Origin of the sequence: Pseudomonas sp. PA-5-4B (assembly GCF_021606215.1) — a bacterium.
Taxonomy (GTDB): Bacteria; Pseudomonadota; Gammaproteobacteria; order Pseudomonadales; family Pseudomonadaceae; genus Aquipseudomonas; species Aquipseudomonas edaphica.
This window is the reverse complement of record NZ_WKDB01000025.1, coordinates 1-55,748: the sequence shown is the minus strand read 5'-3', so window position 1 is coordinate 55,748 and position 55,748 is coordinate 1. Positions and strand designations below refer to the sequence as shown.

The window sequence follows — 55,748 nt, the reverse complement described above, 5'->3', positions numbered from 1 at the left end:
GTGACCGCCAGCGGCGCGATTGATAACCGGCTGGGAATTTTCTCCGCCACCAGCCTGCTGACGCTACATGCCGCAAGCCTGGATAACAGCGATAAAGGCTCCGTCGCCAGCCAGGGCAATTTGACTGCAACCATCGCCGGGCTGTTCGACAATCACAATGAAGGCAACCTGATCAGCCAGGGCGCCCAGCAGGTCTCCGTCGGACAACTGAACAACGCCCAGGCGGGGCTGGTGTCGAGTAAAACGACCCTGGCGCTACACGGCGATAGCCTGTCCAATCAGGGCGGTCTGGTGATCGCTGACGGGGCATTGACCCTGACCGGTGGCAGCCTCGACAACAGCCAAAAAGGCGTCATCAGCAGCAAGGCCGATACCCGCGTCGAACTGGCCAGCCTGAACAACAGCAACGCTGGCAGGCTAAGCAGCGATGGCCGGCTGACGCTCAATGCCAACCAACTCGAAAACGGCGCAGGCCGCATCAGCGCCAAGGGCGACCTGCAGGCGACTGTCGGCGTACTCAACCAACAAGCGGGTGAGCTCGTCAGCGAAGGCGCACTGAGCCTCACCGGCACCTCGGTGGACAACCGCAACGGCGGTTTCATCGCCGCCACCAACGGCGTTGACCTGCGCAGCCAGACGGTCTTCAACCAGCAAGGCGAAATATCCAGCCAGGCCAAAGTGCTGCTGGTGGCCGATCAACTGAACAACAACGCCGGTAAGGTGATTGGTGACAGTGGCTTGACCCTGACGGTGCAACGCCTGCTCAACCAGAGCAAAGGCCTGCTGGCGGGGCGCGAGAGCCTCGTGTTGAACGGCGGTCAACTGGATAACAGCCAGGGTGGCCGCGTCACCAGCCAAAAAGACCTGAACATCAACCTGACCGGTGACCTGCTCAACCAGGGCCAGGGCACATTGCTCAGTGAAGGCGCGTTAACGGTCAAGGCTGGCACGTTGGACAACAGCCAGGGCGGCATTCTGTCTGCCGCCAACGCGCTGTCGATCACCACTCAAGGCCAACTGAACAATCAGGCGGGCAAACTGCTGGCCGATGGCACGGCCACGCTGGTGAGCGCTGCGCTGAACAACAGCCAGGGCGGCGTGATCAGCGCCAAGCAACAGGTTGACGTGCGCACTGCCGGTCTGGACAACAGCCGGCAAGGCAGCATCAGCAGTGACGCCGGAATCACCCTCAATGCCGGGCAACTGGACAACAGCCAACAAGGTTCGATCTTTGCCAAGTCCACCGTCAAGGCAACCCTGACGGGGCTGAACCAACATGATCGTGGCGAGCTGGTCAGCAATACCAGCATCGACCTGGACTTGAACCATGGGCAATTGATCAACCGCGACCACGGCCTGATTGCGACCCCAGGCCAATTGCTGTTGAACAACCTGGGCAGCGTCGACAACAGCCAGGGCGGCGAGATTTCCAGCACGCAATCGTTCCTGTTGGTGACCGATGCGCTGAACAACCGGGGCGGCAAAGTCATCAGTGGCGACAGCCTGCAGGTACGCGTTGCCAAGGCGCTGGATAACAGCGTCGAAGGTGTGTTGTCAGCGAAGAACCTCTTGCAGGTGGATGCCAATAGCCTGGACAACCAGGCCGGTGGTGCACTCGCCAGCCGTGGTGCCCTTGACCTGAAGGTCACCGGCGTTGTGGACAACCATAACCAGGGGCTGATTTCCGCTGCCACTGCCCTTACTGCAACCTCGGGCGCATTGAACAACAGCGACAAGGGCCGCCTCTCGGCCGGCACACTTCAGACCCTGAACACCGGCGCGCTGGATAACCACCAGGGCGGGCAACTGGTCAGCGATGGCAGCCTGACGGTGAACGCTGCCGATGTGGATAACCGCAGCGGCGTGATCGGTAGCCAGCAAGCCTTGAACCTGACCGTCGCCAACCTCGACAACCGTGCGGGCCTGATCAACAGTCAAAGCGATCTCACCTTGGTGGGGCAGCGTGTGGACTCAAGCCTGGACGGGGAAATTTCGTCCAAGGGCGACTTGAAACTCACCGTCCAGAAACTGATCCAGCGCCAGGGCCGTTTGATCGGTGAGCGCGCCGTGACCCTCGACCTGCAAGGTGGTGACCTCGACAACAGCGCAGGCTTGATCAGTGCCAAAGGCCCGCTGACCTTCGCACGGCTGGCCAACCTGACCAACCGTGAACAAGGCGAAATCTCCAGCCAGACGGCATTCACAGTGGCCGCCAAGCGTATCGACAACGGTGATCGCGGGGTCATCCTCAGTGCCGATCAATTGCGACTTGAAGCGGATGCAGTGGTTAACGCCAGCAAGGGTTTGATCTCTGGCTGGAATGGTCTGACCGTTGTCGGTGGTAGCCTGGACAACAGCGCCGAAGGCACCTTGTCGAGCAAGAGCGGTACCTTGCAAACCACGCTTACCGGCGCGTTGGATAACCGCTCGGCGGGTGCCCTGGTCAGTCAGGGCAAACAAATCATCAGCGCAGCCAGCCTGAACAATGATCAAGGGATCATCTCAGGCCAGGCAGATGTTGGCCTCACCGTTGCTGGTCGCCTGGACAACAGCAACAACGGGTTGATTTCCGCCGGTCAACACTTGGGCTTCAACAACGCCCAGAGCGAAATCCTCAACCGTGGTGGCCAGATCAGCGCCGCCAACATCACCTTGATCGGCCAAAGCCTGGACAACAGCACCGGTCAATTGATCAGCCAGGGCACCCTGGAAGGCACCCTCAGTGGTGTGCTGATCAACGCCAATAACGCTCGTCTGGCCAGTGGCGCGGCGCTGCTGTTGAATGCCGCCAGCCTGGATAACCGTGGCGGCCAATTGGTCAGCCAGGACCGGCTTGACCTGAACCTCGCCAACGGCGACCTGAATAACAGCGCCAAAGGCACGCTCGCCAGCCAGAAGGACTTGGTGATCAAACTGTTGGCCGGTGACATCAACAACCAGCAAGACGGCCTGATCTTCAGCCAGAAGGGCAAGCTTGATCTTGCCGCTCGAACCCTCAATAACCAGAAGGGCACGCTGCAAAGCCAGACCGACAACCTGCTGCGTCTCAGTGGCGCCCTGAACAACCAGGGCGGCCGGGTCGACAGCTTCAGTGGCAACCTGGACCTGGAAACGGCCAGTGTGACCAACACCGCTGGCGGTGTACTCAACAGCGGCAAGGGCTGGATCAAACTGGTCACTGGCTTGTTCGACAACGGCAGCGGTATCACCCAGGCGCAATCGCTGGACATCGACGCCAAGGGCGCGTTGCTCAACCAACTGGGGCACCTGTCGGCACTGGGCGGTGAAAACCGCATCGTCACCAGCACCCTGAACAACCAGGGCGGCGGTGTGTACGCCGATACTTTGCTTAAGATCACGGCCCAGGATTTCGATAACCAGGGCACGGCTGCCGACAATGGCGGCAAGGTCGGCGCACGCAGCATCGACTTCGGCCTGACGGGCACCCTGAGCAACCGCTTCGGCGTGATCGAAAGCGACGACGCCCTGCGCCTTGCTGCGCAAACCCTCAACAACGTCGGCGGTAACCTGCGGGCTATGGGCCGTACGGGGACGACCGACATCGATGTCTCGGGCCTGTTCGATAACCGCTTCGGTGTACTGGAAAGTGCCAACGAACACCTGAACCTGCAAGCCGGAGGTCTGGACAACAACGGCGGGCGCATCGTGCACACCGGCACCGGTACGTTCGACCTGACCTCCGACCAGGTTACCCGGGCCGGCGGCAGCTTCGTCACCAACGGCCAACTGGACATCAAGGCGGCAAGCTGGACCAACAGCAGTGTGATCCAGGCCGGACGACTGAACTTAGACATTGGCCAATTCATCCAGACCGCCAGCGGCCAATTGCTCGGCGCACAAAGCCTCACCGGCACCGGCGACACCTGGACCAACGAAGGCCTGCTGGCCAGTGACGGCACCCTCAAGCTGACCCTGACCGGCGGCTACAGCGGCAACGGCCGGGTCAGCAGCCTGGGCGACATGACCCTCGCCGCCGCCAACATGGACCTGGGTGAGAATGCTCGTATTGGTGGTGGTGCAATCACCCAGGTCACGAGCACCAACGTCCTGACCAATCGTGGTCGCGTGACCTCGGTAGGTGACCTGACGGTCAACGCCGCCACACTGAACAACTACGGCACCCTGGGCGGCTCGGAGAATGTCCACCTTAACGCCACGCATCTGCTCAACGAAAAAGGCCTGTTGTTCAGCGGCAAGGACATGACCTTGCGCGTCAGCGACTTCAGCAACCGCTTTGGTGATGTCTATAGCCTGGGTGGCCTCGACATCGCACGCGATGATGCCAATGGGCGCAGCGCGCTGATTGAAAACGTCTCCGGTACCGTGGAAAGCGACGGCAACATGCGCTTGCTGGCGGATACCCTGAGTAACCGGCGCGACCAGTTCACCACGGAGAAAAGCCTGGTCTCCGGGAGCATCGGTGTTTACGGCAACGATTACTGCAAAGGCAAAGGCTGCGAGCTGAAGTTCAGCGGCGTCGAAACCTATGAGGACGTCATCAAAGGCAGCTCCGCCTCCGCGTTCATCAATGCCGGTGGCGACCTCACGGTGGGCGCCCAGACGTTCGATAACCTCTACAGCTCGGTATCGGCCACTAAAAACATCCTGATCAACACCGACGTGCTGAACAACACCGGCGCTGCCGGTGGTGAGCAGCGTAATTTCGGTTACGCCTACTACACACGCAACCGGTCGGCTTACTCGTTGCTGATGAGCGAAGTCGAGCAGTTCAACCGAAGCAACGATCCCAACTCAAGTGACTATAAGCCGGGTCAGTACACGTTTGACCAGTTCATTGAGAAGACGAGGTTCTCGGATACCTTCTTCACATCACCTATCGACTACACCGTGCCCACCTCTGGCAGCGTGATCGCTCAAGCGGTTATCCAGGCCGCCGGATCGGTCACTGTTAACGCGGCCAAAGAAATCAACAACAGCGTCATCCGCCCGAACGCCACCAACATCGATACTCCGGCGGCCAACCGCAACACCAATTCGGATGTATTTGCCTCCACGGTCAAACCGGCGATCACCGCGCAGCTACCCCCAGACCTGGCCCAACGCCAAGTCAACCCGGTGACCTTGCCCGGTTTCAGTTTGCCGACCAGCCAGAACGGCCTGTTCCGCCTCAGCGGCCAGGCAGCGAAAGGCGGCGCAGCGGGTAAAGCGGATACCGCCACCGGTGACTTCAGCGTCAACGGGCGTGTAATCACCGCTGCCGATCGCGAAAAAAACCTTGACTACAGCGCCGTGCAAGAACGTGGATTCAGCCTCGACGGTCAGCCCGCCAGTGGCGCAGTCAACGGCCAGGGCCCACTAGCCCTGGACGGCCGCACACCGTCGATTACCCGCGTGCAAGTGATGCCGGACATCGCTCCGGTGGATAACAGCCACAAATACCTGATCGAAACCAACCCGGCACTCACCGATCTCAAGCAGTTCATGAGCTCCGACTACCTGCTCGGCAAACTGGGCTACAACCCCGATACCAGTTGGAAACGCCTGGGCGACGGCCTGTACGAGCAACGCCTGATCCGCGAAGCCGTGGTGGCCCGCACCGGCCAGCGCTACATAGACGGCATCGCCAGCGATGACGCGCTGTTCCGCTACCTGATGGACAACGCCATCTCCTACAAGGACTCGCTCAACCTGCAACTGGGCGTATCCCTCACCGCCGAACAGGTCGCGGCGCTGACCCACGACATCGTGTGGATGGAAGAGGCCGAGGTCAACGGCCAGAAAGTCCTGACCCCAGTGCTCTACCTGGCCCAGGCCAACAACCGCCTGGCCCCTAACGGCGCGCTGATCCAGGGCCAGGACGTCAGCCTGATCACCGGCGGCGACCTGCACAACAGCGGTACCTTGCGCGCCACCAACAACCTGAGCATGGTCGCGGGCAACATCGACAACAGCGGCCTGATGCAAGCCGGCAACCGCCTGGAAATGCTCGCCACCGACTCGATCCGCAATACCCGTGGCGGCATCGTCAAGGGCCGCGACATCAGCGCCACTGCTGTGACCGGCGATGTCATCAACGAGCGCACCGTCACCACCTTCAAGCAGGAAGACCAGGGCTATCAACTGCGTAACGACGTGGTCAGCGAAGCCTCACGCTTCGAGGCTACCGATACCCTCAAGCTGAATGCCGGGCGCGATGTGCTCAACGTCGGCAGCAACCTCAAGGCCGGTGGCAACGCCAGTGTGACCGCAGGGCGTGACGTGGTGATCGCCAGCCAGACCGAACAGGACGACTACGCCTACCAAAGCCGACGCATCAAAGGCACCGAGCAAACCACGCTGCAACACGCCTCTGGTGTGGACGTGGGCGGCAACCTTGCCATCGACGCCCGCCGCGACATCGCCGTGGTCGCAAGCACCGTCAGCGCCGCCAAAGACCTCAGCGTCAAAGCCGGCGAAAACCTGACCCTGGCCGCCGCCGCCAACGAACAACACGACTACTCCAAGGGCAAAAAAGGCGGCACCAAAACCACCACCCAACTCGACACCGTCACCCAACAAAGCGCCGAACTCAAAGCCGGCGGCGACCTCATCGCCATCGCCGGCACCGACCTGACCCTGGTCGCCAGCAAAATCAGCGCCGGCAACGAAGCCTACGTACACGCCGACAACGAACTGAGCCTGCTGGCCGCGCAAGACAGCAACTATTCGTTGTACGACATGAGCAAAAAGGGCGGTTGGGGCAGCAAGAAAACCCAGCGCGATGAAGTCACCCAGGTGACGAATGTGGGGAGTGAGATCAAGACCGGTGGCGACCTGACGTTGCAGAGCGGCGGGGACCAGAAGTATCAAGCGGCGAAGCTCGACAGTGGCGGGGATATTGCGATTGTCAGTGGTGGGGCGGTGACGTTTGAGGCGGTGAAGGATTTGCGGCAGGAGAGTCATGAGAAGAGCAAAAGTGACCTGGCGTGGAACAGTGCCAAGGGGAAGGGAGCTACGGATGAGACTCTGCGTCAGACACAGATGATGGCTCAGGGCGAGTTAGCTATTCGTGCTGCTGGCAAGATCAACATTGACATTAAACAAATTGATCAAAAGACAGTCAGCCAAACGATTGATGCGATGGTTCAAGCTGAACCTCAGTTGGCCTGGATCAAGCAAGCCGAAGCCAACGGGCAAGTAGATTGGCGAGTGGTGAAGGAGATTCATGACAGCTGGGATTATAAAAACTCCGGTTTGGGTGCCGCACCTGCGCTCATTATTTCAATAGTTGCCAGCTTTTATCTTGGGCCTCTAGCCGGAGCCATGGCGAGTAACTTCGCTGTAGGCACCATAAATGGTGGAGGTGATATCGGTGCTGGACTGAAAGCTGCGACCAGTAAAAATGCGATTAAGGGCTATGCAACCCAGATGGTCACAAGCGGCATTTTAGCCGGTATAGATACCGCTGTGGCCGGTTGGAACCCTGACGGGCCGTTGATTTTGAATGCCAATGGCGTAAATAACCCAGGCTATAGTTCAAGTATGCTGGACTGGAATACGGTCAGTGAGAACGTACTTCGAAGCAGTACACATGCTTTGGTTGCAGGCAGCGTTAACACTGCGATCAATGGCGGTAGTTTAAAAGATAACCTTGGCGCTGCTGCTATTTCGGAAGGTCTCGATCTCACTGCCGCTTTTGGAAATAAACAAGTCGGTGATTTGGCCCACTATTTGAATGTCAGTCCTGGCACAGCCTCAAAAATCTTCATGCATGCTGTTTTGGGAGGAGCACTTTCATCCGCTAAGGGCGGTGATTTTAAAACTGGAGCGCTGGCAGGAGCTGCTGCCGAAGGATTGACGTCAATTGCGGCAGAAAATCTTGGCAAATACCTAGATACTCAGCTTTCCACAAATGGTCAGTTCAAGGTCGCCACCGCTCAAGTTATTGGGGTCTTGGCGGGGGCTATGGCTAACGGCGATCCCGAGACGGCCAGTTGGGTGGCAGGTAATGCGCAGCGCTACAATGACTTTTTACATATGGGAGATTGGGCAGCCGCTGCCTCCAGTCTTGACGCTTCTTTGGTTGCACAAGGTGCGACACCGGAGCAGAGATCCGAGGCACTGAGAGGACTGGTCAGAGGCGATGGGTATGAGGGGCCTGGACATGATTATGTTGCTGGTTGGGTCGTGGTGCCTGGGGCTATAGGGCTAGGAGTCGCTTCGGCTGAACTGGTGATGGGATGTGCACTTGCACCCGTGATGTGCAATCAGGCTGCATTAGCCGTAGCAGAAGTAGCGGGCGGAGATGCTGCTCTCGGTGGTACGGCGCTGGGTGTGTTTGGTGGTGGGGCGTTGACGGTAGCTGGAGGTGCCGTTCAAGATGGCGGAGCTAAGGTAGTTCAGTTATTGCCTGAGCTTTCAAGTGGTGCAAAAGCAACTGCCAAGGTTGGAGATCAAGCAGCTTCTACGCTTTCGAAGAACTTTGGTGAGTCGGTTCTCGGTCATAACACCCAGATTGGCGTGCGAAATAGTAAGGCGGGGACGATTTCTGGTGCTCACAATAGCGATGCCTTCCTAGAGTCGGTTGAAATAACTGGTGCGAAAATTTCCAACAAAATCACGGACGTCCGCTATCCTGGCCTTGTTGAGTATAGCTACCAGTTGCCTAGAACCAACACTAAGGGCGAGTTGATGGGGGGCTATAAGCCTACATCCACGAAAACGACTTACGATCCGAATGTTTTGCCAGATAGTAGAGTGGCTGATATGTCTAACCGAGCGGCAGTCCAGGCCGAGTCTTTGTTCAAAGCCAATCCAGGGTTGAGAGAGGCTAGTATTAAAGTTGATGGCTATCACTTCCAAGTGACACGTAACAGTAAGACTGGAGAGATAACAAACTCCTTTATCACCATGCCTCCGAGGACAAAATGATGGATGGATTGGTTTGGCTTGAAAAACTCAAGGAGTCATTTGCTTCAACTGGTCTGGGCTATGAAGATCTTTACGAACTCATAGAGGCTGCTATAGCGAGAGGGAGGACTAACTTCCCGGCTTTTATCTATGATGCTTCGCGGGGGGTTGGCGTCTCTGTAAGTGAAGGTTTTTTTTACTCTCTCGATCAGGATTGGGACGATCCAGAGGATTTCAATGAGGTCAGCTTTTTTTTGGGCGAGGTGGAAACTTCAAGTCTTCCAGTGCCTGACTACGTTTTCCTGATGAAAATTGCAGCTCATGTATACTCTACTTTCTTTCCTGATGATGAGGGCGCGGTTCTTAGGTCTGCTGAAAGATTAGAAAAGCGTTACTCAAAAAGGTTTTAGTCTAGTTGAATCGTTCAGTAAAAGGAAAACAGGATAAGAAGAAGTCAGGGGGGAAATGGGGTCAGACCACTATTCCAGTATTGACTGACTACAAGGTGAGTAAAAAAATACCGACTGTAAATCTTTAAGTTTTACCTTTGGACAGGGATAGCAGATGATTACAGTAAAGTTCGAGACAGGTGACTACCTAGAGCTTCCTATTGAAACCTTTGCGGGTGCAGATCTTAAAGGTATTAATTTTCATCGCGCGATATTTGAGGGCTTAAATTTTAGTAAGGCCGACTTTACAGGTTGTGATTTAAGAAACTCTGTATTTTATTTTTCTGTATTGAATGATGCGAGAATGATAAATGTTTCGCTGATTAGTGCGATATTAGTCGGATCCAAAATGAGAGGTGTTGACCTTTCTGGGTCTTTACTTATGTATTCTGATTTCTCGAAGGTGGACTTTAGCTTGGCAAGCTTAAAAGGTGCCAATGTCGTTGGGGGGGACTTTCGAGACGTTGAGTTTTCAGGTGCGGACGTCACTGTTGTCGGGCTGGATCAGTGTAATCTGGAGGGGGCTTCGTACGATGATCAAACTATATGGCCGGAGAATTTCAATCCCGAAGAACATGGTTTAATAAGTAAAAGGCGAAATGGGGACAGATTTATTTAAGCAACAAAGGACTTCGGAAAATTAATGAAAGAAGCGGGTTGCTTTTGCACTCTCTTGTCAGGTTGCCAACCTGATCGCCATATGGGCGACGGGCCGGACTACAAGCCCCGCGCCCAAACCCCCGCAAGGCATCAAAGTGCTGGCCCACGCACAACGCTTCACGTCTTCATCCCCGCGGCCGATACCCTGGCGATGATTAAACGCATCAAAGAACCTGCGCTTGCCAATCGCCGGCGCTCTCAACCCGCTCTACCGTCACACCACAAGGAAGAAGTACATGATCAAGCTGTTCTGCAAAGCCGCTGTTGTATTGTCCCTGGCCACGCTGTTTGGTTGCTCCTCGACGCCGTCGGTGGAGAAGATGCAGGCTGACGTGGCGAACTACTCGTTGCCCAAGGCCGCCGTCGCCGATAAAGGCCTGGTGTATGTCGTGCGCCCAAGCAACGTGGGGATGATGGTGCGGTTCAACGTGTTCCTGGATGACAAGGAAGCCGACTCGGAGATGGGTTACAACCGTGGTAACCAGTACATTTATTTCTTCGTGTCGCCGGGCCAGCACGTGATCAGTTCCAAAGCTGAAAACTGGGCTGACATGCCGATCAACGTCAAGGCCGGTGAGGTGGTTTACCTCAAGCAGGAAGTTGAAATGGGCTTCGCCGTGGCGCGCAACAGCCTCAAAGTGCTGAGCGATGTGGAAGGCCGTTATCTGGTCAAGGACGCGTCGTTGGGTACCATTGCAAAAGAAAGCAAGTGAGTTAAAAAGCGCTTGAGGCGGCCGGGCGCTGAGCTTGGCCGTTGTTGCTGTTTACATAAGCCGGGGATCCCTCAGGGTCAGACCACTATTGTTCTTGCTGAGTATTAAGCGTGGATTGGCCCCTATTTTTCCAGAGTTGAAGAGCTAGGAATATGTACTCACAAGCCGACCTCGCTATGGATTTAGAAAAAGCACTGGTTAACGGTTTCGATGTCTTTAGGATTTCTAAACTGGCATTTGAAATTTATCAAAACCATGGCTTAGAAATCACTGCTCCCATGGATCGAGCACTTCTCACATTGATGGCAATGGAGGACGGTGAGGAGTTTGAGTTGACTGAGTCCGAGCTTTTGGGTCTGATTTCAGCGATTAAAGCAGTGTAGATGGAGCAAAAGAGATCGAGTGGGATCAGACCACTATTCTTCTGACGGAGCACTAAACGTGGTCTGCCCCCTATTTTTTTTGAAAAACCTTCCTGAATCGGCAAACTGGCTCATGAGGGAAAGTGCCCAGTTCGGCTTGCTGCCTACGGCGGTGTATCAGTCATTAATCCGGCACTGACACACCGCCTTCGCAGGCAAGCCAGCTCCCACAGTTGGTTTGTGGTGTGTCAGCAGGTTTTGGGTTGCAGGCACTCCAGCGCACGGTCGGCCAGGGTTTGGGCCATGTCGATCAGGTGTTCGGTGGCACCGGCCATGTGGCGTTGATCGCCTGTCAGGCCTTGGGTGGTGTCGGCAGCGGTGGCGGCTGCGCAGCGCAGCAGGTCGCAGAGTTGGGCGAGGGCGTCTTCGAAGCTGAGGTCGTTCTGCACCGTAAAGGAGTGCGGCGACTCGGGTTGCAAGTAGTGACGTAAGGCGCGTTCAAACACTTCACGGTCGGGGGTAAAGCGCGGTGGATCAGGGACAATTTTGCTCATGCATAAGCTCCTACTGAAATGGGAGCCATCCGAATGCCGTTTCCACACGACAAAGGGTGGCAGCTGTACGCAGGGTGGAAAACCGGACAGTAGGACCCGGCCAGACCGAAGTCTGCCCACGTACAGCCGCCATATAACGTTCTGAAGGCAAAAAGAAAGCGCCGACATTGGTCAGATGGTGCTGGCGCTTGGCGCCCACTGATTCCCAGGTTTCCACACCCGATCGCTGATGTGCAGCGACAGAGCGAAGGCTAGCCAGTGGCGTGAGCAGGCGCAAGGCCAAAGGATTGTCTAGGAAACTTCCTGCAAATTAAAGCGATATGGATTGCTGGCCTTTGACCATGCGTGTCGATCAGGCAACACCGATCAAAGCTGAGAGGCGGGGTGTTGTGGCGAGCGGGCTTGCCCCGCGTTGGGCTGCGCAGCAGCCCCAGGGGAGTCAACGCGGTTTTCCAGATGTATCGCGTCGTGAGGTGTCAGGGCCGCTTCGCGCCCCAGCGCGGGGCAAGCCCGCTCGCCACAAGAAGTTAGCTGCCACAGTTCTGAACGTGTTCAGACCAGGTATTTGCGGAACCAGCCCAACGTGCGCTCCCACGCCAGATTCGCCGCTGCCTCGTCATATCTCGGCGTCGAATCATTATGAAAGCCATGATTGGCGCCCTTATAAATAAACGCCTCATAGGTCGTGCCTGCGGCCTTCAACGCCTGTTCATACGCCGGCCAACCCTCGTTGATGCGCGTGTCCAGTTCGCCGTAATGCAGCATGATCGGCGCCTTGATGCGTGGTACGTCCTTCGCATCCGGCTGCCTGCCGTAGAACGACACAGCTGCGCCGAGTTCTGGATAAGCCACCGCCGCCGCATTGGTCACGCCGCCGCCATAACAGAAGCCGGTGATCCCGACTTTGCCGGTGCTGCTGTCGTGGTGCATCAGCCATTCGATGGCGGCGAAGAAGTCGTTCATGAGTTTGGTGGGGTCGACTTTTTGTTGCAGTTCCACGCCTTTTTCATCGTTGCCGGGGTAGCCGCCCACGGAGGTGAGGCCGTCGGGTGCCAGGGCGATGAAGCCGGCTTTGGCCAGGCGCCGGGCGACGTCTTCGATGTAGGGGTTAAGGCCTCGGTTTTCGTGCACCACCACCACGGCGGGCAGTTTGCCGCTGGCCTTGGCCGGGCGTACGAGGTAGCCGCGTACGGTGCCGTTGCCTTTGGGCGAGGGGTAGGTGATGTAGTCGGCGACGATGTCTGGGTCAGTGAATTTGACTTGTTCGGCCAGCGCGTAGTTGGGGCTCAGGGCTGCCAGCAGGGCCGAGGCGGTGAGGCCGCCGAAGGTGAACCGCGCGGCGCGGTCGAGAAATTCGCGGCGGTTGAGCTTGCCGTGGGCGTAGCCGTCGTAGAGTTCCAGCAGTTCGGGGGCGAAGTCTTTCGCGGTGAGACGAGTCATCGGAGCAGTCCTCGATTAGCGGTGGTCATCACTGTAGACCAGGATCAACGTTCGCGGCCATGGGCGGAATCCGACAGTTGCCGGGTATCGACGCGCACGAACACCGAGTCGCCGAGGGCGGTGAGCACGTCACCGGCGTACACCTCGCAGACCACGCGGCTTTTACGCCCCACGTCGCCTTCAACCCGCGCGCGCAGGGTCAGCGTGACGCCCATGGGTGTGGGCTTGATGAATTTGATCCCCAGGTTACCGGTCACGCAGTCGATGCGCGGCAGGCTGCCGGGCTCGCGCAGTTCGTTGCGGTAGTGGTAGGCCATGGCCGTCCAGTTGGAGTGGCAGTCGACCAGCATGGCGATCAGGCCGCCGTAGACCAGGTCCGGCCAGCCGCTGTATTGAGCTTCGGGCAGGTGCTCGGCGATCACATGGATACCATCGGCATCCCAACGGCTTTTGATGTGCAGGCCATGGGGGTTGCTGCCGCCGCAGCCGTAGCAGATGCCTTCGGGCGCGGTGATGTCCTGCAGGGAAGGGGTGTGCATGCAAAGTCCTTATTGTTTCTTTTGGCGACTACTCTGTTTAGCAGGGCACGCTGCGAAAGGGAATAAAACCATGGCATGGCGTGTTAGCTCAGCACATCTGTTCATTTATCTTGCGGAGTGTTGCATGAAGTGTCGAATGCCCCTGTTTGTAAGCCTGGCGGTGCTCCTTGGTGTGTTTCTCGGCAACGCGCAGGCCGTGGAATACAAAGACGTCAACCGCACCGCCAGCCAGATCAGTTTTACCTTCCAGCAATTCGGGCAGCGGGTGTATGGCACCTTCAGTGACTTTGAAGGCACTCTGACCTTCGACACGCAAAAGCCTGAGGCGGCGCATGCGTTGCTCAAGATCCAGCTCGCCAGCATCGACGCCGGCAGCCAGGACGCCAATACCCAATTGCAGCAACCGGCGTGGTTCGACACCGCGACCTATCCTGTGGGCGTGTATGAGTCCAATGGCGCCACGGCGCTGGGCGATAACCGCTACAAGATCACCGGTAACCTGACGATCAGGGGCATCACGCGGCCGGTGGATATTGAGGTGCAGCTCAAGGAGCAAAGCGGCATCGGCGTGTTTGACGGGGCGTTCATCCTCAAGCGCAGCGACTTCAAGATTGGTGAGGGTGAATGGGCGGGCAACAGCGTGGTGTCCAATGACATCAACATCAAATTCAAGATGGTTGCGCCGCAGCGCTAACGGGCAAACTTCTTGGCCCCGGCCACACAGCCGATCACCGCAACCGTCACCAGCACCATGCCCAGGCTGACCTGCTCATGCAGCAGGCTCGCCGCCAGCGCCAGGCCGAAAAACGGTTGCAGCAACTGCAACTGGCCGACCGCAGCGATGCCCCCCTGGGCCAGGCCGCGATACCAGAACACAAAGCCGATCAGCATGCTGAACAGCGACACATAGCCCAGGCTCAGCCACGCCGGCAGGCTGATGCCCGTGAGGGTTGCCGGCGCCAGCATCACGCTCAACGGCGCCACCACCGGCAACGACACCACCAGCGCCCAGCAGATCACCTGCCAGCCGCCCAGGCTGCGCGACAACGTGGCGCCTTCGGCGTATCCCAGGCCGCACACCAATACGGCCAACAGCATCAGCAGGTCACCGGCCGGCGCGGCGCTCAAGCCTTGGGCAACGGCGTAGCCCATCACCAGCAGGCTGCCGAGAATCGAAAACAGCCAGAACACCGGGCGCGGGCGCTCGCCGCCACGCAGTACACCAAACACTGCAGTGGCCAGCGGCAGCAGGCCAATGAACACGATGGAGTGCGCCGAGGTCACGTATTGCAGCGCCAGTGCCGTGAGCAGTGGAAAACCGATCACCACACCCAGGGCGACGATCACCAGCGGCCCCCATTGGTGGCGTGCAGGGCGTTTTTCCCTGAACAACCACAACAACAGCACGCCGAGCATGGCGGCAATGGCGGCGCGGATCATGGTCAGAAACACCGGGTTGAACTCCATCACCGCCAGGCGCGTGGCTGGCAAGGAGCCGCTGAAGATGACGACGCCGATAAAGCCGTTGATCCAGCCTTGGGCGTTGGTATCCGGTGCAGTGAGGCTTGCGGTGCGTTCCATGGTGAGGGCTCGAACTAGGTGGTTGCGTAAACACCATCCTAGGGGCCAGGATTAAGACAATCAAAAAATTGTCATGGATACACCGCCTATGCCGCGCGCCCGCTACAAGTCGCTGGTCGACACCTTTGCCCAAGACATCCGCAGCGGCGCACTGGCGCCCGGCACACGCCTGCCCACGCACCGGCAATTGGCGGCTGAACATGGCCTGGCATTGGTCACCGCGAGCCGGGTGTACACCGAGCTTGAAGCCATGGGCCTGGTCAGCGGCGAAACCGGGCGCGGCACCTTTGTGCGGGAAATCGCCTTGCCGCCGGGGCAGGGCAGTGGGCAGATGAATGTGGCCACCGGCATGCTCGACCTGAATTTCAATTACCCCTCGCTGCCCGGCCAGGCAGACCTGCTGCGCACCGCTCTGCGCCAATTGGCGCTGTCGGGCGACCTGGAAGCGCTGTTGCGTTACCAGCCGCATGCCGGTCGTCTGCATGAGCGCGCTGCCGTGGCACGGCATCTATTGAGCCGAGGCCTGGCGGTTGAGGCGGAGCAGGTGCTGATGGTCAGCGGCGCCCAGCACGGCCTGGCGGTGACGATGATGGCGTTGCTCAAGCCTGGGGATGTAATTGCCGTGGATGCGCTGACCTATTCAGGCTTCAAGGTGTTGGCCGAAACCCTGCACCTGGAAATCGTCGCCATTCCGGTGACCGCCAGCGGCCCGGATCTGGCGTTCCTGCACGCGCTGTGCCGCAGGCGCCCGGTGCGTGCGGTGTACAGCATTCCAACCCTGCATAACCCGTTGGGGTGGGTGATGAGCCTTGCGCAACGCGTGCAACTGATTGCCATCGCGCGTGAGCACCATCTGATGCTCATTGAGGACGCGGCCTATGCGTTTCTGGCCGAAGACGCGCCACCGCCGCTGGCCACATTGGCGCCTGAGTGCACGGTGTACGTGGGCGGGTTATCCAAAAGCGTTGCCACGGGTTTGCGCGTCGGGTTTATCGCCGCGCCGTTGGAGTGGGTGAAAAAACTGGAGCGCACGATCATGGCCACCACCTGGAACGTGCCCGGTGTGATGAGCGCGATTGCGGTGGGCTGGATCGAGGACGGCACCGTCGCGCAGCTCGAAGCACAAAAGCGCCAGGACGCACGTGCACGCCAAGCCTTGGCTGCGCAGGTGCTCAAAGGCGTGCCTTACATCAGCCATCCGTCTTCGTATTTTTTGTGGTTGCCGCTGGGGGACGAGGCGCGGGCCGATCAGGTGTCCATGGCCTTGCAGCGCGAGCAGATTTCCGTGTCCACCGCCGAGCCGTTTGCGGTCTCGGCCACGGTGCCGCACGCGCTGCGCCTGGCGCTGGGTTCGGTGAGCATGGCCGCGCTGGGTGAGGCGCTGCTGAAGGTCCGGGAAGCGGTGCGGTGGTGAGCCGCACCGCTTGGCGTCAGTATTTGTAAGCCTGACGCCCGATCAGCAGCCATTTGCCTTTTTGCTTCTGCCAGACCTGGAAGTTGTCGATATCGGTCGGCACTTCGACGCCGCTGTTCACGGCCAGGGCGTGAAAGTGGTTGCGTACCAGCGCGGTGTCGCCGTCCAGGGTGATGGTCTGGTTTTGCATTTCGAGGGTTTTGAACGCGCTGGTGTGGGTTTCCAGGTCAGCGATAAATTGCGCTTTGTTCTGCACCTTGCCGCTGGAGTGGCCATAGGTGAGCTTGTCGGACGTCAGCGCGTGCAGCGCCTTGAGGTCCAGGTGCAGCATGGCTTGGGTCAGTTGGTCGACCGCTTGAGCCACATCCTTTTCGGCCGGGGCAGGCGCAGCTGCGACGTAGCCGGTGAACAGGCACAGAAAACCGATCAGCACTTTGACGTTTGGCATGGGTGTTTCCTTATTGTTGTTGGGGTGAACACGACAACTTAAGTCGTCGTACAACCATGCAATATTTTCGGGGGGCAAGGAAAGTGAAATTTTGAAATATCTCGAAAAGATTAAGCTAGATGGCGTCGTAAATCACATAGCTTCTTGTACGACGTCCCAACACAATAAATAACTGAGGGCGGTACACCTTGTCGCTTCCAGCCCAACAAGCCGATCGCTATGCTACTGCGCAAATAACAAGCCGCCCGAGAGACAACATGGATTTTGACTGGCACAGCGACGCCATCACCCGCGCCACTCCCGTGACCCCACACTACAAAAATACCCAGAACGTTCGCCGTTTCATGCTCGAACACTGCGGCCCGACGTTCAAGTTCGACCGGCCGTTCATGGCCTGGATTCGCAACGACATGCCCAAAACCTTGGGCGATGTGGTGGATGAGTGGCAACGCCGCAACGAGGACGCACGCCCATGACACGCGACGAAAAATACCAGGCTGTCCAGGAACGCATCGGCTACCTGCTGGAGGAATTCAAAATCGGCGGCAACTACACGCCGTTGGTGCGCGATGGCAACCAACTGTACATCAGCGGCCAGATTCCGCGTGTCGGTGACACCCTCATGCTGCCGGGCAAGGTCGGTGAAAGCCTGACCCTGGCCCAGGCGCAAATCGCCGCCAGTATCAGCGCGTTGCGTTGCCTGGGGTTGCTCAAGCAAGCGCTGGGTTCGCTGGATCAGGTCAAGACCCTCGTGCGTATCACCGTGTATGTGCGCAGCGCAGAAGACTTTGATCAGCAAAGTGAAGTGGCCAACGCCGCGTCGGACCTGTTCCACGAAATCCTCGGCGCTGCCGGTGTGCACACGCGCACGTCGGTGGGGGTGATGCAGTTGCCCAAGTCGGCGGCGGTCGAGATCGACATGATTGCTGTCGCACACGGTTGAGTGACCGATGATTACCCAAGGGCTTGAGGTACTGATCGACTACGCCGTGCACTTGGCGCCGGGTCTGCTGCTGTTTGGTGCGTGGTTCGCGTTGACACCGAGGGCGCAGGTGGCGATGCGCATCCTGATTCTGCTGGCGGCGTTTGTGCTGATGCGCGATGTGATGACGCCGCTGGGTATGTGGGCGGTGAGTCGCGATGTGCAGATCGCATTCAGTGGCAATGCCTTCGTACTGGCGGCGCTCGGCGGGCTGTCGGTGCTGCTGATCATGCTGCTCTCACGCCTGGCACCCGAGTTGTGGCGGTTGATGCGTTGGTCCATTGGCAACCCGTTGGTTGGCATGGCGGTGGGGGTTGTGGTCGGCTGTTTGATCGGCGTGCCACTGCGGGTTTACCAAGGCATTGATGCAAGCCAGTTCCACGGCTACTGGGTGTGGTTGCCGGGCATGGTGGTATTGGCCTATGGCGCCAATGCGTTGGAGGAAGTGCTGTTCCGCGGCTTTTTGCAGGGTTACCTGGAGCAACAGGTTTCGCCATTGCGCGCTGCGTTGATCAGCGGCGTGGCCTTTGCAGCCTGCCATGGGTTCCTGGCCTTAAGCGTTACCCAACTGGGCTGGCCGGTGTTGCTGTTCACCCTGCTTGAAGGGTTGGCCTGTGCGCTGGTGCGCATGCGTTACGGCGTACTGCCCGCCGCACTCGCCCACGGCACCGCCATCCTGCTGATCGCCGTGCCCTACATGGCCTGATCTGAAACACAACCCTGATCGCCCTGATCGTTCCCACGCTCCGCGTGGGAATGCAACCCTGGACGCTCTGCGTCCGCTCTTGAAGTCGTGACGCGGAGCGTCACAGAATGCGTTCCCACGCGGAGCGTGGGAACGATCAGTGATCCCACATTTTTTACAACGGCGGTGTGCGCGGTGGGATCAGGCGTTTGCTGCCGGTGGCTTCATACGCGCTGGCAAAGCTCAGCAGCGCCGAATCATCGTAAGCACGACCGGCAAAGGTCAGGCCGACGGGCATGCCGATGTCGGCCATCACGCCCATCGGCACGGTGACGGTGGGCACGCCGAGGTGGCGGATGGCGAGGTTGCCGTTAGCGACCCACACGCCATTGCTCCAGGCGATGTCGGCACTGGCTTCGTTCACGTCGGCATCTGCCGGGCCTACATCGGCCACGGTCGGGAACAGCACCGCATCGAGCCCAAGCGTGTCCATCCAGTCTTCCAGGTCGATGCGCCGGGTTTGCTCCAGGCCGCGCAAACCGTCCGGCACCGTGCTGATCTCGTTCCACGGCGTGATGCCGCGCTCGGCCATGCGCACGTATTCGTCCATGCCGGCGGCCAGGTCATCTTCGCGGTTGGGCAGGGTGCCCGGGTCGTGCGGGAAGATTTTCGGCCCATCGACATCCGCCAGGCGGTTGAGTGCCGGGTCGTTGTTGGCGCGCAGAAAGTCATCAAAAGCCCAGGCCGACAGTTCCCACAATTCGTCGTGCAGGAATTCCCTGGAAACCAAGCCACGGGTAAACACGGTTGGCGCGCCAGGGCGATCGCCTTCGCAGTTGGACACCAGCGGGAAATCCACCTCGATCACTTCGGCGCCGGCGGCTTGCAGCGCCTTGCGTGCAGCTTCCCACAGGTCGATCACGCTGGCGCGGGTGTTGATCTTCTGCCCGGTCGGCCCGCCAATGCCGGGCTTTTCGCTGGTGCCCGCCTCGGGGTCGGCATTGATGTACATGCGCGGCACGCCGAAACGTTTACCGGCGAGGGCTTCGCTGCTTACCGCCAAGTCGGCGTAAGACACGGGGCGCACCGACGCTACGCTTGGGATTGGCACCCAGGGCTGCAGGCGCCACAGGTCGCCACGGGTGTCGGAGTCTTCGGCGACCACCACATCCAGCACTTCCAGCAGGTCGGCCATGGTGCGTGCATAGGGCACCACCACGTCCATGGTCGGCGTGAGCGGCCAGTTGCCGCGTACCGAAATCACCCCACGGGACGGTGTGTAGGCGCACAAACCATTGTTGGACGCCGGGCCACGCCCGCTCGACCAGGTTTCTTCAGCCACACCAAAGGCGGCGAAGCTTGCCGCCGTGGCGGTACCCGCGCCGTTGGACGAACCGGAGGCAAATGGTGCAGTCAGGTAGTCGGCGTTGTAAGGGCTTTCGGCACGGCCATACACACCCCGCTGCATCCCGCCATTGGCCATCGGCGGCATATTGGTCTTGCCCAGGCAGATGGCGCCGCCCGCTCGCAAGCGTTCGATGGTGAAGGCGTCGCGCTGCGCAACCAGCTTGGCAAAGGCCGGGCTGCCGGATGCGGCCGTAAGGCCCTTGACCAGGTAGCTGTCCTTGGCGGTATAGGGAATGCCGTCCAATGGCCCCAACGTTTCGCCCCTGGCCCGGCGCGCATCGGACGCTTCGGCTTCTTTAAGGGCTTCGGGGTTGCGCACTACCACGGCGTTCAAGGCGGTGGCGGTCTGCGGGCCGTCATAGGCATCGATCCGCGCCAGGTAGGCGTTTACCAGTTCAACGGCAGTGGTCTGGCCGGTTTCAAGCGCCGCGCGCAGTTGGGCAATGGAGACTTCGGTAACTTGCATCACGTTTTTTTCGCCGCCTTCAAGTGGGAGGTATGGCGGCAGTCTACGGACAGATATTTCACAAAACCAGCGCGGCATGCTCCGCATAGGCGGCGCGCATGACTTGCCACGTCGGCTCGTCAGCCGGAATTAGATGCTCGATACGCAGCGACGTGAGGGTGATGTCCTGGGGCATGCCGAACGTGGTGAAGGTCGACAGAAAGCTCAGCTCGCCCTGGGGTGAGCGGATGCGCGTCAGCACCAAGGGCGGCATGTGGCCGGGTGGTTCGGTGTGGGTGGGCGTCGGCAGGCTGGCTAATAAAACCGCCAATTCAGGATTGCCCAACGCCTCCCGGCTGGCGCGTTGCCAGGCAAGCGTGCGGATCTCTTCGGCGTTGATCAGGTGGTCGCCCAAGCCGCCGGTTTGCAGCAGCGTGGTCAGCAGGTTCAGCCCGTCTGCCGCATCCGGTTCAAGCCCCAACAATTCAAACAGAACGCCGGTACTCGCATTCGCCGCCAGCACTTGCCATTGGCTGTCGAGCAGAATCGCCGGGGCCGGGTTATTGGCGTGCAACACATGGCTGACGGCTTCGCGAATCGCGGCCATGGCCGGTGAGGCGAGCGGGGTGGAGGTGTAGCGTGGCGCGTAGCCGGCGGCGAGGAACACGCGATTGCACTGCTCAAGCGGCACATCCAGCGCGGTCAGTAAATTGTGCAACGTGCCCGGGCTCGGCTTGGCGCGGCCGGTTTCGATGTAACTGAGGTGACGTTGCGAAACGCCGGTGATCAAGGCCAGGTCCAGTTGGCTGAGCTTGGCGTGGCGACGCAGTTGGCGCAGTTGGTCGCCGGCAGTAGTGTCCATGGCGGGTTCATAACCTGTGAGGTCATTGCGAGGGCCAAGACCTTATCACTATCGTGAGCTTCATTCACTTCAAGGACGAGACCATGCACAGACCCTCTATTGCCCTGGTCGGGTTAGTTGGATTTTCACTCTATACACTGGTGACGATGCTCACCGCCGAGCAATCACTGCTGGCCTTCGGGCGCCAATTGATGTCGCGGCCGGACACCGCGCAGGTGGTGATCGACCTGTACCTGATGGCGGTGCTGGCGTGTGTGTGGATGTATCGGGATGCGCGCGGGCGCGGGCGGTCAGTCGTGTCTGTGCTGCCGTATTTTGCGCTGACGGCGGTGTTTGTTTCGGTGGGGCCGTTGCTTTATATCGTCGTCAATGGGTTGCGCGATGAATGACCTGCTGGCTATCTACGCAGGCTGTGTGCTGGTGCTGTGCCTGAAAATGTTTGCGATTTCCTGCTATCAGGGTTTTTGGCGGATTCGGCGGCGGGCGTTCACCAACCTTGAAGATGCGGCGTTCTTCAGCCGCATGGCGCAGCCACAAGAATTGCCACACGTCGTGAGGGCGCAAAGGGCGTGGGCCAATGACCTGGAAAACATCCCGCTGTTTTTTGTGTTGGGCGGATTATGTGTGGCGCTTGGGAGTTCCCAGGGTGTCACGGGTTGGCTCTTTGGCCTGTTTACCCTGGCCCGATTGGCGCACACGGTGACGTATCTGGCAGGGCTGCAACCCTGGCGCACGCTGGCCTATGCAGTGGGCGTGGCCTGCCTCTTCGGGCTCGGTGCCCTGGTGGTCTTGAGGCTGAGATGAAATCCCCCCTGGCTGAGCAAACTTATTGTGGCAAGCCCGCTCGCCACAACAAGCCCGCTCGCCACAAGAAAACCTGGCCATAGGCAAGGGATTAAGGGTTCAGAAACGCCTGGTAATTGTCTTTGGTGATCTGCTGATAAGGAATGGTCAGCTCAGCCACATAGGGTTCCTTCTTGACCATCTTCACCGCCAGATCAATCGAGCCGACGGCCTGGCCTTTGTTGTCCTGATACACCGTCACCAGCAACTGGCCCTTCTTCACCGCGTCCAGCCCCGCTGCGCCGCCATCGCTGCCGGCCACCAGGATATCCTTGCCCGGTTGCATGCCCGCCTGGCTGATCGCCATGGCGGCGCCAATCGCCATTTCATCGGCATTCGCCGCCACGGCATCGATTTTGCGTCCGGACACAATCCAGTTGCTCATCAGGTCAATCGCCTTGCCGCGCTGCCATTCGGCGCTTTGCTCCTCGACAATCTTGATGTCCGGGTAATCCTTGAGCACCGTCTTCACCCCCAGCGTGCGGTTGTGCGTGGCGTTGTTGGACAACAGCCCGAGCATGATCGCTAGGTTGCCCTTGCCGCCCATTTTCTCTGCCAGGTAGCGCATCTGGATTTCCCCGGCCTTGATCTCATCCGAGCCAACATAACCCACGCCCGGCGGCACGTCCTGGAACTCCGGGCGGCGGTTGACGTACACCAGCGGGATCTTGGCCTGCTGGGCATTGACGGTCATTTTCTGCGTGGCCGCCGTGTCCACCGCGTTGACGATAATCGCGTCCATGCCCTGGGCGGTAAAGTTCTGCACCTGATTGAGTTGGCGCACCACATCGCCCTGGGCGTCTTCAAATTGCAGGGTCACGCCGGGTAGCTCCTTGGCGTGGGCCGCCATGTAGTCACGCATCTGTGCGAGGAACACATCGTCGACCTGGGCGATGCTCACGCCGATACGTATATCCGCCCAGGCCCAGGGCGTAACAGCGAGGGTCAGCAGTGCTGCGAGGAGTTGCTTCTTCATGGTTATGCTCCGTTCTTTTTGTTGTTGTAAAAGCAGTGGGATTCACGCCTGGCGCTTGGCCCGCAGTTGCGCCACGGCAGCGGCGAAGTCTGAATAGGGCCAGCGTTCGTCAAGGGCTTGTTGCATTAATTGCTGCCCGGTTTGCGGGGCGAGCCCGTGCAAGGGCGGGTCGGTGTCGAGGTTGGTGGGGAAGGCATAACCGTCGGCCGTACAGGCGATCACCGCTTCGGCATTCAACGCAGGGTTGGCCAGCAACACCGGGTACACCGCGAGCATCATGCGGTCGCGGTCGAGGGCTTCCATGGGCTTGCCGAACGCCGACGAGATTTGCAGCAGGTTGGCCATACGCCGGTGGTGGGTCGTGCGGTTGGTACCCGCCGCGTGGAACAGCGCCGGGTTGAAGAACAGCAGGTCGCCCTTGTTCAGCGGCAATTGCACGGCGTGCTGCTGGAAGTAGTCGATAAACTCTGCGCAGCGCCAGGCCAGGTAACCCAGCGGGTATTGCTGGGAGAAGGGCAGCAGTTGGGTCGGCCCGCTTTCCAGCGGCATATCCGAATGGGCCACCGCGCCTTGCAGCGTCAGGTATTGCGACAACAGATGCAGCGGCAGCGGAAAGCGTTCAACCACCTCAGTGGTCTGAAAGCCCAGGTGATAGTCACGGTGCGGCTGTTGCGCCTGCCCGCCAGGGTGGACCACGTTCACTTGCGCGGTCATCTGAAAGCTCGGCCCCAGCCACGCTTCGGCGATCAAACCGAGCAGCGGGTTGGCGTAGTACTCGGCAAACGATTCCGGCGACTGCAGCGCGGCTTTCTGCAGCGAATTCCAGATGCGCCCGTTGCTGCCGGCCTGGGCAAAATGGTCGGCGGCCACGCCTTGCGCAGCCTCATGGGCAAAGATCGCCTCGAATACCTGGCTATGGCGATCGACCACCGCCAGGTCTTCATAGGCCTGGCGCACCACCATCACCCCAGGCCCGTCGCGGAACAGGTGATGCAGCTCATCCATGACGCGCAAGCGCTCGCTGTTGCGTAAAGTGCCGGCCTGATAGATCGGCACATTGCTCACCACCTCGGCACACAGCGGGTAGTCCTCGGCGTTGGTCCGTTGGGCGCAAATACGGCTGAAATCCGCCAGGCGCACCGCCGCGCCGGTCACGAACGCCGACATCACACACCTCCCGGCAGGCTCAGTGCCTGGTGCGGTTGCGGGCTGCCGCTGTCGGTGCAGCCGACCACGCCTTGCTCCAGGTCGATCACCGAGCCGGTCATCATCCCGGCTTCACGCGAGAGCAAAAACGCCACGCTTTGCGCCACTTCTTCGGGCTTGAGCAGCCGCCCGAACGGCTGCGCGCGCTCGGCCTCGGCCAGCCAGCCGTCCTGCGCGCCGTGGTATTGGCGCTGGATCTGATCCTCGTGAGGCGTGTCCATCCAGCCGATATTCAGGCCATTCACGCGGATGCGATTACGCAATGCGCTGAACGCCACGTTCTTGGTCAAAATCGCCAGCGCGCCCTTGGACGCCGCATAGGCGCTCAAAAACGATTGCCCGCCATGCCCGGTGATGCTCTGGATATTCACCACCGCGCCTTCCACGCCGGTGCTGATCATCAGCTTGAGTGCTTCCTGCATCAGAAAAAACGGCGCCCGCACGTTCACCGCAAACAGCCGGTCAAACAGCTCGGGCGAGGTGTCGAGAATAGTGCCGCGATCCGACATGCCGGCGCAGTTCACCAGCCCGTGCAAGGTGCCGAAGTGGGTGCGTGCTGCGTCGATGATCGCACGGCAATCCTCGACGTTTTCCAGGTCGGCCTCGACAAAAAATGCCTGGCAATCGAGCTGTGCCAGTTGCCGGACCTGCTCTTCGCCCTCGGCGCGGCGGCGCCCGCAGACGATCAGCCCGGCAGCGCCACGCTGCGCCAGGGTATGTGCCACGGCAGCGCCCAGCCCCTGAGTGCTGCCGGTGACAACAAAATATTGGCCGTTGAATGCGCTGGCGAGATCGGTGTGAGGCATGCGGTTCTCCTGAAATTGTTGTTGTTTTATCGACCCGGCTCGACGCCGGGCAAAACTGAGACTAGCATTGCAAAACCTCAGTAACGCCCAAAAAAGACCTCAAAAACACCTCAGGCGAACCGCATGCTCGAACGCGCAAAACACTTCTCCATCAAGCAGCTCGCGACCCAGGCCGGCGTGAGCAAAGCCACGGTCGACCGCGTGTTGCACCAGCGCGGCAGCGTGCATGCGCAGACCACCCGGCGCATCGAGCAGGCGCTGGATGAGTTGGAGGCCCAGGAAAAAAACGGTCTGGCGGTGGGGCGCACGTTTCACGTCGATGTGATCATGCACACACCCCAGCGCTTCAGCGCGGCGGTGCAGGCGGCGATCACCGCGCAATTGGGCAGCTTGGCGCCGTTTCGCATCGCGCCGCGTTTTCACCTGTTTGAAGAAATCGAACCCCAGGCCATGCATGACCAATTACTGCGCTGCCTCGACACCGGCAGCCAGGGCGTGGTGCTTAAAGCGGCGGATGAGCCGGCGGTGAATCAGGCCGTCAAGCAGCTGATCGCGGCCGGCATTCCCGTGGTAACCCTGGTCACCGACCTGCCGCAAAGCGAGCGCATCGGTTATGTAGGCATGGACAACCGCACCGCCGGCCAAACCGCGGCCTACCTGATGTCGCGCTGGCTGCCGGCGCAACCCCAGGACGTAGCGGTGGTGATCGGCAGCGAACTGTTCCGTGGCGAAGAAGAGCGCGAGATGGGCTTTCGCGCCTGGCTGCGTGGGCGTGCCCCGCACCTGCGGGTGCTGGATATCAGCGGCGGCTATGGCGTGTACGACCGCACGTTTGAGCGCGTCACCCAGGCCCTCAAGCAACACCCCGAACTCAAGGCGGTGTACAGCGTCGGCGGCGGTAACCGCGCGATTGTCGATGCCTTCACCGCGCTCGAGCGCCCGCTGGAAGTGTTTATCGGCCATGACCTGGACGAAGAAAATCGCCAGCTGCTGCTGGAAGAAAAAGTCGCCGCGATCATCGACCACAACCTGCAGATCGATGCCCGCAGCGTGTTTTTGCACATCCTGCAACACCACCGGCTATGGAAAACCGGGCCGATTGCGCCGTCACAGGTGCAGATCGTGACACCGTTCAACCTGCCGGACTGAAGCTCCCTCAATAACAACGCCAGGAGTTCGACCATGCTACGTATTGCCGTTTTAGGTGCCGGGCGCATCGCCAGGATCCACGCCGCCAACGTCGCCGCTCACCCCAACGCCACGCTGGTGCTGGTGGCCGACCCCTGGCGCGAAGGTGTCGATGCGCTCAGCACACAATTGGGCTGCGAAGCGGCCTATGACTGCGCCGCCGTGCTTGCCCGCCAAGACATTGATGCCGTGGTGATCGGCACGCCCACCGACACCCATATCGACTTGCTGCTGGCAGCGGTGGCCGCAGGCAAGGCGGTACTGTGCGAAAAGCCCATCGACCTGGATATCGCCAAGGCTCGCAGCGCCGCCCAGGCCGTCGAACGCCTGGGCGGCAAGGTGATGCTCGGTTTCAACCGACGTTTTGACCCCGACATGCTGCGTCTGCGCCAGGCGCTGGACGCCGGCCAGATCGGCGCGGTGCGCCAGGTGATCATCACCAGTCGCGACCCCGGCCTGGCGCCGCGTGACTACCTGGAACACTCCGGTGGCATCCTGCGCGACATGACCATCCATGACTTCGACACCGCCCGCCACCTGCTCGGCGAGGAGCCGGTGCAAGTCAGTGCCTTCGCCAGCCGCTTGGTGGACCCGAGCCTGGCCGACATCGACGACTACGACAGTGTGATGGTGCTGCTGCGCACGGCCTCCGGCAAGCAATGCCACATCAACTGCTGTCGCCAGGCGGTGTACGGCTATGACCAGCGCGTGGAAGTGTCCGGCGCCACGGGCGTGCTGCTCACCGACAACCACCGCCCCAGCACGTTGCGCCATTGGAGTGCCGACCACACCGAAGCGCTGGAGCCGTTGCAGCACTTTTTCCTCGAGCGTTACGCGGATGCTTATCGCAATGAGCTAACACAGTTTATTGACGCGCTGAACGCTGGCCGAGAGCTACCGACCAGCGTGCGTGATGGCCTGTATGCCTTGCACCTGGCCGATAGTGCATTGGAGTCGGTGAAGACCGGGCGCAGCGTAGCGGTGCATTACGACCTTTAGCCGAACGTGCCGGTCTGGTCCACCAGACGAATGCTGTCGCGCCCGCCACGCTTGGTTTCGTAGAGCGTGGTGTCGCCTTGTTCGATCAGCGCGGCCAGGCTTGCCGGTGGTTGGTCGAACAGGTTGGCGCCGATGCTCAAGGTCACCGGCGCCGGCGTGGTAAAGGTTTCAGCGGCGACTTGCTGGAACTGTTCACGCAAGCGGCTGCCCAGCTCGACAATCTGCTGGGTCGAGGTGTTGTTCAGTAGAATCAAAAACTCGTCCCCACCCAGGCGCGCAGCTAACGCACTCTGGGGTACGACGCTGCGGATCATCTCGCTGAGGGCGATGAGCAAACGGTCGCCGGCGGTATGGCCGTAGAGGTCGTTGACCCCTTTGAAGTTGTCGATATCGATCAACAGCACGGCGCCTGGCTGGGCCGACGAGACTTGCGCCAACAGGCGGGGCGCTTGCAGGTCAAGGGCGCGGCGGTTGAAGAGCGCAGTGAGTGGGTCGCGGGCCGCCAGCCGCGCGATGTGCTGCTCGCGGCGGTAGCGTTCGGAGCCGGTCATCGACAGCGCGATCAACATGATCGCCATCGCACCTTCCACCAGGGACACCTGGATGATTTCGCCCTTGAAGGCTGCCAGGTCAATCAGTGTGCCGGGGATCATCACTGACAACGCTTTGGCTACATAAAACGCGCCATGGATCAGCAGCACATAGCGCAACTGCACCGCGCCGATGCTGAGTGATTTGCCGTGCGGGCGCAGCAAAAAGCTGGCGCGCAGAGTCGGCGCTGCCACCAGCAGCGACTGCACCGCCAGCATGGCTTTGGACCATGGGAGCTCGGCTGGAAGCATCAGCATTCCCAGCCACACCAGCAGCATCAACAGCCATAGCGGTGAAAGGCGCGCCTGGGTAAAACGCGCCACGCCGAGCAGGAACAGAAAGTGCGCAGTCACCAGCAAGCCGTTGGCGAACCAGATGCCGATCATTAACAGGCCACTGCCGCGCAGCAACGCCAGGGTGGAGCCGACGCTGATGGTCGCAAAACCTGCGGCCCAGAACAGCAGGGAAGCCTCGCGTACGCTGCGCCATTCAATGGCCAGATACAACGCGGCAGCGGCGGCCAGCGCGATGGTCAGAATCAGAATCGTAGGAGGGTCGAGCGTCATGTCGTGCCGGGCTGCCTGGGTGTGCGCTTGAAAATCGGGATTGTAAGCGCACACGCAGGTTTTTCAGAGCATTCCGGCTAATAGCACACGGCCAGCCGATAATCGGCGGGTCAGACGCCTTTGGTCGAAGGCAGCAATATCGTGAGGATGCCCGCCAGCGGCAGGAACGAGCAGATCTTATACACGTACTCAATGCCGTGGTTGTCAGCGAGCAAGCCCAGCAGCGCAGCACCAATGCCGCTGAAGCCGAACATCAGGCCGAAGAAGATACCGGCGATCATGCCCACATTGCCCGGCACCAGTTCCTGGGCGAAGACCACGATGGCCGAGAAGGCCGAGGCGATGATAAAGCCGATCACCACGCTGAGTACGGCGGTCCAGAACAGGTCGACGTAGGGCAGGGCCAGGGTGAAGGGCGCCGCGCCGAGGATCGAGAACCAGATGACTTTCTTGCGCCCGATCTTGTCGCCAATCGGGCCACCGGCGAAGGTGCCCACCGCCACCGCGCCAAGGAACAGGAACAGGTACATCTGCGAACTGGCCACCGACAGCTGGAACTTCTCGATCAGGTAGAACGTGAAGTAGCTGGTCAGGCTGGTCATGTAGAAGTATTTGGAGAACACCAGCAGCGCCAGCACCACCAGGGCAAAGGTCACGCGGCCTTTGGACAGGCCGTGAGTGGCCTTGCCACCTTGCTTGAGCTTGAACAGGTTGAGGTGGTTGCGGTACCAGCGGCTCAGGCCATAGAGCACCAGAATCGCAAACACGGCGAACAGCCCGAACCAGGCGATATGGCTCTGGCCGTAAGGAATGATGATCGCCGCCGCCAGCAACGGGCCGAAGGCGCTGCCGGTGTTGCCGCCGACCTGGAAGGTCGATTGCGCCAGGCCATAACGCCCACCGGAGGCCAGGCGTGCGACGCGCGAGGTTTCCGGGTGGAAGGTCGACGAGCCGACGCCCACCAGGGCCGCCGCCAGCAAAATGGCCGGGAAGGTGCCGACAAACGCCAGCATCAGAATGCCGATCAAGGTGCACACCATGCCGGCCGGCAACAGCCAGGGCTTGGGGTGGCGGTCGGTGTGGTAGCCGATCCAGGGTTGCAGCAGCGAGGCGGTCAATTGGAAGGTCAGGGTGATCAGGCCCACTTGGGTGAAACTCAGCCCGTAGTTGGCCTTGAGCATCGGGTAGATCGAGGGCAGCACGGCCTGGATCAGGTCATTGATCAGGTGGGCCAAGGCGCAGGCGCCGAGGACGCGCATAACCAAGGGGCTCACTTGGGGTGTAGTGGTTGCAGCGGCGGGTGACGCGGTAACGGTCGTCATGCAGGCATTCCATACAGGGCAGCAAACTGAGGTGGCGAGTACTTGAGCCCGGCACCCATTTCTAATTGTTTCGGCGGTTATGCTAAATTCGGTGCCAATGCCTGTCTCACGAAATTCGGGAGGCAACTGTCGCAAAAAGGGCGAAATGATCAAACCACTGAATGAATTTTTGCAGGAAATCGACGCAGGCGACTGGGCTGTCATCAGTTCCGCTACCGATTACCCCGAAAACTGGGTGATCCCCGAGCATAGCCACGAAAAGCACCAGTTACTCTACGCCATCGAGGGCGTGATGGTGGTGCACTCGGCGCACAACCAATGGACGGTGCCGTCCAATCGTGGCTTCTGGATGCCTTGCGGGCAAGTCCACTCGCTGCGCTGTGTCTGCCCGTTGAAAATGCGCAGTGTGTTTGTGCGCCCCGATGCGTTCCCGAACCTGCCGACCGAGACCAAGGCGGTGAGCGTTTCACCGTTGCTCAGTGAGCTGATCAAGGCGTCGGTGAGTTTGAAACCGCCGTATGCCGAGGACTCACGCGATGCGCGGATCATGCACCTGATCCTCGATGAGCTGGCGATTCTGCCGGCCTTGCCGCTGTCGTTGCCGCAGCCCGGCGACCCGCGTGTCAACCGGATTTGCCTGGCGCTGCAGCAGGATCCCGGGGATGCGTCGACGGTGGAGGATTGGAGTGGGCGCCTTGAACTGGACCAGAAGACCATCCAGCGTCTGTTTCGCAAGGAAACCGGGTTGACCTTTGGCCAATGGCGCCAGCAGGCACGCTTGCTGCTGGCGCTGGAGCGGATTGCGGTGGGGCAGAAGATTATCGATGTTGCCATCGAACTGGGCTACGAGAGCCCGAGCGCCTTTACCAGCATGTTCAAGAAACAGTTTGGCAAGACGCCGAGTCAGTTTTTCAGGTAGGGCGGCTGGCCATCAACCCCGGCGCTGAGTGCCGCGCGGCCAGGCCTGCCAGCAGCGCGGCAACCCCCAGCGTGGCTGCGCTCAGTTCAAAGGTGGCCTGATAACCGCTGTGGTCGAACGCCACGCCACCGACAGTGGCACCGGCAGTAATCGCCAATTGAATGATTGCCACCATTAATCCACCGCCGGCCTCGGCATCGTCCGGCAACACGTGCGCCAACCAGGTCCACCAACCCACCGGCGCGGCGGTTGCCACGAAACCCCAGCAACCGAGTAACACGGCTGTGGTGATCGGCGAGCCGCCGAAGGCCACCAGAGCCACGGCGATCACCGCCATGATCAATGGAATGGCAATCAGCACAGGATACAGGCGGTTTTTCAGCATGCGCTCTATCAGCACAGTGCCCGCCAGCCCGGCCAGGCCGAGCACCAACAGCAGCAACGAGAGTGTGGAGGTACTGACCCGCGTGGCGCTTTCCAGAAACGGACGCAGGTAAGTGAACAGCATGAACTGGCCCATGAAAAAGCCGCTGATGGCGAGCATGCCCAGGGCCACAGGCGTCTGTTTGAACAAGCGCAGCACATTGCCAGTCTTGGCCTGGCCTTGCACCTTGATCGCGGGCAAGCTGAACAGCAGCCATAGGCCAGCCGCTACCGCCACCGGTACGACGCAGAAAAATGCGCCACGCCAACCGATCAGTGCGCCGAGAAAACTGCCCAAGGGCGCTGCGATCACCGTCGCCAGTGCGTTGCCGCCATTCACGATCGCCAACGCGCGCGGTACTTGGGCCGTGGGCACCAGGCGCATGGCAGTCGCCGCCGACAGCGACCAGAAGCCGCCGATGGCCACGCCGATCAGCGCGCGACCGAGCATGAACGTCAGGTAGTTCGGCGCCAGCGCCACCACGGTTCCAGACAGGATCATCAGGACGGTCAACGCCAACAGCAGACGCTTGCGCTCAACCCGCGCAGCGACGGCAGCGATGACCAGGCTGGTGAGCAAGGCGAACAGACCGGACACCGAGATGCCTTGGCCGGCCTGGCCTTCGGAAATCTGCAGGTCGGCGGCCAACGGCGTCAGCAGGCTTACCGGCATGAACTCAGAGGCCACCAGTGCGAACGCCGCCAGCGACATCGCAAACACCGCAGCCCAGCTATGCATGTGTGGTTTATCGGACATTATTTCAACTGGCCTTTGAAGAAGGTGGCGAGTCTGTCGAAAGGGATCAGATCGACCCGGTCGTAAAGATCGACATGGCCTGCGCCCGGGATGATCACCAGCTCCTTGGGCTCGGCCGCCCGTTGGTAGGCGTCTTCACTGAATTCACGTGAGTGCGCGTCGGCGCCGGCGATCAATAACAGCGGGCGAGGGGATAGCGTCTCGATATCGTTGAAGGGGTAGAAGTTCAGGAACTTCACGTTACTGGTCAGGGTCGGCCGCGTGGTGGTTTGCAGCGAGCCGCCGACGGGTGTGAATTCGCCGCGCGCCGTACGGTAGAAATCGTAAAACTCATCACCCACCGCATCGCCGGTGAGGGTGGCTGGCGTGCCGCCGGTGTAGACGGTCTCGCCGCCCTGGAATTCCACATAACGCTGGTTGGCGGCCTGGCGCAGCAGCTGCTGACGTTGCGCCAGCGTCACGCTATGTTTGAGGCCATTGCGGTTGGCCGCACCCATGTCGTACATGCTCACGGTAGCGATTGCCTTAAAGCGTGGGTCAATCTTCGCGGCGGCAATGGCGAAGCTGCCACTGCCGCAAATACCGATCACACCGATGCGCTCGCGATCAACTTGCGGGCGGGTACCGAGGAAATCCACGGCAGCGCTGAAGTCCTCGACGTAGAGGTCGGGCAGCACCGCATTGCGTGGTGAGCCTGCGCTATCGCCCCAGAATGACAAGTCCAGAGACAAGGTGACGAAGCCTTGTTCGGCCATTTTGGTGGCGTAGAGGTCTGCGCTCTGCTCTTTGACGGCGCCCATCGGGTGCCCAACCACAAGGGCTGGGTTTTTTGCGCCGGGGGCGAGGTTTTTCGGCATGAACAAATGGCCCGCCACCGCCATGCCGTACTGGTTGTTGAAGGTGACGTTTTGCACCGTCACTTTGTCGCTTTTGTAGAAGTTGTCAGCACCGTTGGACATATCGGCTCCCAATGAAGAAAAAGACGTCAGCAGCACGCTCAGGGCGAGCAAAAGGCTTTTCATGGCGTGATCCCGGATAAGGTTGGTCCGCGCATTTTCCCGGCATGGACCGGCGTTCTGTAGTGCGTTCCAGTGGATTACTTGCCTGATCCTCTGAGTCTTGTGGGTTGTCGGTGACACTTGCTTGGTGTGCGCGGTACAGTTCGGTCACGCGTTAAAAGAGCCTTTTATGACGATTAATCCATTGCCCCTGGACGCCTTGATCCAGGCGATCAACGCGCAGGTCACGGCGCCCGGCGATTACCCCATGCCAGTCCCGGGCCTGGGCTTTTATCGGCGTGAGCAGCCGGCAGCGCCGGTGGTGTGCATGGTCGAGCCGTGCGTCGTGCTGGTCGCCCAGGGTGAAAAACAACTGTGGGTCGGCGGTGAAGGCTACCCCTATGACCCGACGCGGTTTCTGCTGACGTCTTTGGATATCCCGGCCAACTCCGAAGTGCTGGTTGCCAGCCCGGCCCGGCCCTGCCTGGGCCTGACCTACAAACTGGACCTGCGCATCCTCGCCGAGCTGATCGCCCAGAGTGAGTTGCCGCCCACTCGGGAGCGGGCAGTGATGAAAGGGGTGGGAATCGGCACGGTCACCGAAGGCATGCTGGCAGCGTTCGCACGCTTGGTCGCTTTGCTGGACGAACCCGAGGCGATCCCGGTACTCGCGCCGTTGATTCAGCGTGAAATCCATTACCGGCTGTTAAAGACTGACCAGGCCGGGTGCCTGCGCAGGATCTGCGCCGTTGACGGGCAGGGCTATCGGATCGCCAAGGCGATCGATTGGCTGAAGCTCAACTACACCGCACCGTTGCGGGTGGAGGAGTTGGCGGCGCGGGTGCAGATGAGCGCTGCCACCTTTCATCATCACTTTCGTCACCTGACCGCGATGAGCCCTTTGCAGTATCAGAAATGGCTGCGCTTGAATGAAGCGCGGCGCTTGATGCTCAACGAACATCAAGACGTGTCCAGTGCGGCGTTCAAGGTGGGTTATGAAAGCCCGTCACAGTTCAGTCGCGAGTACAGCCGGCTGTTCGGTGTGCCACCCAAGCGCGATATGGCCGCCTTGCGCGGCAAGCTCACTGATCAACCGCGTTCAAGTTAGCGAAGAAAATACAGCCGATCAGCCGCGCAAACAGGCTCAGGGTTTCCGGCAGGTTGGGGTCTTCAAACAGCATCGCCCGCGAATCCAGCGCGCACAATGCGCCGAACAGGCGCCCATCAGGCAGGAAGATCGGCGCACCGGCGTAGCTTTCGATGGCGAACTGCTTGACCACCGGGCGCGCGGCGAAGCGGCCGTTGTGGCTGATCTGCGGGATGAACAGGGTCTGCGGGTTGATGCAGAACTCACTGCACAGTGTGGTTTCGAGGTCGAGCACGTCGTCGACATGAATGCCCATGTCGGCCGTGTCGTGCACCGAGCAGACGACCCACTCAAGGTCAGTGAATTTGGCGATGCCGGCAAAGCGCATGCCGGTCAGGCGGGTAACCAGTTGCAGGATGCTGGTAGTGGCTTCTATTTCGGCGATGGCAGCGCGTTCGTCGGCGCTGAGTAGCGAGTGTGCTGCGGTGACGCTTGGAACCATGCTTAGGCACTCCAAAGGCATGGCGGCAGGGGCCGCCACGCCAGGTCAGTAGTCAGTTGATGCGTGGGTGCTGCTGCACCAGGTTCTGGCGCTTGGCTTCCAGTTCGGCAATCTGAGTGTCGATGTCTTCGATCTTCTGCTCGATATTGTCGTGGTGCTCTTGCAGTATTTCCTTGGCTTCTGCCATGTCCGAGGCCGCAGGCGCGGCGCCGCGCAGTGGCTTGTTGGCGGTTTCCTTCATGGTCAGGCCCGTGATCAAGCCGACCACGGCAAACACCATCAGGTAGTAGGCGGGCATGAACAGGTCGTTGGTGCTTTCCACCAGCCACGCCACGGCGGTGGGGGTGACACCGGCGATCAATACCGAGACGTTGAACGCACTGGCCAGCGCGCTGTAGCGCAGGTGCGTGGGGAACATCGCCGGCAGGGTCGAGGCCATCACACCGATAAAGAAGTTGAGGACCACCGCCAGGATCAGCAGGCCGGCGAAGATCAGGCCGATCTTGCCGCTGGTGATCAGCATGAACGCCGGAATGGACAGGAACAGCAGGCCCACGCTGCCGGCGATGATGAAGGGCTTGCGGCCGATCTTGTCACTGACAAAGCCGATAAATGGCTGCACGAACAGCATGCCGACCATGATCGCGATGATGATCAGTACGCCGCTGTTTTCTTTGTAATGCAGGTTGTGCGACAGGTAGCTGGGCATATACGTGAGCAGCATGTAGTACGTCACGTTGGTGGCCGCGACGATACCGATGCAGGTCAGCAGGCTGCGCCAATGCTGGGTCGCGACTTCCTTGAACGAGACTTTGGGGCCGTGGGTCAGGCCCTGGCGGTCGCCTTGTTCGAGCTTGTCCATGTGCTGCTGGAAGGCCGGGGTTTCTTCCAGCGCGTGACGCAGGTACAGGCCGATGATGCCCAGGGGCAGGGCGAGGAAGAACGGCAGGCGCCAGCCCCAGGCCTCGAAGTCAGCTTCACCGAGGATCGTCGAGATCAGTACCACGACGCCGGCACCGAGCACAAAACCGGCGATGGAGCCGAAGTCCAGCCAGCTGCCAAGGAACCCGCGTTTACGGTCCGGTGCATATTCGGCGACAAAGATCGAGGCGCCGGTGTATTCACCGCCCACCGAGAAGCCCTGGGCCATTTTGCACAACAGCAGCAGGATCGGCGCCCAGATGCCTATCGAGGCGTAGCCGGGGATCAGGCCGATGGCGAAGGTGCTCAGGGACATGATCACGATGGTGGCGGCCAATACTTTCTGCCGCCCGTATTTGTCACCCAGGGCACCGAAGAACAGGCCGCCCAGCGGGCGAATCAGGAAGGGCACGGAGAAGGTACCCAAGGCAGCGATCATTTGTACGCTGGGCGAGGCGTCGGGGAAGAACACCTTGCCGAGCACATAGGCGACGAACCCGTAGACACCAAAGTCGAACCACTCCATGGCGTTACCCAGTGCGGCGGCGGTGATCGCCTTGCGCACCTTGGTATCGTCGACGATGGTGATGTCTTTCAAACCGATGGGTTTGACGCTTTTCTTACGTAATTTCATGCGGGTCACTCTAAAACTGAACAGGGGAGGTGCCATCGTTGCGATGGCACCGCTCTGTCAGTTCAGATACAAGCCGACATGAAATAATTCACCTCTATTTGCGTTTTTTTGCTGATGCGTTGAACTTCATGGCATCAACAAGGAATTATGCGCATGCCTGACACCCTCTCACGGCTGATCTACCGCAAGCCCGAAGCCAACGATGTGCAGCGATTGTTCGCGATCTTCGGTGACCCGCAGACAAATATGTTCAACCCTGCAGGGCCGATGGCCAGCCTGGAGCACGCCCAGCGTGTGCTCAACCATTGGCTCGAACAGTGGGCCGCCCAGGGTTATGGCTGGTGGGCGATCGCCCGTAAGGAGCAGCCTGCACACCTCATCGGTTTTGGCGGCATAGCGCCGCTTAATTACCTGACCGAGCGGCGCATCAACCTGGGGTATCGCTTTGCCGTGGAGGCGTGGGGGCAGGGCTACGCCACCGAACTGGGTAGGGATGCGCTGGCACTGGCCTTCCAGACACTGAATCTGCCGGAGGTTTTCGGCCTGGTGCGACCCGATCACGCGGCTTCGATCCGTGTGTTGGAAAAGCTCGGCATGCAGCCCTACGGCCTGCTCGACGATGTACCGGGCAAGGCGCCTAGCCGGGTGTTTCGCGTTTGTCATCCTACAACCGCTTTGAACTGATTGTTTATACGCCCAAGTAATACCTGAAGAAACGGCAATCTTTCAGATTGACACCGCCAAGGCGCCCGGCTATAAAAGTCGAAGTTGTACGACGACATATGACGTTACATATGTCCTATCTAACAAAAATAAAAAGTGATGCCATGAATTTGAATGAGCCCATAAGCGCCCACCGCGTCGGCCAGGCCGTCGGCAACTATCGCTGGACCATCTGCGCGATGTTGTTCTTTGCCACCACCGTCAACTACCTCGACCGCCAGGTGCTGAGCCTCTTGGCGCCGCAGTTGTCGACCCAATTTGGCTGGAGCAACACCGACTACGCCAACATCGCGGCGGTGTTCCAGTTCGTGTATGCGATTGCCATGCTGTTTGCCGGGCGCTTTGTCGACAAGATCGGCACCAAGGCGGCCTATGTGGTGGCGATTGCCATCTGGTCCACCGGCGCGATCATGCATGCGTTCTCGGTGCCGATGGGCGCGGGGATTGCCTCGCTCAGCGCCGCCATCGGCCTTGCGGTGATCCCGGTGTCGATTGCCGGCTTTATGCTCTCCCGCGCCGTGCTGGCGATTGGCGAGGCGGGCAACTTCCCCATCGCGATCAAGGCTACTGCGGAATATTTCCCGAAAAAAGAACGCTCCCTGGCCACCGGCATCTTCAACTCCGGCGCCAACGTGGGTGCAATCCTCGCGCCGATCTGTGTGCCGCTGATCGCCGGCATGTGGGGCTGGGAAGCCGCGTTTATCGTGATCGGCATGCTCGGGTTTGTGTGGGTGGCGGTGTGGTCGATGCTCTATGAGAAACCGGAGCAGCAAAAGCGCTTGTCCGCCGAAGAACTCGCCTACATCCGCAGTGACCAGACCGTACAGCCTTTCGCGCCTGAGCCTGTGGGGGCGACGCCGAAAAAAGTCTCGTGGTTCAAGCTGCTGACCTACCGCCAGACCTGGGCGTTCGCCTTCGGCAAGTTCATGACCGACGGCGTGTGGTGGTTTTTCCTGTTCTGGCTGCCCACGTACCTGTCGGCGCAATACAACATGAAAGGCGCGGATATCGTGATGCCGTTGGCCGTGCTGTACAGCATGACCATGGTCGGCAGTATCGGCGGCGGCTGGTTCCCCAGCTACTTTATGGCGCGCGGTGATGCCCCGTATGACGGCCGCATGAAAGCCATGCTGGTGATCGCGCTGTTCCCTCTGGTGGTGCTGTTGGCGCAACCGTTCGGTTACCTGAGCTTCTGGGTGCCGGTGTTGTTGATCGGCGTGGGCGCCTCGGCGCACCAGGCGTGGTCGTGCAATATCTTCACCACCGTGTCGGATATGTTCCCGCAAAAAACCGTGGCGTCGGTGGTCGGCATCGGCGGTATGGCGGGCGGCCTGGGCGGTGTGGTGATGACCAAGATCGGTGGCTGGGTGTTCGACTACTACAAGTCCATCAACGACATTCACACCGGCTATATGATCATGTTTGCGATCTGTGCCCTGGCCTACCTCGTGGCGTGGAGCGTGATGAAAGCGCTGGTGCCGCGGCATAAGGAAATCACTGACCTGTAAACCCGTCCCCTGTGGCGAGGGCGCTTGCTCCCGTTGGACTGCGTAGCAGTCCCATGCTCTTGAAGCAAAGAGCAGGGGCCGCTTCGCAGCCCAGCGGGAGCAAGCTCCCTCGCCACAGTGACAAGGTTCAACGGCGGTTACCGATTGCGTGTCACCCGCCAAACGGTGTTGGCCAAGTCGTCAGCAATGATCAGCGCACCTTTGGGGTCGACCGTCACGCCCACCGGGCGGCCACGGGTCTTGCCGTCGTCGCCACGGAAACCGGTGGCGAAATCAATCGGTTCGCCAGCCGGCTTGCCGTTGCTGAACGGTACGAAGATCACCTTGTAGCCCACCGGGTTGTCGCGGTTCCAGCTGCCGTGTTCGCCGACAAACACGCCGTCGGCGAATTGTTCACCCATGGCCGGTATCGAAAAATCCACGCCCAGTGCCGCAACGTGCGAGCCCAGGCTGTAATCCGGCTTGATCGCGGCCGCCACTTTCAGTGGGTTCTGCGGTTGCGCGCGGGGGTCGACGTTCTGGCCCCAGTAGCTGTAGGGCCAGCCGTAGAAGGCGCCTTCGCGCACTGAGGTGAGGTAGTCCGGCACCAGGTCGGGGCCGAGTTCATCGCGTTCGTTGACCACCGTCCACAATTGCCCCGAGCCCGGCTGAATGGTCAGTGCGGTCGGGTTGCGCAGGCCGGTGGCGTAGGGCTTGTGCGCGCCGCTGGCTGCGTCGATCTGCCAGACCATGGCGCGGTCGATCTCCACTTCCATGCCGCGCTCGGTGATGTTGCTGTTGGAGCCAATGCCCACATAGAGCTGGCGCCCGTCTTCGCTGATGGCCAGGGATTTGGTCCAGTGATGGTTGATCTGCGCCGGCAGGTCGATGATTTTGGTTGGCGCGCCGCTGGCTTTGGTCTGGCCGTCGGTATAGTCGAAGCGCACCAGGGCATCCTGGTTGGCCACGTACAGCTTGCCGTCGGCGAAAGCCAGGCCATAGGGCGCGTTGAGGTTGTCGGCAAACACGGTCTTGAGCTCGTAGTTGCCGTCACCGTCGGCATCGCGCAGCAACGTGAGGCGGTTACCACCCTTGACCTTGGTGTTGCCCTGGGCCTTGATCACGCTGGCGATTACATCCTTGGGCTTGAGCTTGGCCGCACTGCCGCCACGGCCTTCGGCAACGAGAATATCGCCATTGGGCAGCACCAGGGTTTGCCGAGGAATGGCCAGGTCGGTGGCGATGGCCGTGACGCTGTAGCCTTGCGGCACCGTGGGTTTTTGCTCGCCCCAGGGTGTCGGCTCGGCAATCTTCATGCTCGGCAGCAGGCTGCTTTGTTGCTCGGGCAGTTTGGGATCGGGACCGCGTGCCTGGGTTTTGTCGCCGGCGTCGCCACACGCGCTCAGCAACAGCGCTGCGCTCAGCAAGGTCAGCGTATTGAGTGGGTTCATTTGGCAGCTCCCGAGCGCAGGTTGGTCAGGCCGACCCATGTGGCAACAATCGCCAGAACCGTCACGATCACCGACAGTACCAGGCCAACAGGCATCATGGCGTAGGCGTCCTTGGCATGTTGGAAGGCGTTGACCAGCCCGAGTCCCCAGGTGATCAGTAACAGCAGGAAGTACGCGGCGGGGCGTCCGCCTTTATGCTCGGCGCGCACCAGGTTGACCAGCGCGAACAACAATGCAAAGCCACAAAACACCAAGGCACCGGCGATCAGCCAGGACGCGAAGTTGGCCCATTGGATCTGATAGGTCTGGCCGTAGGCGATGTCACTGAGCAACGCACCGAGAAACAGCGGCACGGTGCCGGCCAACAGGGTCGAGTGCAGCGGGCCAGGCCTGACGAGTGGGTAGGCGGGAAGGGTGGTCATAGGGTCGCGGCTCCTTGTTTTATCCAACGCCCCGGGGCGGGGCAGCGCATAGGGAAGGAGCGTAGAGCCTGGCGGATAGTTCAGCGCAATTCGTGTCGAAATATTATTTCAGGGTTTGACAGGGCTTTAACGGGTCCACACATAGCGCACCTCTTCCAGCGTCACGCCACCGCGCACCAGCGTGCGACGGCTACCCGGGTCTTCAGTGCCGCCAAAGCGTGTATAGAAACGTACGGCTCTTTGGTTGGCGGCTAAAACCCATAAGGAAATGCGTTTATAACCCTGTTCAACCAAACGTTGGAAACCCGCCTGCCACAATTGCGCGCCGATGCCGTGACCCCAGTAGTCCGCCAACACGTAGATAGCCATGACCTCTCCCGATGCGACCTCGGGCGTGTCCGTATCCCGGCAAAGGCCCAGCGACAGCCAGCCGATAACGTTGCCATCCACTTCGGCGACTAATACGCCAGCGTCTTGGCTTTCAATCAAGCGCGCCCAGTTAGCCTCTTTCTGCGGCAGTGTTGTGCTCAGCGAGGCCAGAAAATCTGCTGGCATCAGGTCTACATAAGCCTGTTGCCAACTGCTCACATGCACCTGAGCGATGTGCTTGGCGTCCTTGGGCAATGCATCACGAATCATAACCATCCCTTGTCGTTAATTTGTCGAAACCAGGGTGCCCATTCACTGTTACAGAATAGGTTCTCATTATGCAGAGCCCTGAAAACTGGCATGCTTCAGGGCCTGACAAAAGGAACCGTGTCCATGCCAACCCTGCACCTGCTGTGCGGCAAGATCGCCTCCGGCAAATCCACCCTGGCCAACACTTTGGCCGCTGAACACGCCGCCATCCTGTTGAGCGAAGACCATTGGCTCGCCACCCTTTACCCCGGTGAAGTCCTCTCGATTGCCGATTACGTGAGCTGCGCCCAGCGTATTCGAGGTGTGCTCGGGCCGTTGGTGATCAACGTGCTGCGATCGGGCATCAGCGTTGTGTTGGACTTCCCGGCCAATACGCTGGCTAATCGCGAGTGGCTGCTGAGCTTGGCCCAGGCTGCGCAAGCGCCGCACTGCCTGCACTATCTGGAGCTGGATGACGCCACCTGCCGCAGCCGTTTACAGGCGCGCAATGCCCAGGGCGAGCATGATTTCGCCGCCACCGACGCCGAGTTTGACCTGATCACCCGCCATTTCTGTGTGCCGAGTGAGGCGGAAGGCCTGGTGATCGAGGTGCATCACCCATGAGTACGGTGACCGGTGTGGATGCCCAGGGCTGTGTGCTGACGCTGGGCAATGCCGCCTTCCAGCCTGAGTTTGAGCCGCTGCTGGCGGATGTTATCGCCAGCCTCTCCCAGTCCGGGCTGGACGGCATTTATGTGTATGGCAGTGTCGCCAGGGGCGAAGCCCGCCCAGGTGAGTCGGACCTGGACCTTAGCCTGATTCTGCTCGAACCGCCGGATGCACAGGTATTGGCACACTTGGAAACGCTGCGCCAGGCGCTGGAGCAACGCCACCCGGCGGTCACCAAGATCGATTTCGATATCGGCCACCGCGCCGAAGTGCTGGCGCCCGAAAACGCAAATAAATGGGGTTTCTGGCTCAAGCATCATTGCCGTTGTGTGTGGGGCGAGGATCTTTCGCTGCGCTTTGAACGCTTCCAGCCTTCGCGCGAAATCGCCCTGGCGTTGAATGGTGATTTTGAATCCGTGTTGAGCGGCTATCTCAACCTCATCCATCAGGCCAATACCCCAACCGAGCGCCTGCGGCTGCAACGCGAAGCGGCTCGCAAGCTGATTCGAGCGACTAACATATTGCGCGGCCCCGACGCGCCCTGGCCGTACACCCTCGAAGAGCACGTTGCCTTGTTCGTACAGCATCACCCCGCGATGCGCATCCAGATCGCGTATTTCCTGTTCGAGGCGCGAAACCCGAGTGCCGTGGGCGAGCCCTTCAGCGTGCGACTGCAAACCTTTATCGAGTGGATGGTTTCACAGCAGGTATAGACAGCAGGTATAGATAGGTAATTTGGCACTCAGGCTCACTTTACCTACGCTGCGCACATCAGGATTTAAAACGCCCCACCAAGCCATTCAGCTCCTGCGACAGGCTCGATAACCGCCCCGAATCATCCTGCGCAGCATTGGCCAGGCTCTCCACCAACCTTGCCTCGTCATAGATCTGCTGGATATGGCGGTTGATTTCTTCGGCCACGCTGTGTTGTTCCTCGGCGGCGGCGGAAATCTGCAGGTTCTGGTCGCGGATCTCGTTTACCGACAACTGGATGCCCTCGAAACTGTCCCGCGCGTTTTCGATGGACGACACGCTGGCGCGGGACAGGTCCAGGCAACTGCTCATCTTCTGGGTGACTTCTTCGGTCTTGCTGCCGAGGGTGCCGAGCAACTGCTCGATCTCGCCGGTGGAGTCGGAGGTGCGCTTGGCCAGCGCGCGCACTTCATCGGCCACCACGGCAAAACCACGGCCCTGATCACCGGCGCGGGCGGCTTCGATGGCGGCGTTGAGGGCCAGCAGGTTGGTCTGCTCGGCGATGGCGCGAATAGTGCCGAGGATCTGGTTGATGCTGCGGCTGCCGGCTTCCAGCTCGACCATGGCCTGGGATGACTCGGTCAGGCGGCGGCCCAGGCGGTTGACGTTATCGGTGGTGACTTCGATCTGCTGTTTGCCTTCGGCCACACGGCGATGGCCGTTCTCGGCCGACTCCGCCGCGCCGCTGCACGAGCGTGCGACTTCGTTGGCGGTGGCGACCATTTCATTGAACGCGGTAGACACCAATTCCACCGCTTCACGCTGGCGCCCGGCGGCTTCGTTCATGTTATGTGCCACTTCACTGTTGACCCGTGACGCGTCCTGAAGATTGGTGGAGGCCGCGCCAATATGCTGGATCAGTTGACGGATTGCGGCGAGGAATTTATTGAACCAGCCCGCCAGCTCGGCAGTTTCATCCTTGCCCTGTACTTGCAGCTCATGGCGCAAATCGCCTTCACCCTGGGCGATGGACTGCAAGCCGGTGCTGACCTGGCCGATCGGTTTGACGATCACCTTGGAAAACGCCGCGGCGATCAGCCCGAAGATCAGCACCAGCACGGCCACGATTGCCGTGGTCAGGTAGGTCATGCGCGTCGCCGCCGCCATGACTTCGTTGTATTCGATCAGCCCCACATACCGCCAGCCCAGGCCCGGTGAGGTCCACACGTTGGCCATGTAGCGCACGCCGTCGATGACCACCTCGGTTGAGCCCTGGGGCGTCTCGGCCAAGTGCGCATACGGCGCGCCGAGGTCCTTGAGCGGCTTGAAGTTGTGCGCGGCGTTGCGCGGGTCGACCAGCACCACGCCGTCTTCGATCAACATCACGTAGCCGCTTTCACCCAGCTTGATGCTTTTGAGCAATTCGGTGAGGTTCTTCAGCGACACGCTGACCACGAACACCCCCTTGGCCTTGCCGCTGCTGTCGAGCAGAGCACGTGCGGTGCCCACCAGCGCCACATCATCCTTGTCATAGTAGTAAGCGGGTGTGCGCACGGTCTTGTTGGGGCTGGCCATGGCAGCCTTGTACCAGGGACGGGTGCGCGGGTCGTATTTGGCCAGTTGTGGGTCATCGGGCCATTTGGCGTAGGTGCCGTCTTCGAGGCCAATGGACAGAATCGCAGCGGAAGGGTGGGTGGCGCCAAAACGGGCAAACTGGTCGATTACCTGCTGCGCCTGGGCGGGCATTGGCTGACTCGCGGCGTTTGCAGGCTGATAATCTTTTAGAGTGTTCACTGAAGTGTATACAGGATCAGCGGACATTTGATCGACGTTCTGCAAGGTGCCGTCGAAGAATTGCCGGATATTGCCATCGATCTGACGTATTTCGCGGGTGCTGCCATCAATAAACTGATCGACCGCCTGAGTCCGCGTGTTCATGACGGAGATAACTGCAACCAGGCTAACCGGGATAAAGGCGACAGAGACGAACGCGAGAACGAGCTTGTTTTTTATTTTCATCGAGACGACCACTGGGCGAAGAGGCGATTTGATATCACTGACTGTCTCGGCCCGAGGGTTATAAATCTTTAGCTTTATTTTGTGTACAACAAAAAATGTTTTTGTCCTGAAAATTTAACCATGCCCAAGCATGGGGCCCGCCAGGTTGAAAGTGTTGAGCCCCGAGGTGTTTTCACCGTTAAGATGCCATCGATATTTTTTCATTAAGGATGATGCATGCCACTGATCACGGAACGTGTCGCACTGGCCCGCAGCGGTGCCAACGATAAAGTCATCTGCCGCATGGCCTCAGGTTGGGCGGTGATGGGCGATGCATAGAAATAATCTGGTCCCGGAATTGATGGTGACCGACCTGAACCGCAGCCTTGAGTTCTGGGTCGGTTGTCTGGGGTTCACGGTGGCTTATCAGCGCCTGGAAGACGGCTTCGCGTATCTTGACCTGGACGGAGCCCAGGTGATGCTTGAACAAGTCGACCCACTCGCCAGTCAATGGCTCACGGGGGCGTTGGAAAGGCCATTCGGGCGCGGCATGAACCTGCAAATTGATGTCGTGGCGGTACATCCGGTTATTCAACGGCTGGAGAGGGCGGCCTATCCCGTGTTCAAGGCCTGCAAAGACGTGTGGTACCGGGCAGGCGAGGTCGAGGTTGGGCAGCGCGAGTTTCTGGTACAGGACCCGGATGGTTATCTGGTAAGACTGGTAGAGCGGCTTGGTGAAAGGAAGAGAGACAATGCGTGAGCGCAAGGCGGCACGCCTTTTGGTGATCAGCCCGGCTCGAAAAGTGCTGCTGTTCCGGTTCGTCCACAAGGACGGGGCACTGGCCGGCAGGAATTACTGGGCGACGCCCGGCGGCGGTGTTGAAGCCGGGGAAACCTTTCACACCGCTGCGATCCGTGAGCTGCGCGAAGAGACCGGCATTGTGGTCAGTGACGTACAAGCGCCGGTAGCAGATCGCCGATTTGAGCTGATGCTACCCAGTGGTGAAACGGTGTTGGCCATTGAGCAGTACTTTGTTGTGCAGGCGCAAAACGAGCACCTGTCGCGAGACGAATGGACAGTGCAAGAAGCCCAGGTCATGGCGGATCACCATTGGTGGTCCACCGAGGCGCTGCATTCGACGGCAGACACGGTATGGCCAGAAGGGCTTATCGACATGCTCGCGCAAGCAGGCGTTTTTTAAAGCATGGCCAGGATATCGGCAGTGGCTGTGACCCTGGCGTAATCCATCGCCAGGTTGCTGAGCGACAGTGCATGCACATCCTCGGCAGGCCAGAGGCGGCCCGATAAATCGGCTTGATCAAAGGTGTAGCAGGCGTCCGCCGCCACTGTTACCTCAAAACCCAGGTTGCCGCCGGAGCGCGCCGTAGACTCGACAGAGTTGTTGGTGATCACCCCAACGATCACCAATTGCCGGATCCCACGCACATGCAGCCAACGCTCCAGGCCGGTGGCGGCGAACGCATCCGGGACGTTTTTTTCCACCACATGCTCATGCTTGAGCGGTGCCAGTGCCGGCTGGAACTCACAGCCCGGTTGGCCCGGCCAAAACACCGAGCCTTCGCTGCGGGACATGTGCCGCACATGCACCACGGGGCGATTGGACTGCCGCCATGCACGCTGCAGGTGCTGTATCTGCACCTCGGCGTCGGGGTTATTGCGGCGCCCCAGCGTGGGGTCATTCATGCCTTGCTGCATGTCGATGATCAACAACGCGGCGTTTGTGGCTAGCGGTTCCATGGCACATCCTTTAGCTGGATCAGGCGCGAAACATAGCAGCGATTGGGCGTGCTTAAACAGGTCTATTGTTCGAAGCTCATTTGCACGATGCACATCGATCCAAAGTGGGAGCTGGCTTGCCTGCGATAGCGGTCTATCCGTGCATACATCGGTGACTGACCCATCGCCATCGCAGGCAAGCCAGCTCCCACAGTCGCCGATACTCCCATCGAGCGCTGGTGCCTTCAATCGCCGTGTGAACCTTCCGCTACGGCTTCGTAAGCAATCAGGGCCGATTGAGTGTATTCACATAAGCACTGAACATAGCGGCCATGCCATCGGCATACACCTCGATTTCGGCAGCGGTGCGCGGGCTGAAGGAAAAGTCCTTGCCCACGCAACCCAGCGTGCTGCGGATCAGGTCACACGCCAGTGCGCGGGTTGCGTCGGGCACCTCGGGCAGCAACTCATGCATGAATGTCTCAAAGGCTTGCCGGCCGGCCGCGCGCACTTGCTCCGCTTCCGGCGCATCGCGGTACAGCGGCGCCGCGTCGTGCAGCGCACCGCGCATCAGCGCCTCCTCGCACTCGGAATGGATAAATGCATGCACCAAGGTACGCAGGCGGGTCAGCGGTGCTATTTCGGTTTGTTCGAGGATGTCGCGCAGCATTTGGGTGGTCTGCTGCCATTCATCACTTTGCAGCCGAAACAGGATCGCGGCCTTGTTGGGGAAATATTGATACACCGAGCCGACACTCACGCCGGCTTTTTCCGCGACCCGCGCGGTGGTGAAACGCGTAGCGCCTTCCTTGGCCAAAACCTGAATAGCGGCTTCGAGAATCGCCGCCACCAACTCGGTCGAGCGTGCCTGTTGTGGCTGTTTGCGCGAGGCAATACGGGGAGTCTGGCGGGTGGTCATTTCGGGCTCCGAGCGCTGGGCGAACGCGAATAGCGAAGGCGATGAATCACTCGCATACTTTTAATGCGACGAATTAATCGCATCTTAGTCCCCCTTCGACGGAAATCAATCATGACCACCCTGACCACCGCGCCTCTTGCAGCCCTGATCGAACGCCTCTACGCCCAAGCCAATGCGGCGACCAGCCCGCTCATCGACACTGTGTCGCCGCAAGAGCGCAACCGCCTGATGCACAGCAAAACCGAGTACCTTGAGCTTTACACGATGCTCAAGGATCTGTGGCTGCCCGTCTCGCGTGACACCGGCAACCTGCTCTATATGCTGGCCCGCAGCAGCCATGCAAAAGCTATTGTCGAGTTCGGCACCTCGTTCGGGTTGTCCACCTTGTTCCTGGCTGCCGCACTGCGCGACAACGGCGGCGGCGTGTTGATCGGCAGCGAATTCGAACCGTCAAAGATTGCCCTGGCGCGCGAACATTTCATCGAAGGCGGCGTCAGCGACCTGATCGAGGTGCGCGAAGGCGACGCGCTGGTCTCATTGGCTGCAAACCTGCCGCAAACGGTCGACCTGCTGCTGCTCGATGGCGCCAAGTCGCTGTATGGCGATGTGTTGAACCTGGTAGAGAAGCACCTGCGGCCGGGCGCGCTGGTGGTGGCTGACAACACCAACTACTGCCCTGAATACCTGGCGCACGTGCGCGAACCTGGGAACGGCTATCTGTCGGTGCCGTTTGCCGATGATATCGAACTGTCGATCCGCCTCGGCTAAGGTTCAGCGCTTGCTCAATGCCAAGCGCGCGGCGAACAACACGAAGATCATGCCGGTGGTGCGGTCCATCCACCGGATCACCTTTTCCCTGCGCAGGAAACCGGACAGCGGCCGGGTGGCGCCAATCAGCAGCAGTGACCACAGCAGGCCCAGCAGCACATGAATGCTGACCAGGCCAAAGGTCCAGGCAATCAGCGGCTGGCCTTGGGGGATGAATTGCGGCAGGAAGGACACGTAGAAGATGCCCACTTTGGGATTCAGCACATTGCCCAACATGCCCTTGAGGAACCAGTTGCCGCCCGGTTTGCCCTCGGCTTTGGCGGGTGACAGTGAGCGGCGTGGGCGCACCAACATGTTCAGGCCCAGCCACGCGAGATAAGCCGCGCCGCAATATTTGAGCAGGTTGTACGCCAGCTCCGACACTGCAATCAAAGCGCCCAGGCCAAACGCCACGGCCGCGCCCCACAGCAAGCAACCGGCGTTGATGCCGAAGGTGGCGTGCAGCGCCTGGCGTTTGCCTTCGACTGTGGCGGTGCGTAGCACCAGCGCGGTATCCAGCCCCGGCGTGAGCGTGAGCAGGGTGGCGGCGAAGGTAAAGGCGAGGAGGTTATCGGTAATGGACATGGGCCGATGGCTCAAAGTGTGGTGGGTGGACGTTAGCACCGATCGGCAGCCGATTCGCAAAACCCTGAGACTTCCCGGCGAAAATCTTCATAATGGCGGCCAATTTGTTTAGCTCGTTATTCTGGTGTGCCCGCATGGAAATTAAGGTCAACTTTCTCGACAACCTTCGGCTTGAAGCCAAGTTCGATGACTTCACGGTGATTGCCGACCAGCCGATTCGCTACAAAGGCGACGGTTCGGCCCCGGGTCCGTTCGATTACTTCCTGGCTTCGTCGGCGTTGTGCGCGGCGTACTTTGTGAAGCTGTACTGCGCAACACGCAATATTCCCACCGAGAATATTCGCCTGTCACAGAACAACATCGTTGATCCGGAAAACCGCTACAACCAGATCTTCAAGATCCAGGTCGAGTTGCCAGCGGACATCTCCGACAAGGACCGCCAGGGCATCCTGCGTTCCATCGACCGCTGCACCGTGAAGAAAGTCGTGCAGGCCGGGCCGGAATTTGTGATCGAGGAAGTGGAAAACCTCGACGCGGATGCGCAGGCATTGTTGATGCCCAATTCCACCTCCGAGGCGGGCACCTACATCGCCGGCAAGGACCTGCCGCTGGAGCAGACCATCGCCAATATGTCCGGCATTCTCGCCGGCCTGGGCATGAAGATTGAAATCGCCTCGTGGCGCAATATCGTGCCCAACGTGTGGTCGTTGCATATCCGCGACGCACACTCGCCGATGTGTTTCACCAACGGCAAGGGCGCAACCAAGGAAGGCGCATTGGCGTCTGCCCTGGGCGAGTTTATCGAGCGGCTGAACTGCAACTTCTTCTACAACGACCAGTTCTGGGGTGAGGAGCTGGCCAACGCGCCGTTCGTGCATTACCCGGACGAACGCTGGTTCCAGCCTGGGCCCAAGGACGAGCTGCCGAGTGAAATCCTCGATGCCTACTGCCTGAAGGTCTACAACCGTGAGGGCGAGCTGCGTGGCTCGCACCTGTTCGACACCAACTCGGGCAATGAAGAACGCGGGATTGTTGCGCTGCCGTTCGTGCGCCAGTCCGACGGCGAAGTGGTGTATTTCCCGTCCAACCTGATCGAAAACCTCTACCTCAGCAACGGCATGAGCGCGGGCAATACCTTGGCTGAAGCCCAGGTGCAGTGCCTGTCGGAGATCTTCGAGCGCGCCGTGAAGCGCGAAATCATCGAAGGCGAGTTCGCCTTGCCGGACGTGCCCGCAGAAGTGCTGGCCAAATACCCCGGCATTGTCGCGGGTATCGAAGGCCTGGAAGCCCAGGGCTTCCCGGTGCTGGTCAAGGACGCATCCCTGGGCGGCGAGTTCCCGGTGATGTGCGTCACCCTGATGAACCCGCGCACCGGCGGCGTATTCGCCTCGTTCGGCGCACACCCAAGCATGGAAGTGGCGCTGGAACGCAGCCTCACCGAACTGCTCCAAGGCCGCAGTTTTGAAGGTTTGAATGACCTGCCGCAGCCGACCTTTGAAGGGCAGGCGGTGACCGAGCCGAACAACTTTGTCGAGCACTTTATTGACTCAAGCGGCGTGGTGTCGTGGCGCTTCTTCAGTGCGCAGTCGGACTATGAGTTCGTCGAGTGGGACTTCTCGGGCGAAGGTGAAAATTCCAACGCCGAAGAAGCCGCCACCCTGTTCGGCATTCTCGAAGGCATGGGCAAAGAGTCCTATATGGCGGTGTACGAACACCTCGGCGCCACGGCTTGCCGGATCCTGGTGCCGGACTACTCGGAAATCTACCCGGTGGACGACCTGATCTGGGACAACACCAACAAGGCGCTGTTTTTCCGTGCCGATATCCTCAACCTGCACAGCCTTGACGAGGAGGCGCTGCAGGCGTTGGTCGAGCGTCTGATCGAAAGCGAGCTGGACGATTACACCGACATCACCACCTTGATCGGCATTGAGTTCGACGACAACACGACGTGGGGCCAGTTGACCATCCTGGAGTTGAAACTGCTGATCTTCCTGGCCTTGCAGCAATATGAGGAGGCCAAGGAGTGCGTGGAGATGTTCCTGCAATACAACGACAACACCGCTGAACGCGGCCTGTTCTACCAGGCCGTGAACGCAGTGTTGGAGATGCAGTTGGACGACGACCTGGACCTCGCCGATTACGAGGCCAACTTCCGCCGAATGTTCGGTCAAGAGCGGATGGATGCGGTGATGGGTTCGGTCGATGGCAGTGTGCGGTTTTATGGCTTGACCCCGACCAGCATGAAGCTGGAAGGCCTGGATCGGCATTTGCGCTTGATCGAGAGCTATAAAAAACTGCATTCGGCGCGGGCCAACGTCACTTCAGCCTGACACAATCCCCCTTGTGAAAGCTGGCTTGTGTGGGAGCTGGCTTGCCTGCGATAGGATCACCGCGGTGCAACTGATACACCGAGGTGTCTGTATCGCAGGCAAGCCAGCTCCCACAGGCGTCTAGATCAGGGCCAGCGCCTGAGCCAGATCGGCTCTCAAATCTTCCACATCCTCAACCCCCACCGACAACCGCACCAACCCATCGCCGATCCCCAACTGCGCCCGCGTCGCCGCAGGAATGCTTGCATGGGTCATGATCGCCGGGTGTTCGATCAGGCTTTCCACGCCGCCGAGGCTTTCGGCCAACGCGAAAATTTTCACGTTTTCCAGAAAACGTGTGGCACCCGCCAGATCACTGTTCAAATCCACCGAAATCATCCCGCCAAACCCACGCATCTGCTTGCGCGCCAGTGCGTGCTGCGGGTGCGAGGCCAGGCCTGGGTAGTACACCCGCGACACTTGCGGCTGCTGTTCCAGCCAGGTGGCCAGGTCCAGTGCGTTGCTGCAATGGCGCTCCATGCGCAGTGCCAGGGTTTTTACCCCGCGCAGGGTCAGGAACGCATCGAACGGGCCGGCAATCGCGCCGACCGAGTTTTGCAAAAAGCCCAGGCGCTCGGCGAGTTCCGGGTTGTGGCCGACGATGGCGATACCGCCGATCACGTCGGAGTGGCCGTTGAGGTATTTGGTGGTGGAGTGCACCACGATGTCGAAGCCCAGCTCCAGTGGGCGCTGGATCCATGGGCTGGCGAAGGTGTTATCGGCCACGCAGATGATGCCGCGATTGCGACAGATGCGCGCAATGGCGCTGAGGTCGGTGAGGCTCAGCAGCGGGTTGCTCGGGGTCTCGACCCAGACCATGCGTGTGTCGCTCTGCAGTGAGGCTTCAAAGGCCGACAGGTCGCTTAAATCGACAAAGCTGAAACGGTGCCCGGCACTGCGTTGACGCACCTTGTCGAACAGCCGGAACGTGCCGCCATACAGGTCGTTGCCGGAGACAATATGCGCACCGGCATCCAGCAGTTCCAGCACAGTGGAAATCGCCGCCAACCCCGAAGCAAACGCAAACGCCGCACTGCCGCCCTCCAGGTCGGCCACGCAGCGCTCCAGGGCAAACCGCGTGGGGTTGTGGGAGCGCCCGTAATCAAACCCCTTGTGCACGCCGGGGCTGTCCTGCAAATAGGTGGAGTTGGCGTAGATCGGCGGCATCAGCGCGCCCGTGGTTGGGTCGGGGGATTGCCCGGCGTGGATCACACGGGTGGCAAACGCGCTTTTATCGGGCAGGCTCATGCAAGGGATCTCCGTAGGTGGTTAAGCAGGTCGACGCGGGTGATCAGGCCATGGAAGCCGGATGTGTCGGCAATAATCGCGACCAGGCCGCGATCCAGTTCCGCCTGCAATTGGGCCAGGCTGGCGCTGGGGGCCAGGGTTTGCAAGGTTTTGCTCATGGCGTCTGCCACCACCATGGAAAAGTGTGTGGCGTCCTGATGCAGGCCCAGCAGGATGTCGGATTCGTCGATGACGCCGACCAATTCACGCCCATCCACCAGCACCGGCAGTTGCGAGACATCCGCCAGGCGCATGCGCTGGAAGGCGGTGAGCAAGCTGTCGTCGGGGCTCACGCTGATCACCCGGCCGTCTTCGAAGCGCCGCGCGATCAGGTCGCGCAGGTCGCCGTAGTGTTTGTATTGCAACAGGCCCGCGTCGTTCATCCACTGGTCGTTGTAGACCTTGGACAAGTAGCGCGTACCGGTGTCGCAGACGAAGGTGACCACACGTTTTGGCTCGGTTTGTTCGCGGCAGTAACGCAGTGCGGCGGCAAGCAGGGTGCCGGTGGATGAGCCGCCGAGGATGCCTTCGGCCTTGAGTAACTGACGGGCGTGGTCGAAGCTTTCTTCATCGCTGATGGAGTAGGCATGGCGCACACTGGAGAGGTCGGCAATCGAGGGGATAAAGTCTTCGCCGATGCCTTCCACGGCCCAGGAGCCGGGCGTTTCCATTTTCCCGCTGCGGCTGTATTCGGCCATCACCGAGCCCACCGGGTCGGCCAGCACCATTTCCAGTTCGGGCTGCACGCGTTTGAAGAAGCGCGTAAGCCCGGTGAGGGTGCCGGCCGAGCCGACACCGACCACAATCGCGTCCAGATCATGCTGGGTTTGCGCCCAGATTTCCGGGGCGGTGCTGGTTTCGTGGGCCAGCGGGTTGGCGGGGTTGTTGAACTGGTCGGCGAAGAATGAACCGGGAATGTCTTTGGCCAGGCGAGCGGCCACATCCTGGTAGTACTCGGGATGGCCCTTGCCGACATCGGAACGGGTGATGTGTACTTCGGCGCCCATGGCCTTGAGGTGCAAGACCTTTTCAGTCGACATCTTGTCGGGCACCACCAGCACCACACGGTAGCCTTTGGCCCGGCCGACCAGCGCCAGGCCCAGGCCGGTGTTGCCGGCGGTGGCTTCGATAATGGTGCCGCCCGGTTGCAGGCGGCCGTCACGTTCGGCGGCGTCGATCATGGCCAGGCCGATACGGTCCTTGATCGAGCCACCGGGGTTTTGCGATTCCAACTTGAGAAACAGCGTGCAAGGGCCAGTATCGAAACGGCTGACCTTGACCAGCGGCGTGTTGCCGATCAGTTCGAGCACGGCGGGACGTGGGAGGCTGGGCATGAATTCACCTTGGTTGCGAGCAGACAGAGGTGGTGCAGCAAAGTAAAGGCGTGCCTTGGAACATAGGCCGGGATCGCGCCGGTCGCAACCGGGCGGTCCGTTGGATGTCTTTTTTTGGCGCATGAACCCGACAGGGCGTTTACAGCAGCGCGCCCAACGCCTGTTGTACGCGCGCACTGGCAGCTTGCATCGGCGCGCGCAGTTCGCTGCCGATCAAGCCCTGCAACGCCAACCCAGCCTTCACCGGTGCCGGGTTGGGCTCCATGAACATCGTGTTGATCAGTGGCAATAACGTGAAAAACGTCGCCCTGGCCTCGGCCAATTGGTTATCGCGCACTTGCTGGCACAGCGCCACAAAGGTCTCGGTATGCAGATGCGCCGAGGCCGCAATCGCGCCACTGGCGCCCAGGCACAGCGCGTTAAAAATCTGGACGTCTTCGCCGCACAACACATTCACGTCACCACTGGCCAGCAACGCCAGGGTATTGGCCAGGTTGCCGCCACAATCTTTGATCGCGCTGATTCGCGGGTGTTTGACGATGCTCAACAACGTGGCCTGCTCAAAGGTCACGCCGGTGCGGTAGGGTATGTCGTAGAGCACAATCGGCACGCTGGAGGCATCCGCCACCGTGCGGAAAAACGCCTGAAGGCCAGCCTGGGAAGGGCGGATATAGCTGGGCGCGGGCACCAGCAGACCGGCTACCGGGCGCTGGAGAATTTCGCTTTGAAAGTGCAGCAGTTCTATCTGGTTGTTGCCCGCCAGGCCCATCACCACCTGCTGCGCGGGCACCCATTGCAGCACGGCATCGAGCACGGCGAGCTGCTCCTGACGGCTCAACGACGCGGCTTCGCCCGTGGTGGTGCAGACCATGATCCCGGCGACGTGTTTTTCCAGCAGGTGACCGACCAGCCGGTGCAGGCCGATAAAGTCGATGGCGCCATCCTGAAACGGCGTGACTATGGGAACCCAGATACCTTGAAACGATGACATGCACTTTCTCCTGATGGTTGACCGCTAAAGTCACCGTCAGAAGGGCAGAGGGATTGTGCAGAAGGAGGAGGGGCCGCCGCGCTCAATGTCCTGTCAGCTCATCTGACGGGACAGCGCGCCCCGGTCACATGAGCGACTGTTTCTTCGATTTAAGGGCGTGCGCCACGCAACCTTGCGCCTTGGCAATCAAGCCAATGGCACAAAGGTTAACGAAAGACGTTGCTGACATGCGCTGGCACACCCTGAATAAGATCTCCATCTTCAGGGGATGTGACTGAATATGTCAACTCCGCCGAAGGTGCTCGCGCACAAATGCGGCGACCTCGGCTGCCAGTTCCGCATCTTCCGGTGCGCCCATGAAGCCGCCATGGGGCATGGCCTCGAACACATGCAGCAGCGCCGGCACCTGCGCCTGGCGCAAGGCGCGGTGCATGCGCACGGTGTTGGACAGGAACAGATCCCGTGTACCGCTTTGCAGGAAGGTCGGCGGGAAGCCGGCCAAATCACCAAACAGGGGCGACAGGTACGGGTGGGACAAATCCGCGCCATTGGCATACAGCAGGTTGGTGCTCATCAGCGGCATGGGCAGAACCACGTCGACGCCTCGGTTGACGTGGAAACTGTCGCCGGATTCGGTCAGGTCGACCTCCGGCGAGAGCAGCACCAGCGCCGCTGGCATTGGCAACCCTTCGTCACGGGCGCGCAAGACCATTGCCGCCGCCAGGTTACCGCCTGCCGAACGGCCGCCAATCACGATGTGCTCAGGCGCATGGTGCTTGAGTACATGGCGGTAGGTGGCCACGCAGTCATCCAGCGCCGCCGGGTAAGGGTGATCAGGCGGCATGCGGTAATCAATGCCGTAGCACATCAGGTTGTGCAGGTCGGCCTGCTTGCCGGCGGCAATACGGCAGTTTTCGCCGCCACCGAACACCAGTGCGCCGCCGTGCAGATCGATGTAGGCAAAGGGCGTGTGGCCCGGCGGTGTGGCCACGTGCACGGTGGCGCTTTCTACTGTGATGGTGTGCAGGTTGGCGCGCAGGGCGTCCGCCTGCCCGGCATTGGCGCTGGTGTAGTTCTGGTCGACGACGGCTTGCAGCTGGCGCCAGCCATCGTGGTCGTGCGGCGCGGGCATGCTGTGCAGTGCGTTCAACGGCACGCCATCAGCCCCGACCAGGCGCTGGAGTGTCGCCTGGGCTGGGGCGCTGATCGAGCTTGGGACCGGGATGGTGCGCGGTTCAAGTTTTACGCCATGGTTCATGGGCCTGAGACTCGTGTTCGACGACTGAGGCCGCAAGAATGCCAGACTGCGGGCGGGTGTGGGAGCGGGCTTGCTCGCGAAAGCGGTGGGTCAGTCAATATCTGCCTGTCTGAAAGATTGCATTCGCGAGCAAGCCCGCTCCCACACTGGTCTGTGTTGCGTTCAACGCCCAGCTATCGTAGCTTCGATGGCGGCCACGTCGATCTTGGTCATGGTCATCATCGCATCGAACGCACGCTTGGCGAT

The 55,748-nt window shown here is 60.2% G+C and carries 52 protein-coding genes and 2 pseudogenes (1 of these 54 running past the window's edge); 25 read left to right on the top strand and 29 right to left on the bottom strand.

Features of this window, described 5'->3' with window-relative positions:
• The 5 genes from GIW28_RS14515 to GIW28_RS14495 form a co-directional block, all read left to right on the top strand.
• A protein-coding gene (locus GIW28_RS14515; RefSeq protein WP_236490399.1) for a two-partner secretion domain-containing protein crosses the window boundary here: on the top strand, positions 1–8,892 show its 3' portion. The gene continues 1,638 nt to the left of window position 1, outside the view; the window shows 8,892 of its 10,530 coding nt (coding positions 1,639–10,530); the start codon falls outside the window, past its left edge; it ends in the stop codon at positions 8,890–8,892.
• Positions 8,892–9,281, top strand: coding sequence for a hypothetical protein (locus GIW28_RS14510; RefSeq protein ID WP_236448107.1), 390 nt, complete (start codon positions 8,892–8,894; stop codon positions 9,279–9,281). Before GIW28_RS14515 ends, GIW28_RS14510 begins: the two co-directional genes overlap by 1 nt.
• Positions 9,282–9,435: 154 nt before the next feature.
• Positions 9,436–9,939: a pentapeptide repeat-containing protein gene (locus GIW28_RS14505; RefSeq protein WP_236448106.1), complete on the top strand. Its 504-nt coding sequence runs from the start codon at positions 9,436–9,438 to the stop codon at positions 9,937–9,939.
• A 361-nt stretch (positions 9,940–10,300) separates the two neighbouring features.
• A complete protein-coding gene (locus GIW28_RS14500) occupies positions 10,301–10,693 on the top strand; it encodes a DUF2846 domain-containing protein (RefSeq protein ID WP_026013838.1) in 393 nt (130 codons plus the stop codon).
• 152 nt (positions 10,694–10,845) lie between these two features.
• A complete protein-coding gene (locus GIW28_RS14495; protein WP_017138978.1) occupies positions 10,846–11,076 on the top strand; it encodes a hypothetical protein in 231 nt (76 codons plus the stop codon).
• Between the two features lie 227 nt (positions 11,077–11,303).
• Here GIW28_RS14495 and GIW28_RS14490 read toward each other — a convergent pair whose 3' ends face one another.
• The 3 genes from GIW28_RS14490 to GIW28_RS14480 form a co-directional block, all read right to left on the bottom strand.
• Positions 11,304–11,609 carry a DUF6124 family protein gene (locus GIW28_RS14490; RefSeq protein WP_183144510.1) on the bottom strand — a complete coding sequence of 102 codons (306 nt, stop codon included), beginning with the start codon at positions 11,607–11,609 and terminating at the stop codon, positions 11,304–11,306.
• Between the two features lie 552 nt (positions 11,610–12,161).
• Positions 12,162–13,049: a YghX family hydrolase gene (yghX, locus tag GIW28_RS14485; protein ID WP_236447398.1), complete on the bottom strand. Its 888-nt coding sequence runs from the start codon at positions 13,047–13,049 to the stop codon at positions 12,162–12,164.
• Positions 13,050–13,093: 44 nt separating this feature from the next.
• Positions 13,094–13,588: a PaaI family thioesterase gene (locus tag GIW28_RS14480; RefSeq protein ID WP_065931619.1), complete on the bottom strand. Its 495-nt coding sequence runs from the start codon at positions 13,586–13,588 to the stop codon at positions 13,094–13,096.
• 136 nt (positions 13,589–13,724) lie between these two features.
• Here GIW28_RS14480 and GIW28_RS14475 point away from each other — a divergent pair, with 136 nt between their 5' ends.
• Positions 13,725–14,282: a YceI family protein gene (locus tag GIW28_RS14475; protein WP_395599751.1), complete on the top strand. Its 558-nt coding sequence runs from the start codon at positions 13,725–13,727 to the stop codon at positions 14,280–14,282.
• Here GIW28_RS14475 and GIW28_RS14470 read toward each other — a convergent pair.
• The gene (locus GIW28_RS14470) at positions 14,279–15,169 is read right to left on the bottom strand and encodes a DMT family transporter (RefSeq protein WP_169986272.1); all 891 of its coding nucleotides are present in this window, start codon (positions 15,167–15,169) and stop codon (positions 14,279–14,281) included. The two genes, GIW28_RS14475 and GIW28_RS14470, sit on opposite strands and share 4 nt — an antisense overlap.
• Positions 15,170–15,257: 88 nt before the next feature.
• Here GIW28_RS14470 and GIW28_RS14465 point away from each other — a divergent pair, with 88 nt between their 5' ends.
• Positions 15,258–16,583 (top strand): aminotransferase-like domain-containing protein, encoded by a 1,326-nt coding sequence (locus tag GIW28_RS14465; protein WP_169986270.1) that lies wholly within the window; start codon positions 15,258–15,260, stop codon positions 16,581–16,583.
• A gap of 16 nt (positions 16,584–16,599) precedes the next feature.
• On the opposite strand, the gene GIW28_RS14460 is transcribed toward GIW28_RS14465, so the two are convergent.
• Positions 16,600–17,031 (bottom strand): nuclear transport factor 2 family protein, encoded by a 432-nt coding sequence (locus GIW28_RS14460; protein ID WP_017138971.1) that lies wholly within the window; start codon positions 17,029–17,031, stop codon positions 16,600–16,602.
• 257 nt (positions 17,032–17,288) lie between these two features.
• Here GIW28_RS14460 and GIW28_RS14455 point away from each other — a divergent pair, with 257 nt between their 5' ends.
• The 3 genes from GIW28_RS14455 to GIW28_RS14445 are packed head-to-tail and all read left to right on the top strand — an operon-like array spanning position 17,289 to position 18,719.
• Positions 17,289–17,507, top strand: a complete 219-nt coding sequence (locus GIW28_RS14455) for a DUF6434 domain-containing protein (protein WP_017138970.1) — start codon at positions 17,289–17,291, stop codon at positions 17,505–17,507.
• Entirely contained in the window at positions 17,504–17,974 is a 471-nt protein-coding gene (locus GIW28_RS14450) for a RidA family protein (protein ID WP_169986268.1), read from the top strand. Before GIW28_RS14455 ends, GIW28_RS14450 begins: the two co-directional genes overlap by 4 nt.
• Before the next feature lie 7 nt (positions 17,975–17,981).
• On the top strand, positions 17,982–18,719 hold the full coding sequence (locus GIW28_RS14445; protein WP_099549634.1) for a CPBP family intramembrane glutamic endopeptidase: 738 nt from the start codon (positions 17,982–17,984) through the stop codon (positions 18,717–18,719).
• Between the two features lie 154 nt (positions 18,720–18,873).
• On the opposite strand, the gene GIW28_RS14440 is transcribed toward GIW28_RS14445, so the two are convergent.
• Positions 18,874–20,574 (bottom strand): amidase, encoded by a 1,701-nt coding sequence (locus GIW28_RS14440; protein ID WP_169986266.1) that lies wholly within the window; start codon positions 20,572–20,574, stop codon positions 18,874–18,876.
• A 55-nt stretch (positions 20,575–20,629) separates the two neighbouring features.
• The gene (locus tag GIW28_RS14435) at positions 20,630–21,412 is read right to left on the bottom strand and encodes a helix-turn-helix domain-containing protein (protein ID WP_236447397.1); all 783 of its coding nucleotides are present in this window, start codon (positions 21,410–21,412) and stop codon (positions 20,630–20,632) included.
• An 83-nt stretch (positions 21,413–21,495) separates the two neighbouring features.
• Here GIW28_RS14435 and GIW28_RS14430 point away from each other — a divergent pair, with 83 nt between their 5' ends.
• Complete coding sequence (locus GIW28_RS14430) at positions 21,496–21,801, top strand: DUF2834 domain-containing protein (protein WP_026013836.1); 306 nt, start codon at positions 21,496–21,498, stop codon at positions 21,799–21,801.
• Entirely contained in the window at positions 21,794–22,216 is a 423-nt protein-coding gene (locus tag GIW28_RS14425; protein ID WP_099549637.1) for an MAPEG family protein, read from the top strand. Before GIW28_RS14430 ends, GIW28_RS14425 begins: the two co-directional genes overlap by 8 nt.
• 91 nt (positions 22,217–22,307) lie before the next feature.
• Here the strand turns inward: GIW28_RS14425 and GIW28_RS14420 are convergent, their stop codons facing one another.
• From GIW28_RS14420 to GIW28_RS14410, 3 genes are read right to left on the bottom strand one after another with little or no spacing between them, the layout of a single operon-like run.
• Entirely contained in the window at positions 22,308–23,231 is a 924-nt protein-coding gene (locus GIW28_RS14420) for a sugar ABC transporter substrate-binding protein (protein ID WP_017138963.1), read from the bottom strand.
• Between the two features lie 42 nt (positions 23,232–23,273).
• Positions 23,274–24,398: a phytanoyl-CoA dioxygenase family protein gene (locus tag GIW28_RS14415; protein ID WP_099549638.1), complete on the bottom strand. Its 1,125-nt coding sequence runs from the start codon at positions 24,396–24,398 to the stop codon at positions 23,274–23,276.
• On the bottom strand, positions 24,398–25,243 hold the full coding sequence (locus GIW28_RS14410) for an SDR family oxidoreductase (protein ID WP_017138961.1): 846 nt from the start codon (positions 25,241–25,243) through the stop codon (positions 24,398–24,400). Before GIW28_RS14410 ends, GIW28_RS14415 begins: the two co-directional genes overlap by 1 nt.
• A gap of 123 nt (positions 25,244–25,366) precedes the next feature.
• Between GIW28_RS14410 and GIW28_RS14405 the strand changes: the two genes are divergently transcribed.
• Positions 25,367–26,392, top strand: coding sequence for a LacI family DNA-binding transcriptional regulator (locus GIW28_RS14405; RefSeq protein ID WP_099549639.1), 1,026 nt, complete (start codon positions 25,367–25,369; stop codon positions 26,390–26,392).
• A 33-nt stretch (positions 26,393–26,425) separates the two neighbouring features.
• Positions 26,426–27,430 (top strand): inositol 2-dehydrogenase, encoded by a 1,005-nt coding sequence (iolG, locus tag GIW28_RS14400; protein ID WP_099549640.1) that lies wholly within the window; start codon positions 26,426–26,428, stop codon positions 27,428–27,430.
• On the opposite strand, the gene GIW28_RS14395 is transcribed toward iolG, so the two are convergent.
• Both GIW28_RS14395 and GIW28_RS14390 read right to left on the bottom strand, forming a co-directional pair.
• Entirely contained in the window at positions 27,427–28,587 is a 1,161-nt protein-coding gene (locus tag GIW28_RS14395; RefSeq protein WP_017138959.1) for a GGDEF domain-containing protein, read from the bottom strand. The genes iolG and GIW28_RS14395 overlap by 4 nt on opposite strands.
• Positions 28,588–28,697: 110 nt before the next feature.
• Positions 28,698–29,909: an MFS transporter gene (locus GIW28_RS14390; protein WP_017138958.1), complete on the bottom strand. Its 1,212-nt coding sequence runs from the start codon at positions 29,907–29,909 to the stop codon at positions 28,698–28,700.
• 97 nt (positions 29,910–30,006) lie between these two features.
• Here GIW28_RS14390 and GIW28_RS14385 point away from each other — a divergent pair, with 97 nt between their 5' ends.
• The gene (locus GIW28_RS14385; RefSeq protein ID WP_236447395.1) at positions 30,007–30,828 is read left to right on the top strand and encodes an AraC family transcriptional regulator; all 822 of its coding nucleotides are present in this window, start codon (positions 30,007–30,009) and stop codon (positions 30,826–30,828) included.
• On the opposite strand, the gene GIW28_RS14380 is transcribed toward GIW28_RS14385, so the two are convergent.
• Together GIW28_RS14380 and GIW28_RS14375 are read right to left on the bottom strand one after the other, a co-directional pair.
• Positions 30,821–32,008 carry an MFS transporter gene (locus GIW28_RS14380; RefSeq protein WP_236459027.1) on the bottom strand — a complete coding sequence of 396 codons (1,188 nt, stop codon included), beginning with the start codon at positions 32,006–32,008 and terminating at the stop codon, positions 30,821–30,823. The two genes, GIW28_RS14385 and GIW28_RS14380, sit on opposite strands and share 8 nt — an antisense overlap.
• Positions 32,008–33,030 (bottom strand): alpha/beta hydrolase, encoded by a 1,023-nt coding sequence (locus GIW28_RS14375; RefSeq protein WP_236448003.1) that lies wholly within the window; start codon positions 33,028–33,030, stop codon positions 32,008–32,010. Before GIW28_RS14375 ends, GIW28_RS14380 begins: the two co-directional genes overlap by 1 nt.
• A gap of 166 nt (positions 33,031–33,196) precedes the next feature.
• On the opposite strand from GIW28_RS14375, the gene GIW28_RS14370 reads away from it, so the two are divergent.
• The gene (locus GIW28_RS14370; protein ID WP_177033226.1) at positions 33,197–34,114 is read left to right on the top strand and encodes an AraC family transcriptional regulator; all 918 of its coding nucleotides are present in this window, start codon (positions 33,197–33,199) and stop codon (positions 34,112–34,114) included.
• Here GIW28_RS14370 and GIW28_RS14365 read toward each other — a convergent pair.
• Together GIW28_RS14365 and proP are read right to left on the bottom strand one after the other, a co-directional pair.
• Positions 34,089–34,595, bottom strand: coding sequence for a GAF domain-containing protein (locus GIW28_RS14365; protein WP_177033224.1), 507 nt, complete (start codon positions 34,593–34,595; stop codon positions 34,089–34,091). The two genes, GIW28_RS14370 and GIW28_RS14365, sit on opposite strands and share 26 nt — an antisense overlap.
• Positions 34,596–34,647: 52 nt before the next feature.
• Positions 34,648–36,150 carry a glycine betaine/L-proline transporter ProP gene (proP, locus tag GIW28_RS14360; RefSeq protein WP_017138953.1) on the bottom strand — a complete coding sequence of 501 codons (1,503 nt, stop codon included), beginning with the start codon at positions 36,148–36,150 and terminating at the stop codon, positions 34,648–34,650.
• A gap of 153 nt (positions 36,151–36,303) precedes the next feature.
• Here proP and GIW28_RS14355 point away from each other — a divergent pair, with 153 nt between their 5' ends.
• Positions 36,304–36,834, top strand: coding sequence for a GNAT family N-acetyltransferase (locus GIW28_RS14355; RefSeq protein ID WP_236448004.1), 531 nt, complete (start codon positions 36,304–36,306; stop codon positions 36,832–36,834).
• 143 nt (positions 36,835–36,977) lie between these two features.
• The gene (locus GIW28_RS14350) at positions 36,978–38,381 is read left to right on the top strand and encodes an MFS transporter (protein WP_236448005.1); all 1,404 of its coding nucleotides are present in this window, start codon (positions 36,978–36,980) and stop codon (positions 38,379–38,381) included.
• Positions 38,382–38,518: 137 nt separating this feature from the next.
• On the opposite strand, the gene GIW28_RS14345 is transcribed toward GIW28_RS14350, so the two are convergent.
• The 3 genes from GIW28_RS14345 to GIW28_RS14335 form a co-directional block, all read right to left on the bottom strand.
• Complete coding sequence (locus GIW28_RS14345; RefSeq protein ID WP_236447655.1) at positions 38,519–39,811, bottom strand: PQQ-dependent sugar dehydrogenase; 1,293 nt, start codon at positions 39,809–39,811, stop codon at positions 38,519–38,521.
• Positions 39,808–40,233 carry a DUF2231 domain-containing protein gene (locus GIW28_RS14340; RefSeq protein ID WP_138451243.1) on the bottom strand — a complete coding sequence of 142 codons (426 nt, stop codon included), beginning with the start codon at positions 40,231–40,233 and terminating at the stop codon, positions 39,808–39,810. The genes GIW28_RS14345 and GIW28_RS14340 overlap by 4 nt, the downstream gene beginning before the upstream one ends.
• A 126-nt stretch (positions 40,234–40,359) precedes the next feature.
• Complete coding sequence (locus GIW28_RS14335) at positions 40,360–40,872, bottom strand: GNAT family N-acetyltransferase (RefSeq protein ID WP_017138949.1); 513 nt, start codon at positions 40,870–40,872, stop codon at positions 40,360–40,362.
• Positions 40,873–40,995: 123 nt separating this feature from the next.
• Here GIW28_RS14335 and GIW28_RS14330 point away from each other — a divergent pair, with 123 nt between their 5' ends.
• Positions 40,996–41,475, top strand: coding sequence for an AAA family ATPase (locus GIW28_RS14330; RefSeq protein ID WP_236447656.1), 480 nt, complete (start codon positions 40,996–40,998; stop codon positions 41,473–41,475).
• The gene (locus tag GIW28_RS14325) at positions 41,472–42,233 is read left to right on the top strand and encodes a nucleotidyltransferase domain-containing protein (protein ID WP_236447657.1); all 762 of its coding nucleotides are present in this window, start codon (positions 41,472–41,474) and stop codon (positions 42,231–42,233) included. The genes GIW28_RS14330 and GIW28_RS14325 overlap by 4 nt, the downstream gene beginning before the upstream one ends.
• A gap of 58 nt (positions 42,234–42,291) precedes the next feature.
• On the opposite strand, the gene GIW28_RS30825 is transcribed toward GIW28_RS14325, so the two are convergent.
• Positions 42,292–43,059: a methyl-accepting chemotaxis protein gene (locus GIW28_RS30825; protein ID WP_371919082.1), complete on the bottom strand. Its 768-nt coding sequence runs from the start codon at positions 43,057–43,059 to the stop codon at positions 42,292–42,294.
• Positions 43,060–43,146: 87 nt separating this feature from the next.
• Positions 43,147–44,034: pseudogene (locus GIW28_RS30820) on the bottom strand (cache domain-containing protein); the annotation flags it as partial.
• Here GIW28_RS30820 and GIW28_RS14315 point away from each other — a divergent pair.
• The 3 genes from GIW28_RS14315 to GIW28_RS14305 all read left to right on the top strand — a co-directional run bounded on the left by GIW28_RS14315 (position 44,035) and on the right by GIW28_RS14305 (position 45,413).
• Positions 44,035–44,304, top strand: coding sequence for a hypothetical protein (locus tag GIW28_RS14315; protein ID WP_236447661.1), 270 nt, complete (start codon positions 44,035–44,037; stop codon positions 44,302–44,304).
• 238 nt (positions 44,305–44,542) lie between these two features.
• Positions 44,543–44,971, top strand: a complete 429-nt coding sequence (locus GIW28_RS14310; RefSeq protein WP_017138944.1) for a bleomycin resistance protein — start codon at positions 44,543–44,545, stop codon at positions 44,969–44,971.
• On the top strand, positions 44,964–45,413 hold the full coding sequence (locus GIW28_RS14305; protein WP_017138943.1) for an NUDIX hydrolase: 450 nt from the start codon (positions 44,964–44,966) through the stop codon (positions 45,411–45,413). The genes GIW28_RS14310 and GIW28_RS14305 overlap by 8 nt, the downstream gene beginning before the upstream one ends.
• Here the strand turns inward: GIW28_RS14305 and GIW28_RS14300 are convergent.
• Together GIW28_RS14300 and GIW28_RS14295 are read right to left on the bottom strand one after the other, a co-directional pair.
• Complete coding sequence (locus GIW28_RS14300) at positions 45,410–45,970, bottom strand: cysteine hydrolase family protein (protein ID WP_017138942.1); 561 nt, start codon at positions 45,968–45,970, stop codon at positions 45,410–45,412. The genes GIW28_RS14305 and GIW28_RS14300 overlap by 4 nt on opposite strands.
• A gap of 265 nt (positions 45,971–46,235) precedes the next feature.
• Positions 46,236–46,868: a TetR family transcriptional regulator gene (locus GIW28_RS14295; RefSeq protein WP_017138941.1), complete on the bottom strand. Its 633-nt coding sequence runs from the start codon at positions 46,866–46,868 to the stop codon at positions 46,236–46,238.
• A gap of 111 nt (positions 46,869–46,979) precedes the next feature.
• Between GIW28_RS14295 and GIW28_RS14290 the strand changes: the two genes are divergently transcribed.
• Positions 46,980–47,636 (top strand): O-methyltransferase, encoded by a 657-nt coding sequence (locus tag GIW28_RS14290; RefSeq protein WP_017138940.1) that lies wholly within the window; start codon positions 46,980–46,982, stop codon positions 47,634–47,636.
• A gap of 3 nt (positions 47,637–47,639) precedes the next feature.
• Here the strand turns inward: GIW28_RS14290 and GIW28_RS14285 are convergent, their stop codons facing one another.
• Positions 47,640–48,260 (bottom strand): LysE family translocator, encoded by a 621-nt coding sequence (locus tag GIW28_RS14285; RefSeq protein ID WP_017138939.1) that lies wholly within the window; start codon positions 48,258–48,260, stop codon positions 47,640–47,642.
• Positions 48,261–48,394: 134 nt separating this feature from the next.
• Here GIW28_RS14285 and GIW28_RS14280 point away from each other — a divergent pair, with 134 nt between their 5' ends.
• Positions 48,395–50,593, top strand: coding sequence for an OsmC domain/YcaO domain-containing protein (locus GIW28_RS14280; protein WP_236447658.1), 2,199 nt, complete (start codon positions 48,395–48,397; stop codon positions 50,591–50,593).
• Between the two features lie 120 nt (positions 50,594–50,713).
• Here GIW28_RS14280 and GIW28_RS14275 read toward each other — a convergent pair whose 3' ends face one another.
• The 5 genes and pseudogenes from GIW28_RS14275 to GIW28_RS30660 all read right to left on the bottom strand — a co-directional run.
• A complete protein-coding gene (locus GIW28_RS14275) occupies positions 50,714–51,880 on the bottom strand; it encodes a cystathionine gamma-synthase (RefSeq protein WP_236447659.1) in 1,167 nt (388 codons plus the stop codon).
• On the bottom strand, positions 51,877–53,253 hold the full coding sequence (locus GIW28_RS14270; protein WP_017138937.1) for a pyridoxal-phosphate dependent enzyme: 1,377 nt from the start codon (positions 53,251–53,253) through the stop codon (positions 51,877–51,879). The genes GIW28_RS14275 and GIW28_RS14270 overlap by 4 nt, the downstream gene beginning before the upstream one ends.
• Before the next feature lie 139 nt (positions 53,254–53,392).
• Positions 53,393–54,244 (bottom strand): 4-hydroxy-tetrahydrodipicolinate synthase, encoded by an 852-nt coding sequence (dapA, locus tag GIW28_RS14265; protein WP_236448138.1) that lies wholly within the window; start codon positions 54,242–54,244, stop codon positions 53,393–53,395.
• A gap of 283 nt (positions 54,245–54,527) precedes the next feature.
• Positions 54,528–55,502: an alpha/beta hydrolase gene (locus GIW28_RS14260; protein ID WP_236448137.1), complete on the bottom strand. Its 975-nt coding sequence runs from the start codon at positions 55,500–55,502 to the stop codon at positions 54,528–54,530.
• Between the two features lie 162 nt (positions 55,503–55,664).
• Positions 55,665–55,748 (bottom strand): annotated as a pseudogene (locus tag GIW28_RS30660) (VOC family protein); the annotation flags it as partial.

What these genes read in the sequence shown, in the direction of transcription:
- GIW28_RS14300 (WP_017138942.1), bottom strand. Translation starts at nt 45,970, where the DNA reads ATGGAACCGCTAGCCACAAACGCCGCGTTGTTGATCATCGACATGCAG.
- GIW28_RS14325 (WP_236447657.1), top strand. Translation starts at nt 41,472, where the DNA reads ATGAGTACGGTGACCGGTGTGGATGCCCAGGGCTGTGTGCTGACGCTG.
- GIW28_RS14385 (WP_236447395.1), top strand. Translation starts at nt 30,007, where the DNA reads ATGCCTGTCTCACGAAATTCGGGAGGCAACTGTCGCAAAAAGGGCGAA.
- GIW28_RS14260 (WP_236448137.1), bottom strand. Translation starts at nt 55,502, where the DNA reads ATGAACCATGGCGTAAAACTTGAACCGCGCACCATCCCGGTCCCAAGC.
- GIW28_RS14405 (WP_099549639.1), top strand. Translation starts at nt 25,367, where the DNA reads ATGCTCGAACGCGCAAAACACTTCTCCATCAAGCAGCTCGCGACCCAG.
- GIW28_RS14305 (WP_017138943.1), top strand. Translation starts at nt 44,964, where the DNA reads ATGCGTGAGCGCAAGGCGGCACGCCTTTTGGTGATCAGCCCGGCTCGA.
- GIW28_RS14445 (WP_099549634.1), top strand. Translation starts at nt 17,982, where the DNA reads ATGATTACCCAAGGGCTTGAGGTACTGATCGACTACGCCGTGCACTTG.
- dapA (WP_236448138.1), bottom strand. Translation starts at nt 54,244, where the DNA reads ATGTCATCGTTTCAAGGTATCTGGGTTCCCATAGTCACGCCGTTTCAG.
- GIW28_RS14350 (WP_236448005.1), top strand. Translation starts at nt 36,978, where the DNA reads ATGAATTTGAATGAGCCCATAAGCGCCCACCGCGTCGGCCAGGCCGTC.
- GIW28_RS14275 (WP_236447659.1), bottom strand. Translation starts at nt 51,880, where the DNA reads ATGAGCCTGCCCGATAAAAGCGCGTTTGCCACCCGTGTGATCCACGCC.
- GIW28_RS30825 (WP_371919082.1), bottom strand. Translation starts at nt 43,059, where the DNA reads ATGAACGAAGCCGCCGGGCGCCAGCGTGAAGCGGTGGAATTGGTGTCT.
- GIW28_RS14415 (WP_099549638.1), bottom strand. Translation starts at nt 24,398, where the DNA reads ATGTCGGCGTTCGTGACCGGCGCGGCGGTGCGCCTGGCGGATTTCAGC.
- GIW28_RS14410 (WP_017138961.1), bottom strand. Translation starts at nt 25,243, where the DNA reads ATGCCTCACACCGATCTCGCCAGCGCATTCAACGGCCAATATTTTGTT.
- GIW28_RS14480 (WP_065931619.1), bottom strand. Translation starts at nt 13,588, where the DNA reads ATGCACACCCCTTCCCTGCAGGACATCACCGCGCCCGAAGGCATCTGC.
- GIW28_RS14465 (WP_169986270.1), top strand. Translation starts at nt 15,258, where the DNA reads ATGCCGCGCGCCCGCTACAAGTCGCTGGTCGACACCTTTGCCCAAGAC.
- GIW28_RS14455 (WP_017138970.1), top strand. Translation starts at nt 17,289, where the DNA reads ATGGATTTTGACTGGCACAGCGACGCCATCACCCGCGCCACTCCCGTG.
- GIW28_RS14270 (WP_017138937.1), bottom strand. Translation starts at nt 53,253, where the DNA reads ATGCCCAGCCTCCCACGTCCCGCCGTGCTCGAACTGATCGGCAACACG.
- GIW28_RS14340 (WP_138451243.1), bottom strand. Translation starts at nt 40,233, where the DNA reads ATGACCACCCTTCCCGCCTACCCACTCGTCAGGCCTGGCCCGCTGCAC.
- GIW28_RS14475 (WP_395599751.1), top strand. Translation starts at nt 13,725, where the DNA reads ATGCCCCTGTTTGTAAGCCTGGCGGTGCTCCTTGGTGTGTTTCTCGGC.
- GIW28_RS14435 (WP_236447397.1), bottom strand. Translation starts at nt 21,412, where the DNA reads ATGGACACTACTGCCGGCGACCAACTGCGCCAACTGCGTCGCCACGCC.
- GIW28_RS14355 (WP_236448004.1), top strand. Translation starts at nt 36,304, where the DNA reads ATGCCTGACACCCTCTCACGGCTGATCTACCGCAAGCCCGAAGCCAAC.
- GIW28_RS14430 (WP_026013836.1), top strand. Translation starts at nt 21,496, where the DNA reads ATGCACAGACCCTCTATTGCCCTGGTCGGGTTAGTTGGATTTTCACTC.
- GIW28_RS14375 (WP_236448003.1), bottom strand. Translation starts at nt 33,030, where the DNA reads ATGAAAAGCCTTTTGCTCGCCCTGAGCGTGCTGCTGACGTCTTTTTCT.
- GIW28_RS14370 (WP_177033226.1), top strand. Translation starts at nt 33,197, where the DNA reads ATGACGATTAATCCATTGCCCCTGGACGCCTTGATCCAGGCGATCAAC.
- GIW28_RS14510 (WP_236448107.1), top strand. Translation starts at nt 8,892, where the DNA reads ATGGATGGATTGGTTTGGCTTGAAAAACTCAAGGAGTCATTTGCTTCA.
- GIW28_RS14310 (WP_017138944.1), top strand. Translation starts at nt 44,543, where the DNA reads ATGCATAGAAATAATCTGGTCCCGGAATTGATGGTGACCGACCTGAAC.
- GIW28_RS14330 (WP_236447656.1), top strand. Translation starts at nt 40,996, where the DNA reads ATGCCAACCCTGCACCTGCTGTGCGGCAAGATCGCCTCCGGCAAATCC.
- GIW28_RS14490 (WP_183144510.1), bottom strand. Translation starts at nt 11,609, where the DNA reads ATGAGCAAAATTGTCCCTGATCCACCGCGCTTTACCCCCGACCGTGAA.
- GIW28_RS14280 (WP_236447658.1), top strand. Translation starts at nt 48,395, where the DNA reads ATGGAAATTAAGGTCAACTTTCTCGACAACCTTCGGCTTGAAGCCAAG.
- GIW28_RS14420 (WP_017138963.1), bottom strand. Translation starts at nt 23,231, where the DNA reads ATGAAGAAGCAACTCCTCGCAGCACTGCTGACCCTCGCTGTTACGCCC.
- GIW28_RS14345 (WP_236447655.1), bottom strand. Translation starts at nt 39,811, where the DNA reads ATGAACCCACTCAATACGCTGACCTTGCTGAGCGCAGCGCTGTTGCTG.
- GIW28_RS14470 (WP_169986272.1), bottom strand. Translation starts at nt 15,169, where the DNA reads ATGGAACGCACCGCAAGCCTCACTGCACCGGATACCAACGCCCAAGGC.
- GIW28_RS14365 (WP_177033224.1), bottom strand. Translation starts at nt 34,595, where the DNA reads ATGGTTCCAAGCGTCACCGCAGCACACTCGCTACTCAGCGCCGACGAA.
- GIW28_RS14290 (WP_017138940.1), top strand. Translation starts at nt 46,980, where the DNA reads ATGACCACCCTGACCACCGCGCCTCTTGCAGCCCTGATCGAACGCCTC.
- proP (WP_017138953.1), bottom strand. Translation starts at nt 36,150, where the DNA reads ATGAAATTACGTAAGAAAAGCGTCAAACCCATCGGTTTGAAAGACATC.
- GIW28_RS14505 (WP_236448106.1), top strand. Translation starts at nt 9,436, where the DNA reads ATGATTACAGTAAAGTTCGAGACAGGTGACTACCTAGAGCTTCCTATT.
- GIW28_RS14450 (WP_169986268.1), top strand. Translation starts at nt 17,504, where the DNA reads ATGACACGCGACGAAAAATACCAGGCTGTCCAGGAACGCATCGGCTAC.
- GIW28_RS14495 (WP_017138978.1), top strand. Translation starts at nt 10,846, where the DNA reads ATGTACTCACAAGCCGACCTCGCTATGGATTTAGAAAAAGCACTGGTT.
- iolG (WP_099549640.1), top strand. Translation starts at nt 26,426, where the DNA reads ATGCTACGTATTGCCGTTTTAGGTGCCGGGCGCATCGCCAGGATCCAC.
- GIW28_RS14295 (WP_017138941.1), bottom strand. Translation starts at nt 46,868, where the DNA reads ATGACCACCCGCCAGACTCCCCGTATTGCCTCGCGCAAACAGCCACAA.
- GIW28_RS14425 (WP_099549637.1), top strand. Translation starts at nt 21,794, where the DNA reads ATGAATGACCTGCTGGCTATCTACGCAGGCTGTGTGCTGGTGCTGTGC.
- GIW28_RS14390 (WP_017138958.1), bottom strand. Translation starts at nt 29,909, where the DNA reads ATGACGACCGTTACCGCGTCACCCGCCGCTGCAACCACTACACCCCAA.
- yghX (WP_236447398.1), bottom strand. Translation starts at nt 13,049, where the DNA reads ATGACTCGTCTCACCGCGAAAGACTTCGCCCCCGAACTGCTGGAACTC.
- GIW28_RS14500 (WP_026013838.1), top strand. Translation starts at nt 10,301, where the DNA reads ATGCAGGCTGACGTGGCGAACTACTCGTTGCCCAAGGCCGCCGTCGCC.
- GIW28_RS14380 (WP_236459027.1), bottom strand. Translation starts at nt 32,008, where the DNA reads ATGTCCGATAAACCACACATGCATAGCTGGGCTGCGGTGTTTGCGATG.
- GIW28_RS14460 (WP_017138971.1), bottom strand. Translation starts at nt 17,031, where the DNA reads ATGCCAAACGTCAAAGTGCTGATCGGTTTTCTGTGCCTGTTCACCGGC.
- GIW28_RS14285 (WP_017138939.1), bottom strand. Translation starts at nt 48,260, where the DNA reads ATGTCCATTACCGATAACCTCCTCGCCTTTACCTTCGCCGCCACCCTG.
- GIW28_RS14335 (WP_017138949.1), bottom strand. Translation starts at nt 40,872, where the DNA reads ATGATTCGTGATGCATTGCCCAAGGACGCCAAGCACATCGCTCAGGTG.
- GIW28_RS14395 (WP_017138959.1), bottom strand. Translation starts at nt 28,587, where the DNA reads ATGACGCTCGACCCTCCTACGATTCTGATTCTGACCATCGCGCTGGCC.